The 57671-nt window shown below is 68.6% G+C and carries 41 protein-coding genes and 1 pseudogene (1 of these 42 running past the window's edge); 22 read left to right on the plus strand and 20 right to left on the minus strand.

What is annotated here, in order from left to right; all coding sequences use genetic code 11:
* Positions 1–319 precede the first annotated feature (319 nt).
* Positions 320–523, plus strand: a pseudogene (locus AC07NS_RS24710) (cold-shock protein); the annotation flags it as partial.
* 126 nt (positions 524–649) lie between these two features.
* Positions 650–844 carry a cold-shock protein gene (locus tag AC07NS_RS24715; protein ID WP_233245359.1) on the plus strand — a complete coding sequence of 65 codons (195 nt, stop codon included), beginning with the start codon at positions 650–652 and terminating at the stop codon, positions 842–844.
* A 266-nt stretch (positions 845–1110) separates the two neighbouring features.
* On the opposite strand, the gene AC07NS_RS24720 is transcribed toward AC07NS_RS24715, so the two are convergent.
* Complete coding sequence (locus AC07NS_RS24720) at positions 1111–3411, minus strand: NADP-dependent malic enzyme (RefSeq protein ID WP_494607618.1); 2301 nt, start codon at positions 3409–3411, stop codon at positions 1111–1113.
* A gap of 406 nt (positions 3412–3817) precedes the next feature.
* Between AC07NS_RS24720 and uraH the strand changes: the two genes are divergently transcribed.
* From uraH to guaD, 5 genes are all read left to right on the plus strand, one after another.
* Positions 3818–4165 (plus strand): hydroxyisourate hydrolase, encoded by a 348-nt coding sequence (gene uraH, locus AC07NS_RS24725; protein WP_494607620.1) that lies wholly within the window; start codon positions 3818–3820, stop codon positions 4163–4165.
* A 1-nt stretch (position 4166) separates the two neighbouring features.
* Positions 4167–5645, plus strand: coding sequence for a xanthine dehydrogenase small subunit (gene xdhA, locus AC07NS_RS24730; protein ID WP_494607622.1), 1479 nt, complete (start codon positions 4167–4169; stop codon positions 5643–5645).
* Positions 5638–7971 carry a xanthine dehydrogenase molybdopterin binding subunit gene (gene xdhB / locus AC07NS_RS24735; protein ID WP_494607624.1) on the plus strand — a complete coding sequence of 778 codons (2334 nt, stop codon included), beginning with the start codon at positions 5638–5640 and terminating at the stop codon, positions 7969–7971. The genes xdhA and xdhB overlap by 8 nt, the downstream gene beginning before the upstream one ends.
* A 178-nt stretch (positions 7972–8149) precedes the next feature.
* Positions 8150–9175, plus strand: a complete 1026-nt coding sequence (gene xdhC / locus AC07NS_RS24740; protein ID WP_494607625.1) for a xanthine dehydrogenase accessory protein XdhC — start codon at positions 8150–8152, stop codon at positions 9173–9175.
* A complete protein-coding gene (gene guaD / locus AC07NS_RS24745; RefSeq protein WP_494607627.1) occupies positions 9162–10445 on the plus strand; it encodes a guanine deaminase in 1284 nt (427 codons plus the stop codon). Before xdhC ends, guaD begins: the two co-directional genes overlap by 14 nt.
* Before the next feature lie 145 nt (positions 10446–10590).
* Here guaD and AC07NS_RS24750 read toward each other — a convergent pair whose 3' ends face one another.
* The 5 genes from AC07NS_RS24750 to AC07NS_RS24770 all read right to left on the minus strand — a co-directional run bounded on the left by AC07NS_RS24750 (position 10591) and on the right by AC07NS_RS24770 (position 16116).
* The gene (locus AC07NS_RS24750) at positions 10591–11559 is read right to left on the minus strand and encodes a nucleoside hydrolase (protein ID WP_494607629.1); all 969 of its coding nucleotides are present in this window, start codon (positions 11557–11559) and stop codon (positions 10591–10593) included.
* A gap of 159 nt (positions 11560–11718) precedes the next feature.
* Positions 11719–13899 carry a TonB-dependent receptor gene (locus AC07NS_RS24755; protein ID WP_494607631.1) on the minus strand — a complete coding sequence of 727 codons (2181 nt, stop codon included), beginning with the start codon at positions 13897–13899 and terminating at the stop codon, positions 11719–11721.
* Positions 13900–14120: 221 nt separating this feature from the next.
* A complete protein-coding gene (gene hpxZ, locus AC07NS_RS24760; RefSeq protein WP_494607633.1) occupies positions 14121–14522 on the minus strand; it encodes an oxalurate catabolism protein HpxZ in 402 nt (133 codons plus the stop codon).
* Positions 14519–15910 carry an AtzE family amidohydrolase gene (locus tag AC07NS_RS24765; protein WP_494607635.1) on the minus strand — a complete coding sequence of 464 codons (1392 nt, stop codon included), beginning with the start codon at positions 15908–15910 and terminating at the stop codon, positions 14519–14521. The genes hpxZ and AC07NS_RS24765 overlap by 4 nt, the downstream gene beginning before the upstream one ends.
* Complete coding sequence (locus AC07NS_RS24770; RefSeq protein WP_494607636.1) at positions 15907–16116, minus strand: AtzG-like protein; 210 nt, start codon at positions 16114–16116, stop codon at positions 15907–15909. Before AC07NS_RS24770 ends, AC07NS_RS24765 begins: the two co-directional genes overlap by 4 nt.
* Positions 16117–16365: 249 nt before the next feature.
* Between AC07NS_RS24770 and AC07NS_RS24775 the strand changes: the two genes are divergently transcribed.
* Both AC07NS_RS24775 and AC07NS_RS24780 read left to right on the plus strand, forming a co-directional pair.
* Positions 16366–17313 (plus strand): acetamidase/formamidase family protein, encoded by a 948-nt coding sequence (locus AC07NS_RS24775; RefSeq protein ID WP_494607638.1) that lies wholly within the window; start codon positions 16366–16368, stop codon positions 17311–17313.
* Positions 17314–17493: 180 nt separating this feature from the next.
* A complete protein-coding gene (locus AC07NS_RS24780; RefSeq protein ID WP_494607640.1) occupies positions 17494–17910 on the plus strand; it encodes an SgcJ/EcaC family oxidoreductase in 417 nt (138 codons plus the stop codon).
* Here AC07NS_RS24780 and AC07NS_RS24785 read toward each other — a convergent pair.
* From AC07NS_RS24785 to AC07NS_RS24805, 5 genes are all read right to left on the minus strand, one after another.
* Positions 17907–18461 carry a hypothetical protein gene (locus AC07NS_RS24785; protein WP_494607642.1) on the minus strand — a complete coding sequence of 185 codons (555 nt, stop codon included), beginning with the start codon at positions 18459–18461 and terminating at the stop codon, positions 17907–17909. The genes AC07NS_RS24780 and AC07NS_RS24785 overlap by 4 nt on opposite strands.
* 82 nt (positions 18462–18543) lie before the next feature.
* The gene (locus AC07NS_RS24790; RefSeq protein WP_494607644.1) at positions 18544–18681 is read right to left on the minus strand and encodes a hypothetical protein; all 138 of its coding nucleotides are present in this window, start codon (positions 18679–18681) and stop codon (positions 18544–18546) included.
* A gap of 1 nt (position 18682) precedes the next feature.
* Positions 18683–19240, minus strand: a complete 558-nt coding sequence (locus AC07NS_RS24795) for a TetR/AcrR family transcriptional regulator (RefSeq protein WP_494607646.1) — start codon at positions 19238–19240, stop codon at positions 18683–18685.
* Positions 19237–19557 carry a DMT family transporter gene (locus AC07NS_RS24800; RefSeq protein ID WP_494607761.1) on the minus strand — a complete coding sequence of 107 codons (321 nt, stop codon included), beginning with the start codon at positions 19555–19557 and terminating at the stop codon, positions 19237–19239. Before AC07NS_RS24800 ends, AC07NS_RS24795 begins: the two co-directional genes overlap by 4 nt.
* A 274-nt stretch (positions 19558–19831) precedes the next feature.
* Positions 19832–20443, minus strand: coding sequence for a TetR/AcrR family transcriptional regulator (locus AC07NS_RS24805; RefSeq protein WP_494607648.1), 612 nt, complete (start codon positions 20441–20443; stop codon positions 19832–19834).
* A gap of 383 nt (positions 20444–20826) precedes the next feature.
* On the opposite strand from AC07NS_RS24805, the gene AC07NS_RS24810 reads away from it, so the two are divergent.
* Positions 20827–22767 carry a glycoside hydrolase family 97 protein gene (locus AC07NS_RS24810; RefSeq protein WP_494607650.1) on the plus strand — a complete coding sequence of 647 codons (1941 nt, stop codon included), beginning with the start codon at positions 20827–20829 and terminating at the stop codon, positions 22765–22767.
* Between the two features lie 493 nt (positions 22768–23260).
* Here AC07NS_RS24810 and AC07NS_RS24815 read toward each other — a convergent pair whose 3' ends face one another.
* Both AC07NS_RS24815 and AC07NS_RS24820 read right to left on the minus strand, forming a co-directional pair.
* Positions 23261–24997 carry a glycoside hydrolase family 43 protein gene (locus AC07NS_RS24815; RefSeq protein WP_494607652.1) on the minus strand — a complete coding sequence of 579 codons (1737 nt, stop codon included), beginning with the start codon at positions 24995–24997 and terminating at the stop codon, positions 23261–23263.
* A 355-nt stretch (positions 24998–25352) separates the two neighbouring features.
* Positions 25353–26375: a LacI family DNA-binding transcriptional regulator gene (locus AC07NS_RS24820; protein WP_494607654.1), complete on the minus strand. Its 1023-nt coding sequence runs from the start codon at positions 26373–26375 to the stop codon at positions 25353–25355.
* A 246-nt stretch (positions 26376–26621) separates the two neighbouring features.
* Between AC07NS_RS24820 and AC07NS_RS24825 the strand changes: the two genes are divergently transcribed.
* A complete protein-coding gene (locus tag AC07NS_RS24825) occupies positions 26622–27668 on the plus strand; it encodes a LacI family DNA-binding transcriptional regulator (RefSeq protein ID WP_494607656.1) in 1047 nt (348 codons plus the stop codon).
* 16 nt (positions 27669–27684) lie between these two features.
* Here the strand turns inward: AC07NS_RS24825 and AC07NS_RS24830 are convergent, their stop codons facing one another.
* On the minus strand, positions 27685–28797 hold the full coding sequence (locus AC07NS_RS24830; RefSeq protein WP_494607658.1) for a hypothetical protein: 1113 nt from the start codon (positions 28795–28797) through the stop codon (positions 27685–27687).
* Positions 28798–29001: 204 nt separating this feature from the next.
* Between AC07NS_RS24830 and AC07NS_RS24835 the strand changes: the two genes are divergently transcribed.
* Positions 29002–29382 (plus strand): YciI family protein, encoded by a 381-nt coding sequence (locus AC07NS_RS24835; RefSeq protein WP_494607660.1) that lies wholly within the window; start codon positions 29002–29004, stop codon positions 29380–29382.
* A gap of 153 nt (positions 29383–29535) precedes the next feature.
* Here the strand turns inward: AC07NS_RS24835 and AC07NS_RS24840 are convergent, their stop codons facing one another.
* From AC07NS_RS24840 to AC07NS_RS24850, 3 genes are read right to left on the minus strand one after another with little or no spacing between them, the layout of a single operon-like run.
* On the minus strand, positions 29536–30468 hold the full coding sequence (locus AC07NS_RS24840) for an ROK family protein (protein ID WP_494607662.1): 933 nt from the start codon (positions 30466–30468) through the stop codon (positions 29536–29538).
* A complete protein-coding gene (locus AC07NS_RS24845; protein WP_494607664.1) occupies positions 30465–31652 on the minus strand; it encodes a glycoside hydrolase family 88 protein in 1188 nt (395 codons plus the stop codon). Before AC07NS_RS24845 ends, AC07NS_RS24840 begins: the two co-directional genes overlap by 4 nt.
* A 2-nt stretch (positions 31653–31654) precedes the next feature.
* The gene (locus AC07NS_RS24850) at positions 31655–32932 is read right to left on the minus strand and encodes an oligosaccharide MFS transporter (RefSeq protein ID WP_494607666.1); all 1278 of its coding nucleotides are present in this window, start codon (positions 32930–32932) and stop codon (positions 31655–31657) included.
* A 270-nt stretch (positions 32933–33202) separates the two neighbouring features.
* On the opposite strand from AC07NS_RS24850, the gene AC07NS_RS24855 reads away from it, so the two are divergent.
* From AC07NS_RS24855 to AC07NS_RS24890, 8 genes are all read left to right on the plus strand, one after another.
* Complete coding sequence (locus AC07NS_RS24855) at positions 33203–34627, plus strand: glycosyl hydrolase family 28 protein (protein ID WP_494607668.1); 1425 nt, start codon at positions 33203–33205, stop codon at positions 34625–34627.
* Positions 34624–34902, plus strand: a complete 279-nt coding sequence (locus AC07NS_RS24860; RefSeq protein WP_494607670.1) for a GntR family transcriptional regulator — start codon at positions 34624–34626, stop codon at positions 34900–34902. Before AC07NS_RS24855 ends, AC07NS_RS24860 begins: the two co-directional genes overlap by 4 nt.
* A gap of 335 nt (positions 34903–35237) precedes the next feature.
* Complete coding sequence (locus AC07NS_RS24865; protein WP_494607672.1) at positions 35238–38165, plus strand: TonB-dependent receptor plug domain-containing protein; 2928 nt, start codon at positions 35238–35240, stop codon at positions 38163–38165.
* A 194-nt stretch (positions 38166–38359) separates the two neighbouring features.
* The gene (locus AC07NS_RS24870) at positions 38360–40702 is read left to right on the plus strand and encodes a hypothetical protein (protein WP_494607674.1); all 2343 of its coding nucleotides are present in this window, start codon (positions 38360–38362) and stop codon (positions 40700–40702) included.
* A gap of 161 nt (positions 40703–40863) precedes the next feature.
* The gene (locus AC07NS_RS24875) at positions 40864–41526 is read left to right on the plus strand and encodes a putative 2OG-Fe(II) oxygenase (RefSeq protein ID WP_494607676.1); all 663 of its coding nucleotides are present in this window, start codon (positions 40864–40866) and stop codon (positions 41524–41526) included.
* 71 nt (positions 41527–41597) lie between these two features.
* A complete protein-coding gene (locus AC07NS_RS24880; protein ID WP_494607678.1) occupies positions 41598–43913 on the plus strand; it encodes a heparinase II/III domain-containing protein in 2316 nt (771 codons plus the stop codon).
* Between the two features lie 231 nt (positions 43914–44144).
* The gene (locus AC07NS_RS24885) at positions 44145–47072 is read left to right on the plus strand and encodes a TonB-dependent receptor (RefSeq protein WP_494607679.1); all 2928 of its coding nucleotides are present in this window, start codon (positions 44145–44147) and stop codon (positions 47070–47072) included.
* A gap of 224 nt (positions 47073–47296) precedes the next feature.
* Complete coding sequence (locus AC07NS_RS24890) at positions 47297–48178, plus strand: hypothetical protein (protein ID WP_494607681.1); 882 nt, start codon at positions 47297–47299, stop codon at positions 48176–48178.
* A gap of 181 nt (positions 48179–48359) precedes the next feature.
* On the opposite strand, the gene AC07NS_RS24895 is transcribed toward AC07NS_RS24890, so the two are convergent.
* The 3 genes from AC07NS_RS24895 to AC07NS_RS24905 form a co-directional block, all read right to left on the minus strand.
* Positions 48360–49823: a glycosyl hydrolase family 28 protein gene (locus AC07NS_RS24895; protein ID WP_494607683.1), complete on the minus strand. Its 1464-nt coding sequence runs from the start codon at positions 49821–49823 to the stop codon at positions 48360–48362.
* Between the two features lie 255 nt (positions 49824–50078).
* Complete coding sequence (locus AC07NS_RS24900; RefSeq protein WP_494607685.1) at positions 50079–51593, minus strand: tryptophan halogenase family protein; 1515 nt, start codon at positions 51591–51593, stop codon at positions 50079–50081.
* A complete protein-coding gene (locus AC07NS_RS24905) occupies positions 51590–53113 on the minus strand; it encodes a tryptophan halogenase family protein (RefSeq protein ID WP_494607686.1) in 1524 nt (507 codons plus the stop codon). The genes AC07NS_RS24900 and AC07NS_RS24905 overlap by 4 nt, the downstream gene beginning before the upstream one ends.
* A 310-nt stretch (positions 53114–53423) precedes the next feature.
* Here AC07NS_RS24905 and AC07NS_RS24910 point away from each other — a divergent pair, with 310 nt between their 5' ends.
* Both AC07NS_RS24910 and AC07NS_RS24915 read left to right on the plus strand, forming a co-directional pair.
* Positions 53424–56636, plus strand: a complete 3213-nt coding sequence (locus AC07NS_RS24910; RefSeq protein ID WP_494607687.1) for a TonB-dependent receptor — start codon at positions 53424–53426, stop codon at positions 56634–56636.
* A 106-nt stretch (positions 56637–56742) separates the two neighbouring features.
* Positions 56743–57671 carry the 5' portion of an endo-1,4-beta-xylanase gene (locus AC07NS_RS24915; RefSeq protein WP_494607688.1) on the plus strand. Its footprint extends 196 nt past the window's final position, so 929 of the gene's 1125 nt are visible here — the first part of the coding sequence; it begins with the start codon at positions 56743–56745; its stop codon lies off the right edge, out of view.

Genomic DNA, 57671 nt, shown 5'->3' on the forward strand with positions numbered 1-57671 from the left:
GGGTGGAGCAGCCCGGTAGCTCGTCAGGCTCATAACCTGAAGGTCACAGGTTCAAATCCTGTCCCCGCACCCAAACTTTCCGCAGGCGTCAAAGGTCGATCGCTCCGGCGTCGGCCTTTTTTCATGCCTGCGCATACCACCCATAGTGGTATTTTGGCGACAGCTGAGCCTCCGCGCGCGAATTTTTCTGGCCTGCGGCCGCTTCCCACCCATAATCTCCGTGCAAAGGCCTTTGCGCGCGCCCCAGTTTTGCGTCATGAGTTGCTGTGGAAGGACGCGGGCCGGCAATTGGCCCGTCGATTGAGGTTTTGAGGATAAGATGGCGAACGGTGTCGTTAAGTGGTTCAACCCGGCCAAGGGCTTTGGCTTCATTCAGCCCGAGGACGGCGGCCAGGACGTGTTCGTCCACATCGCCGCGGTTGAACGTTCGGGCCTGTCGGGTCTGAACGAAGGCGATCAAGTGGCTTATGAGCTGGAAGAGGACCGCCGCTCGGGCAAGACCTCGGCCGGCAATCTGCGCGTGACCGGCCATGGCGCCGTTCCGGCCGGCGGCGCGCCGCGTCGTCCGCAGCGCAGCTTCGACGCTCCCCGTGGCGGCGGCTACGGCGGCGGCGGTGGCGGCGGCACCGGCGAAGCCGGTACGGGCGTCGTGAAGTGGTTCAACAGCACCAAGGGCTTCGGCTTCATCCAGCCGGACAACGGCGGTGGCGACATCTTCGTGCACATCTCGGCCGTCGAGCGCGCCGGTCTGCGCGGCCTGAACGAAGGCCAGCAAGTCGGTTACGAACTCGAACAGGACCGCCGCTCGGGCAAGACCTCGGCCGGCAACCTGCGCATCCTCTAAGGGATCGGTCTTTCGGCTGGGCGCGGAGCGCCTGGCCGGCTGCCGACCTGGCGAATTAGGCCCCGTCGGGACCTGGCTTCTGTCGCTGAGACAGGGGCAGGTTCCGGCGGGGCTTTTTCGTGCGCGCGATCCGGTGCCCCGGCGAGCTTTCCCCGGTGAGTTTCCGACGGCTTGGCTGACGCCCAAAAAGAATGGCGGCCTCCCTTGCGAGAGGCCGCCATCCAGATCGTGAGGTCGCCGGCTCCGAAAGCCGGCGGAAGGCCTGATCAGCCGGCCTTGGCGGCCCGCTCGGCGGCGGCCTGGTTCACGGCCAGGGCGGTCATGTTGACGATGCCGCGGGCGGTGACGCTGGGCGTCAGCACGTGCACCGGCCGGCTCATGCCCAGCAGGATCGGACCGACCAGCAGGGCCTCGGTGGCGGCCGTCAGCAGGGTGAGCGCGATGTTGGCCGCGTCCAGGGTCGGCATGACCAGCAGGTTGGCCGAGCCCTTCAGGGTGCTGTCGCCGACCAGGCGGTCGCGCAGGGCCTGGGAGAGGGCGGCGTCGGCGTGCATCTCGCCGTCGACCTCGAGCTCGGGCGCGCCGGCGCGGACCAGGGCCAGGGCCTCGCGCATCTTGCGGGCGGTCGGCGAGTTGGAGGCCCCGAACGAGGAGTGCGAGAGCAGCGCGGCCTTCGGCGTCAGGCCGAAGCGGCGCACCGATTCGGCGGCCAGCAGGGTCATCTCGGCCACCTGCTCGGCGGTCGGGTCGACATTGACGTGGGTGTCGCAGAAGAACAGCGTGCCGTTGTCGAGGATCAGCGACGACATGGCGTAGACCCGGCCGACGTTCTCGCGCTTGGGGATGATCGGCAGGACATAGGTCATGTGCTGCCACCAGTCGCCGCTGCCGCCCACGAGGGCGGCGTCGACCTGGCCGGTCTGCAGCAGCATCGAGGCGGCCACCGTGCGGCGGCCCTCGACGCGGCGCTTGGCGGCCATCGGCGGCACGCCGCGGCGGCCGACCAGGTCCTGGTACTGGCCGATGATCGGCTCGAACAGCTCGCGGTCGGCCTGCGGGTCGAGGATCTCGACGGCGCCGCCCAGATCCAGGCGCAGGCCCATCTCGGCGGCCTTGGCCTTGATCACCTCGCGGCGGCCGATCAGCACGGGGACGGCCAGGCCCTCGTCGACGACGGTCTGCACGGCGCGCAGGACGCGTTCGTCCTCGGCCTCGGCGTAGGCGACGCGGACCTTGGCGGCCTTGGTCGCCTTGCGGGCGCGCTCGAACACCGGGCGCATCAGCTGGCCCGAGCGGTAGACGAACAGCTCCAGCTCGGCGCGGTAGGCGTCGAAGTCGGCGATCGGGCGGGTGGCGACGCCCGACTCCATGGCCGCGCGGGCCACGGCCGGGGCGATCTGCAGGATCAGGCGCGGATCGAACGGCTTGGGGATGATGTACTGGGGGCCGAACATCGGCGCGGCGCCGCCATAGGCCGAAGCCACGACTTCCGAAGCCTCGGCGCGGGCCAGCTCGGCGATGGCCTCGACGGCCGCCACCTTCATGGCCTCGTTGATCTCGGACGCGCCGACGTCGAGCGCGCCGCGGAAGATGAACGGGAAGCAGAGGACGTTGTTGACTTGGTTGGCGTAGTCGCTGCGGCCGGTGGCCATGATGGCGTCGGGGCGCTGGGCGTAGACCAGTTCCGGCAGGATCTCCGGGTCCGGATTGGCCATGGCCAGGATCAGCGGCTTTTCGGCCAGCAGCGGCAGCCACTCGGGCTTGAAGACGCGCGGGGCCGAGAGGCCCAGGAAGATGTCGGCGCCGGGCAGCACGTCGGGCAGGGTGCGCGCGTCGGTCGGACGGGCGTAGCGGGCCATGTTGTCCGGCATGTCCGGGTCGCGGCCGGCGTGGACCACGCCCTTGATGTCGGTGAGGGTGACGTTCTCGACGGGCAGGCCCATCGAGACCAGCAGGTCGACGCAGGCCAGCGCGGCGGCGCCGGCGCCCGAGGTGACCAGCTTGACGTCCTTCAGCTGCTTGCCCTGCACGAGCAGGGCGTTGCGGACGGCGGCGGCGCAGACGATGGCGGTGCCGTGCTGGTCGTCGTGGAAGACCGGAATGTTCATCCGCTCGCGCAGCTTGCGCTCGATGATGAAGCACTCGGGGGCCTTGATGTCCTCGAGGTTGATGCCGCCGAAGGTGGGCTCCAGGGCCGCGACGACCTCGATGAAGCGGTCGGGATCCTTGGCGTCGACCTCGATGTCGAACACGTCGATGCCGGCGAACTTCTTGAAGAGGACGGCCTTGCCTTCCATCACCGGCTTGGAGGCCAGCGGGCCGATGTCGCCCAGGCCCAGCACGGCGGTGCCGTTGGAGATCACGGCGACCAGGTTGCCGCGGGCGGTGTAGTCGCGGGCGAGGTCGGGATCCTCGGCGATGGCGACGCACGGGGCGGCGACGCCGGGGGAGTAGGCCAGGGCCAGGTCTCGCTGGGTGGCCATCCGCTTGGTGGCCTCGATGGCCAGCTTTCCGGGCCGCGGCAGCCGGTGGTAATCCAGGGCGGCTTTACGGAAATCCTCGTCCATCGATCGGTCCTGTTCTGCGCAGCGCGTGGCGCGGGCCGTCTCTTTGTCGCGCTCCCGGGGTTGGGATTACGCACGCGGCCCGTCTGCCGGTGTTGCTAACGGGGTTGGCCGCGCTTTTCCAACCTTACGCAGCGTCCGCCGACCATTTTTTGCGATTCTGCGTCCGTTTGGCTGCGGCTGGGGTCGGCGGGTCGACGCAACGGGCGCGGCTGGTAAGTAATAAAAGACTTATATACGCTCAATCGGCGGGCGCCCGTCGCCGCCTGGCTGGGCGAACCGGCCGGGGACGGGCGGTTCGGCGGCGGCGAGGCTGGACAGTGGGCGCGCGCGGTCTCAGCCTCTGTGCATCAACCTCTTAAGCGAGGTCGAAAGAGCGTATGATGACCAAGATCCCGCAGGACCAAGCATGAGCGGCCTGACGACCCACATCCTCGACACCGCCGCCGGCCGTCCGGCCGCCGGGGTGGCGGTGCGCGTCTATCGCCGGGTGGAAGGTCCGCCGGTGCTGCTGCTGGCGACAAGCACCGACGCCGACGGCCGCGCGCGGCTGGTCGAGGGCGAGGACCTGGCGGTCGGCGGCTATCGGCTGGAGTTCGAGATCGCCGCCTATTTCGCCGCCAGCGGGGCCAAGGTCTCCGATCCGCCGTTCCTCGACGTGGTGACCATCGATTTCGCCGTGGCCGATCGGGCCCAGCACCACCACGTGCCGCTGCTGGTCTCGCCGTTCGGCTATTCGACCTATCGGGGCAGCTGAGATGGGCGGGACGATCCGGTTCCTGCTGAACGGCGAGGCGCGGGAGGCGGCGGGCGTCGACCCGACCACGACCCTGCTGGAGCACCTGCGCGGGCCGCTGCGCAAGACGGGGACCAAGGAAGGCTGCGCCGAGGGCGACTGCGGCTCGTGCACCGTGCTGGTCGGCGAGCTGACCACGGGCGATGATTTGGCGCCGGTGCGCTGGCGGGCGGTCAATTCCTGCATCCAGTTCCTGCCGATGCTGGACGGCAAGGCGGTGATGACCGTCGAGAGCCTGGCGAGCGAGGGTGTGGGCGCCTGCGCCGGCAAGCCGCATCCGGTGCAGCAGGCGATGATCGACAAGCACGGCTCGCAGTGCGGCTTCTGCACGCCGGGGATCGTGATGTCGCTGTACGGCCGGGCGGTCGGGGCCTGCGGGGCGGGGGCGCCGGTCGAGGACGTGCTGGCGGGGAACCTCTGCCGCTGCACCGGCTATGGCCCGATCCTGGAGGCGGCGCGCGAGGTGGTGCGCGAAGAGGCGCCGGACGTGGCCGGCCCGCTGAAAGCGATCCAGCGCGAGACCATGCTGAGCCTGGCGCACGAGGATCCGGTGCGGGGTGTCACCCGCCGCTGGCTGGCGCCGCGCGGCCTGTCGGAGCTGGCGGCCGCCGCCGAGGCCAATCCGGATGCGGCCTTCGTGGCCGGGGCCACGGACGTCGGCCTGTGGGTGACCAAGCTGAGGAAGCCGCCCCAGACCCTGATCGACATCGGCCAGGTGGCCGAACTGAAGACCATCACCCGGGTGGGCGACGCGCTGCGGATCGGCGCCGGCGTTCGCTATGTCGATGCGATCGAGACCCTGGCCGGGCGCTATCCCAGCCTGGGCGAGATGATGCGGCGGCTGGGTTCGACCCAGGTGCGCAACAGCGGCACGATCGGCGGCAATATCGCCAACGGCTCGCCGATCGGCGACATGCCGCCGGCCCTGATCGCGCTGGGCGCCACGCTGGTGCTGCGCCGGGGGGAGCAGACGCGCGAGATCCCGCTGGAGGACTTCTTCATCGCCTATGGCAGGCAGGACCGCACGCCCGGCGAGTTCGTCGAGGCGGTGATCGTGCCGCGCGGCCCGGCGGGACAGATCTTCAAGGTCTACAAGCTCTCCAAGCGCTTCGACCAGGACATCTCTGCCGTCTGCGCGGCCTTCGCGATCACGGTCGTCGATGGCGTGGTGATCGAGGCGCGGGTGGCGTTCGGCGGCATGGCCGGCACGCCCAAGCGGGCCAGCGCCTGCGAGACGGCCCTGATCGGCCGGCCGTGGAGCCCCGAGACGATCGACGACGCCGCCGCCAGGCTGGACGAGGACTATACGCCGCTGTCGGACATGCGGGCCTCTGCCGCCTATCGCGCCAGGACGGCGCGCAACCTCCTGGTCCGGGCCTATCTGGAAAGCGCCGAGCCCGGCGTGGCGACCAGCGTGCTGGCGGAGGCGGCCCATGGCTGATTCCGGAGCCGCGCTAAAGGTCACGCCGTTCCAGGGCGTGCACGCCTCGGTTCCGCACGACAGCGCCCTGCGCCACGTGACGGGCACGGCGATCTATGTCGACGACCTGCCCGAGCCGGCGGGCCTGCTGCATGTGCACCTGGGCATGAGCACCAAGGCCCATGCGCGGATCGTGTCGATGGACCTTTCCGCCGTGCGGGCCTCGCCCGGGGTGGTCTGCGTGCTGAGCGCCGCCGACATTCCCGGCGAGAACGACGTCAGCCCGGTGATCCACGACGACAGGCTGTTCGCGGCCGGCGAGGTCTATTGCGTGGGCCAGAGCCTGTTCGCGGTGGCCGCCACCTCGATCGCCGCCGCCCGGGCGGCGGCGGCCAAGGCCGTGGTCGAGTACGAGGATTTGCCGGCGGCGATCACGATCGGCGAGGCCGAGGCTCTGGACCTGAAGATCGAGGCCAGCCAGCGGATGGCGCGCGGCGACGCGGAGGCCGCCCTGGCCGCCGCGCCCAACCGCCTCCAGGGCCGCCACGCCATCGGCGGCCAGGATCACTTCTATCTCGAAGGCCAGGCCTCGCTGGCGACTCCGCGCGAGGAGGGCGACGTCCACGTCTGGTGCTCAACCCAGCATCCGACCGAGGTGCAGCACCTGATCGCCCGCGTGCTGGGACGGCCAGACCATGCCGTGACGGTGGAGGTGCGGCGCATGGGCGGCGGCTTCGGCGGCAAGGAGACGCAAGCCTCGCTGTTCGCGGCGGCCGCGGCGCTGGTGGCGGTGAAGACCGGCCGCCCGGCCAAGTGCCGGCCCGACCGCGACGAGGACATGGTCATGACCGGCAAGCGGCATGACTTCGAGGTCGAATACGATGTCGGCTTCGACGACGAGGGCCGGCTGCTGGGCGTGAAGCTGGAGCTGGCCTCGCGCTGCGGGGCGACGACGGATCTTTCGCCGGCCATCAACGACCGGGCGATGTTCCACGCCGACAACGCCTACTACCTGCCGGCGGTCGAGATCGTCTCGCACCGCTATCGCACCCACACCGTCTCCAACACCGCCTTTCGGGGCTTTGGCGGGCCACAAGGCATGGCGGCGATCGAGCGGGTGATGGACGCGGTGGCCCAGGCCACGGGCCTGGACCCGCTGGAGGTGCGCCGGCGCAATCTTTACGGCGGAAGCCGGAATCTGACGCCCTACTATCAGGTGGTTGAAGACAACGTCGCGCCGGAGCTGATCGAGGAGCTGGCCCGGTCGTGTGACTACGAGGCCCGGCAGCAGGCGGTGGACGCCTTCAACGCCGCCAATCCGATACTCAAGAAGGGCCTGGCCCTGACGCCGGTGAAGTTCGGCGTCTCGTTCACCACCACCCACCTGAACCAGGCCGGGGCGCTGATCCATATCTACGCCGACGGTTCGATCATGCTGAACCATGGCGGGACGGAGATGGGGCAGGGGCTCTATCTCAAGATGGCGCAGGTGGCGGCCGAGGCGTTCCAGGTTCCGCTGGAGCGGGTGAAGATCACCTCGACCACGACCGACAAGGTGCCCAACACCTCGGCCACGGCCGCCTCGTCGGGGGCGGACCTCAACGGCATGGCGATCCTGGACGCGGCCGGTAAGCTGAAGGGGCGGCTGACGGCCTTTGCCGCCGAGAAGTGGGGCGTCGATCCCTCGCAGGTGGTCTTCTCGCCCGACGGCGTGAGGATCGGCGGCGAGGTGCTGAGCTTCCCGGATCTCTGCCGTCAGGCTTACCTCGCGCGGATCTCGCTGTCGGCCACGGGCTTCTACGCCACGCCGAAGATCACCTATGACCGCAAGACCCATCGCGGACGGCCGTTCTACTACTTCGCCTATGGCGCGGCCTGCAGCGAGGTGGTGATCGACACCCTGACCGGCGAGAGCAAGGTGCTGCGCGCCGACATCCTGCACGACGTGGGCCGCTCGCTGAACCCGGCCATCGATCTTGGCCAGGTGGAGGGGGGCTTCATCCAGGGCATGGGCTGGCTGACCACCGAGGAACTGGTCTACGACGCCAAGGGCGTGCTGAAGACCCATGCCCCCTCGACCTACAAGATCCCGACGGCAAGCGACCGGCCGCGCGTGCTGAACGTCAAGCTCTGGGAGCCCGGCCGCAACGCCGAGCCGACCGTCCACCGCTCCAAGGCCGTGGGCGAGCCGCCGCTGATGCTGGCGATCTCGGTGTTCTCGGCGATCACCCGGGCGGTGGCGGCGGTGGGGGGTCACAAGGTGATGCCGGATCTGGACGCGCCGGCGACGCCGGAGGCGGTGCTGACGGCGGTCGAGGATGTGAGGCGGCGGGCGGCCGATGCGTAGGGGGCGCGCCGCTTTTTTCAAACCTCTCCCAGAGGGAGAAGGAGGGGCCCACGCCGTCAGGCGTGGGAGGGTGAGGGGTTACACCCTCAGCCGTCTTACCCCCTCACCCTCCCACCGCTTCGCGGCGGGCCCCTCCCTCTCCCCATGGGAGAGGTGTGCGTTCGTGGGAGCGGTTTAGATGCTCGCGACCCACAAGAACTGGGCCCGCGCGGCCCTGTCGCGCCTGGATGCCAACGACAACGCCGCCCTCGTCACCGTGCTCGCCACCGAGGGCTCGGCGCCGCGTGAGGCCGGGACCAAGATGGTGGTGTGGGAGGGCGGCCAGTCGGGCACGATCGGCGGCGGCAATCTGGAGCACCAGGCGACCAGCCAGGCGCGGCGGATGCTGACCGGTTCGCAGGCCGCCTTCGCCATCCAGGACTATCCGTTGGGGCCGCTGCTGGCCCAGTGCTGTGGCGGCCGGGTGCGGCTGATGATCGAGCGTGTCGAGGCGGCCAGCCGCGACTGGCTGACCGAAGCGGCCCGGCGGATGGACGCCGACCAGCCGTTCGAGTTGCGCACACGCTTCGACCCGGGCCTGCTGACCAAGACGATCGCGCCGATCGCCGCCCTGGAGGCCGATCCGCCGGCCGTGGTGCTGGGCGGGGCCCCGGCGGCCGCACGCGGCAAGCGGCCCGACCTGGGCGACGAGCTGGTCGAGCGCAGCGAGAGCCCGCGCCGGCCGGTGCTGCTGTTCGGGGCCGGCCATGTGGGCCAGGCGATCGCGCGGGCCTTCGCGCCCCTGCCGTTCAAGCTCTTCTGGTACGACAGCCGGCCCGAGGCGGCCGAGGTTCCAGGCGTGGTGGTGCGCGAGCCGGCCGAGTTGGCGGCCCTGGCCATGGGCGCTCCGCGTGACGCCTACGGCCTGATCCTGACCCACGACCACGCCCTGGACTACGCCCTGGCCTCGGCCGGGCTGGCCGGCGGCGGCTTTGACTATCTGGGCCTGATCGGCTCCAAGACCAAGCGGGCGCGGTTCATGCACCGGCTGCGCGACGACGGGTTTTCGGCGGTGACGCTGAACCGCCTGACCTGCCCGATCGGCCTGCCGGGGCTGAAGAGCAAGGCGCCCGAGGTGATCGCCGTCTCGGTGGCCGCCGACCTGCTGATGCGGCTGGAAGCCGCCCAGGCCAGTAACGACGAGGGGTCTCTTGAGAGCGTTTAGGGCGTCGATCCTCCACCTGCTGGAAGATCCGACGAAATCGGGGGAAGCGATCGGCTTCCACGAGGACGGGCTGCTGGTCGTCGATGGCGGTCGTGTAGTTGCTTGCGGCGACTACGCCGAGCTGGCCCGGGTCCATGCCGATGTCCCGGTCGAGGATCTGAGCGGCCATTGGATCACGCCGGGCTTCATCGACACCCACATCCACTTCCCGCAGGTCGACATCGTCGCCGCCCATGGCGCGCAATTGCTCGACTGGCTGGAGCAGCACACCTTTCCGGCGGAAGCCGCCTTCGCCGATCCGGGCCATGCCAAGGAGGCGGCCGGCTTCTTCGTCGACGAACTGCTGCGCAACGGCACGACCACGGCCCTGGTGTTCGGCTCGGTGCACAAGGGCTCGGTCGAGGCGCTGTTCGCCGAAGCCCTGTCGCGCGACATGCGGCTGATCGCCGGCAAGACCCTTATGGACCGCAACGCGCCGCTGGGCCTGACCGACACCGTCGAGACCGCCCGCGCCGACATGGAAAGCCTGATCGCCGACTGGCACGGCAAGGGGCGGCTCGGCTACGCGGTCACCCCGCGTTTCGCCATCAGTTGCACCGACGCCCAGCTGGAGATGGCGGGGGAAGTGCTGGCCCAGCATCCGGGCGTCTGGATGCAGACCCATCTCTCCGAAAACCCGCGCGAGATCGACGAGACGGCGGAGCTGTTCCCTGGCGCGGCCGACTATCTGGACGTCTACGAGCGGTTCGGCCTGGTTCAGAAGCGCTCGGTCTTCGCTCATTGCGTCCACCTAGCTGGCGAGGCGTTCCAGCGGCTGGCGGCCAAGGACGCGGCGGTGGCCTTCTGCCCGACCTCGAACCTGTTCCTCGGCTCGGGCCTGTTCCCGCTGGACGAGGCCTGTGTGCACGGGGTGAAGGTGGGCATGGGCACCGACGTCGGGGCCGGCACGACCTTATCGATCCTTCACACCCTGGGCGAGGCCTACAAGGTGGGGCAGCTGCGGGGCTCGGCGCTGGATCCGTTCCAGGCGCTGTATCTGGCCACCCTGGGCGGGGCGCGGGCGCTGGATCTCGACGACCGCATCGGCAATCTCGCGCCTGGCAAGGAAGCCGACTTCCTGGTGCTGGACCTGGCCGCGACGCCGCTGCTGAAGCGCCGGCTGGCGGCGGCCAAGGGGCTGGAGGACCGGCTGTTCGCGCTGACCGTGCTGGGCGACGACCGGGTGGTGGCGCGGACGTACCTGGCGGGCGTGGAGCGGCATCGGCGGTAGCCGAGGCCATACCCCAAGACCCTCCCCCTGAAGGGGGAGGTGGCCGCGAAGCGGTCGGAGGGGGAAGGGCCTGCGGAGGCGGAAGTGACTTCCCCCTCCGTCGCCTTCGGCGACACCTCCCCCTTCAGGGGGAGGGTCTTGGAGCCTACGACCCCACCACCCCGTTCATCGTCCGCGCGTACAGCGCCAGCAAACGATCTGCATCCACCTTGATCGCGGCGCTGTGGATCGGCTGGTCGTCCCAGGCCGACGGGCCGTAGAGCTCGCCTTCCACCTTCTGCAGGGTCTGGCCGAGCGCGATGCCCTCGGTGACCACGCGGACCGAGCCGCGGCGGACCTCGAACAGGCTCTCGTCGATGACATAGGCCACGGCGGCGGCGTCGTGGACGCAGCAGCCGACGATGCCGTCGCGGCCGCCGTAGAAGGCCGCGTAGGGCTTGGAGATGGCGTTGAGGAACTGGCCGGCCGGACCGGCCGAGGCTTCCAGCGCCTCCATGAAGTCGGGGCTCATGATCACCTGGGTGGTGACATCCAGGCCGATGACGGTCACGTGCCAGGGGGCGGTGAAGACGCGGTCGGCGGCCTCCGGGTCGTTCCAGATGTTGGCTTCGGCGACCGGGGTGACGTTGCCCGGCTTGCCGGCGACGGCGAAGGCGCCGCCCATGATCACCACGCCCTTGAGCAGGGTGGCGACTTCCGGATCGGCCTCGAGCGCCAGGGCCAGGTTGGTCAGCGGGCCGACGGCGACCAGGGTGATCTCGCCGGGATTGGCGCGGGCCAGGTCGACGATCGCCTGGTGGGCCGGCTTGGCCTCGGGCTGAGCGGGAACCAGGCCTGTCAGCTCGACGTCGCCCAGGCCGTTCTCGCCGTGCACGAAGGTGGGCGAGGGATTGCGCGGGCGGACCAGCGGCTTGTCCGTGCCCTTGAAGATCGGCGCGGTCAGGCCGAAGCGGTCCTTCAGGTAGAGGGCGTTGCGGGTGGTGGTGTCGATGTCGGCGTTGCCGAACACGGTCGTCACCGCCACCAGGTCGAGCGCCGGGCTGGCCTCGATGAACAGCAGGGCCATGGCGTCGTCGATGCCGGGATCGGTGTCGAAGATGATCTTGGTGGTCATCGGTAGGCGGAACTCTTCTCGTTGTTCTGCAAGCGCTTTCCGGGCGCCGCCAGGATCGGCCACCTTAGCGGCCCGCCGCGTCGGGGGCATGTCAAAACGACAACGGCCCGGGCGTTTTTCAACGCCCGGGCCGCCATCAGGTCAGTCTGTCGGGATCGCTTAGCGGCGGGCGCTCAGCGAGATGCCGACGACGCGCGGCTCGTTGACGAAGCCGGTCAGGTTGTTGAAGTCGATGCCGCCGCGCAGGTTCACCTCGTTGGTGATGTTGCGGGCGAACACGGCCACTTCATACGAGCCGTCGGTGCGGCCGTAGCCCAGCTTCAGGCCGCCTTCGAAGGTGTCCTTGCTGTTGAACTCCTTGCTCTCGTAGAGGAAGAGGTTCGTGTAGCCCTGACGGAACCAGTCGGTTTCCGCGAACAGTTCGCCGCCGTCGCCGACCGGCACGTTGTAGCGGGCGCCGAAGTTCAGGATGTATTCCGGCGCGTTCGGGAACGGGTTGCCGTCGACCAGCGCCTGGCCGCTGCTGTTCAGCGGGTCGGTGATGGTGCACTGGGCGCAGACGGCCACGGCCAGGGTCTTATCCTTGATCTCGGTGTGGCTGTAGCTGTAGCCGGCCGTGATCAGCAGGTTCGGGGTGACCTTCCACTCGCCGTCCAGTTCGACGCCGTAGGCTTCGCCCTTCTTGGCGTTGATCAGGCGGTTGGAGTTGCTGCCGCCGCCGACCGCGCTGAACTGCGGATCGTCGATGGTGTAGGTGAACACCGCGCCGTTCAGGCGGACGCGACGCTCGAACAACTCGCTCTTAACACCGGCTTCCCACGACAGGATGGTTTCCGACTGGGCCACCGAGGCGGGGCTGCCGAAGGCGATGTCGCGACCCTGGATCGACGGACCGCGGAAGCCGCGGGCGACCTTGCCGTAGACGCTGACATTGTCGGTGACGGTGTAGAACGCCGACAGATCCCAGCTGGCCTGGCTGTCGGAGACCGACACCGGGGCGATCGCGCCGTACGGGTTCGACAGGACGGTCATGTCCTTGCTGTCGTCGGTCCAGCGGACGCCGGCGGTCACCTTCAGGGCGTCGGTGAACTGGTAGGAGCCCTGACCGAACACGGCCCACGAGGTGTTCTTGTGCTCCAGCGTGGTCGGCGAGACGTAGAAGGGGTTGGTCGTGACGGTGAACGCCGACTTGAAGTAGTAGGCGCCGACCTGCCAGGTGACCTTGCCGTCGGTGTCGCTGGCCAGGCGGATTTCCTGGGTGACCTGGTCGAGGTCGCCGATCGAGTCCTGGGTGTCGGAATCGAACGGGATGAAGCCCGGGCCGACGCCGGCCACGCCGCCGTCGATGTCGCCGCGGCTGCGGCCGTTGGCGGTTTCGTAGGCGCTGATCGAGGTCAGCTTCACGCCGCCGAAGTCATGGTCGACCTTCAGCGAGACGCCGGTCGAGTCGTACTGCTGCGGGTTGTTGGCGCCGCCGTTGTACGAAACCTTGTCGCGATCGAAGTTCGAATTGATCTTGTTGCTGCCGGCCGTGAGGATGTTGGCGCGGAAGATCGCGGCGGTGCCGTCCAGCGAACGGGTGTGGGCCGTGGCGAGGATCTCGGTGTCTTCGCTCGGGGTCATCAGGACCTGCAGGCGAGCGGCCTTTTCGTCATAGCCGCCCAGCGCGTCCTTCACGCCGGTGTAGGTGTTGTCGATGTAGTCGTCGCGGTGCTGGTACAGGGCCGAGGCGCGGACGGCCAGCTTGCCCGGGACGATGGCGCCGCCGACGCCGCCTTCGAAGGTCAGGGTGCCGTACGAGCCGTAGGTGGCCGTGCCGTTGGCCTTGAACTCTTCGCTCGGCTTGACGGTGGTGAACTTGACGATGCCGGCGGTGGTGTTGCGGCCGAACAGGGTGCCTTGCGGGCCGCGCAGGACTTCGACCTGGTCGATGTCATAGACGGGCGAGCTCTTGAGCACGACGTTCTCGAGGACGACGTCGTCCATGATCACCGAGACCGGCTGCGAGGCGGCCAGGTCGAAGTCGGCGTTGCCGAGGCCCCGGATGTAGAAGCGCGGGGCGGCGCGGCCGTTGGAGCTTTCGACGTAGAGGCCCGGCACGCGGCTCGACAGGGCCAGCACGTCCTCGCCGGCGGCGAAGATCGAGGCCAGCTTCTCGCCCGAGACGGCGGCGACGGAGACCGGCACGTCCTGGATGTTTTCCGAGCGCTTCTGGGCGGTGACGATCACGTCGTCGAGGGCGGTCGGCGCGTCCTGGGCTAGGGCCGGGGCCGCGACGGCGGCGGCCAGCAGGAGTACGCCGAAGGCGGCGCTGTTGCGCAGCTTGGCTTGGGTGGTCATTTCGAAATCCCCTTCGAACACCGGTGGAGGACCCGGTTGCGTGGGGTGCAATGCACAATGGCCGCGTCGAAATCAAAAGGCTTGATGACGACTCCGTCTCACTGGCGTGAAGTTTGTAGGGACCGTGTCACTATTTGACCACGCTGCGACAACGGCGCCCAAAACTAGGTCATAAGTCAGGACATACTTACTTATTGTCCTTGGGCGGAGTATCCGCGGGCCTATGGCGCAAGGCGTTGGTCGGCGCCGGCCTGGAGCAGGGAAACGTGCGCCGACACGATTTTCCAGCCGTCTTCGGTGCGCAGCCAGGTCTGGCTCTGGCGGCCGGGCTGTTTTGCCCCGGTTCGCAGGAATTCGACGTTCGCGATCGCGAAATCGCGCCCAAAAGTGGTGATTTCCGTGCGCAGCCGATCGCGCAATGGCGAGCCGCCGGAGCGTCCGATTCGAAAGGCGGCTATCTGCGCGAAGCCGTAGAGGTTCTCGGCCACGCCGTAGCGGACGGTCTCCGGCGCGTCGCGGAAGAAGCCGTCCAGCGCCTCGACGTCGTTGGTCATGAGAGCGGTTTCGTAGGCGTCGACGGCGGCGGTCACCTCGGCCAGGACGTCGGGGGCGTTGATGATCATGCGGACTCTCGGAAGGGAGGGCGGTGGGCGGCGATGACGCCGGCGCGCTCCAGGCGCAGGGCGGCGGCGAAGGCCAGGTCCTCGCGCCAGGCGGGGGCGATCAGCTGCACGCCGATCGGCGGCTTGCCGGGGCGGTTCACCGGGGCGGCGATCACGGGCAGGCCGATATAGCTGATCGGCTGGGTGTAGGCGCCCAGCGTCTTGCGCACCGAAACCTGCACGCCGTCGAGGTCCATGGTCGCTTGGCCGATCGGCGGGGCGGGGCAGGGCGTGACGGGGGCCAGCAGCAGGTCGAAGTCCTCGAACACGCGGCGGGCCGCGTCGCGGAAGACGGGGCGATAGCGGCGGGCGGCCTCGGCGACGCCGTCGGGCAGCAAGGCCCCCGCCAGCAGGCGGTCGCGCACGGCCGGGTCATAGTCGAGGGCGCGCTTGGCCAGGTCGTCGAAATGCAGGCGTCCGCCTTCGGAGGCCGACATCGAAAAGGCGGCGGCGCGGGCGGCCTGGGCGCCGGGCAACTCGACGCCGCGCCGGGCCTGGAGGGCGTCGGCGACGATCTCCAGCGCCTCGACCACCTCGGGGAAGGCGCCCTGCTGGAACCAGCCGCCCAGCACGCCGACGCGCAACGGCTGCTCGGCCAGGGCGTCGAGGCGGGCGGACAGGGGATCGGCGACCGGCGGCGACAGGTCGTCGAGCGGGTCCTCGCCCTGCAGGGCGTCGTAGGCCAGGGCGAGGTCGGCGGCGGTGCGGGCGAACGGGCCGATGTGGTCCAGGCTGTGCACGAACGGGAAGCTGCCGGCCCGCGACAGCCGGCCCAGGGTGGGCTTCAGGCCGTAGATCCCGCACAGGCCGGCCGGGATCCGGATCGAGCCGTTGGTGTCCGAGCCCAGGGTGAGCGGCAGGATACCGCCCGAGACGGCGGCGGCCGAGCCGCCCGATGAGCCGCCGGCGATGCGGGCCGGGTCGTGCGGATTGCGGGTGGGGCCGTCGTGGGCGTTCTCGGTGACGAAGCCGTAGGCGAACTCGTCCATGTTCAGCGCGCCGACCAGCACCGCGCCGGCGGCCTTCATCCTGGCGACGGCCGTGGCGTCGGCGGTCGCGGGGGCGGCGTCGCGGCGGATCTTGCTGCCGGCCAGGGTGACGTGGCCGGTGACGTCGAACAGGTTCTTGACCGCGAACGGGACGCCGGCCAGCGGGCCGGGATCGGCGCCGGCCGCCAGCTGAGCGTCGACGGCGTCGGCCTGGGCCAGCGCTTTGTCCTCGAACACGGCGGTGAAGGCGTTGAACGGCTCGGCCCTGGCGGCGGCGATGGCCTCCTGCGCCGCCTTGCGGGCGGTGGTCCGGCCCTCGCGAATGGCGCGGGTCAGCCCTTGAGCGGTGTCGAAGCTCATGGCGTGAACGGCTCGGCCGGCGCGTCGGGATCGGTCAGGCCCGCGAAGAGGGCCGTCTGGTCGCGCAGCAGGGCGAGGTTCTCGGCGACGCCGGCGCGGCAGCTCTCAGGAATGCGCAGGCCGAGCTCGGCGCTGCGGGAGTCCAGATAGGCGGCGACCTTGGCGTCGGAGAGGTTTTGGAAGGCCGACAGATCGCCGCCCGACATGGGAAGTCACTCACGCTAGAAAGTAATTAGATACTTCATAGCGACCCGACGATAACGCCGCTAGGCCAGAGGTTTCAAGGGGCTAGGAAGGATTGATCGCCCGCCGGATGCGCGAGGGCCGTGCAGGCGGCGCCCAGCGGGCAGGCAGGATGGCGAAAGCGGGCGTGTCGGTGATCGCGCCGCTTCGCCGCCGCGCCGATGCGGCCGGAGACTGGGGGTCGTTTCTTCGTTTCCGGTTCCGCCGTCGCCATGCACCACCACCTGTCCTCCACGCCCGAAACCGTCCGCTTCGGCATCTTCGACGCGGCCTTCGATCCGGTCCTGACCATCCAGCCGGGCGACAGCGTCACCTTCGACTGCGTGTCGGGCGGACCCGAGGTGATGCCGGGCGCGGAGTCGTGGCTGACCATCCCGCCGGCTCTGCAGGCGATCCACGACGCCAGGCTCGACCGGATCGGGCCGCACATTCTCACCGGGCCGGTGGCCATCGCCGGGGCCGAGCCGGGCGACACGCTGGAGGTGCGCATCGAGGCGGTCGAGCCCAACAACGACTGGGGCTACTGCGCCGTGCGGCCGCTGGCCGGCACCATCCCGGAAGACTTCCCCGACCGCTATGTCAGCCACATCGCCGTCGACAAGGCGCGCGGGGTCTGCAAGCCGCAGTGGGGGCCGGAGCTGCCGCTGCGGCCGTTCTTCGGCACCATGGGCGTGGCCCCGCCGGCGAAATACGGACGCCTGTCCAGCCGTGAGCCGCGCGAGCATGGCGGCAACATGGACAACAAGGAACTGGGCGCGGGCGCGACCCTGTTCCTGCCGGTCTGGGTTCCGGGCGCGAACTTCTCGGCCGGCGACGGCCATGGCCGCCAGGGCGACGGCGAGGTCTGCGTCAATGCGCTGGAAATGGGCCTGACCGGCACCTTCACCTTCATCCTGCACAAGGCGGCCGACGTCGGGACCGCGATCTGGCCGCGGGCCGAGACCCCGACCCACTACGTGATCATGGGCTTCAACGAGGACCTCGACCTGGCCATGAAGCAGGCCCTGCGCGGCATGATCGACTTCATCGTGTCGCGGTCGAACCTGACCCGCGTGCAGGCCTATCAGTTCTGCTCGCTGGCCGTGGACTTCCGCGTGACCCAGACGGTCAACGGCGAGAAGGGCGTGCACGGCCTGCTGGAGAAGGGCGTGCTGTTCTGAGGAAGCTTCTCCTCCCCCGTGCAACGGGGGAGGGGGACCGGCGAAGCCGGTGGAGGGGGCGAGACTGGGCGCAGAGGAAGCGGTCGCCCCCTCCGTCACGGCGCGTATCCGCGCCGCGCCACCTCCCCCGTTGCACGAGGGAGGAGTATGGTCCCGCCTGAAGACGCGGGAGGGGGCGCCATGCAGCGACCGGAAGACCTGCCGGCGGCGTTCGCGGCCGCCTGGAACGCGCATGACATGGACGCCTTCGGCGCGCTGTTCGAGGCCGACGCGACCTTCGTCAACCGCTTCGCCACCTTCAGGCGCGGCGTCGAGGAGATCGTCGAACTGCATCGGACCATCCACGAGACCGTCTATCGCGGCTCGGTCATGGCCAATGAGCTGCACGCCGTGGACCTGATCGCGCCGGGCGTGGCGGTGGTGCATTTCTGGTCGCGCCTGAAGACCAGCCAGGCCCATCCGGCCGGGATCCATGAGGTCGACACCCTGTTGATGACGGTGCTGGTCGAGCGCGAGGGCGCCTGGCGGATCAAGGCGGCCGAAAACGTGACCTTCACCGATCCGCGGACGGGCAAGCCGTTGCTGCGCGGCGCCTAGGCGGCCAGGGACTGGTCTTCGGGCTCTGGCGCGTCAGGGCGCGATGGCGCCAGTCCGACCCACAGGCTGTAGAGCGGCCAGGCCGCGAGAACAGCCAGTAGCGGCGCGGTCTCAAGCAGGAAGGACTTGAGCGGGGAGTCGCCGCGCTCCTCAAACGAGATGATCGGCCCATTGACGACGGGCGGCGGCGCCGAGGCGAGGCTGGCGGACATGGCGACCATGGGCAGGGCCAGGCTGGCGCCGCACAGCAGCCAGAAGCTCAGCGCGCCGCGCCGGGCGTCGGCCAGGCGCTTTCGATGGACGCAGAAGCTGACATAGATCAGGACGGCGATGATCGGGCAGAGGATCAGGCCGGTCCAGAATCCCGGGCTGGGAAGGGGCTCGGTCTCTCCGAACGCCAGGCTGGAGATCCAGTTCAGGGCGAAGGGCGTCGCGTACCAGGCGGCGTAGACCGCCACGGCCGCCACCGCGAAGGTTCCGCGCCCGATCCGCCCGGCCGGCCACAGGAAAGCCGCCAGCCAATCCAGCGGTCGGCGCGCCAGCGCGATCATGAACATCCCCCTTCGGCGCAACTGCCGATCGCTGGATGCTAGGCGAGCCGGCGGCGGTCTTGCAGCCACAGGGGTGTGACGATCAGGCCGCCGCCGGCGGTTCCTGCACTTGGGCGGGCCGATCTTCGGGCGGCGGCGAGGGCGAGGGGATCGCTGCGGCCTCGGCCGGCGGCGAAGGCTCTGTGGCCAGCAGGGCCCAGTGGGTGCGGAAGAAGGTCATGTCAGTTCTCCCGGGTCATGGCGATGAGGCGGGCCTGCAGCGCCTGCGGCGGTTCGCTGCCCGGATCGCCGTCGTGCAGCACGCGGGCGAACCAGTAGCCGTCGGCGGCCAGACGGACGACGTGCAGGCGCGGGTCGAGGTCGGTGGCGGCGTGGCGCACGAGGCGCTCGTCGATCCAGTCGCGCCAGCGGCGGCGCAGGGCCGGGTCGGTGACCATCGAGATCGACAGGGCCTGGCCGCTGAGCGCCATGTCGCAGCACTCGAAGGTCGAGACGACATAGGCGCGGGTGAAGCAGCCGTGGGAAACGTCGTCGGCCATCAGCCGGTCCAGCGCCTCGTCCATCTGTTCGAGCATGAAGTCGAACACGGCGTCGATCAGCGCCTGCTTGCTGGCGAAGTGGTGGAAGAGCCCGCCCTTGGTGACGCCGGCGCGGTCGGCCACGGCCTGGACGGTGATCCCGCCCAGGCCCTGCTCCTCGGCCAGGGCGACGGCGGCGTCGAGCAGGGCGCGGCGCACCTGCTCGGGCTGCTTGGGGCGGTTGTAGGCGGTGGTGTTCATCCGTGGGCCACGCTGCGCGAGAAGAGCTGGGTGACCAGCACGCCGGAAACGATCAGGCCGATGCCCAGCATGGCGGGCGCGTCGAGCTTCTGGCGGAACAGCACCACCCCGATCGCCGCCGTCAGCACGATCCCGACCCCGCCCCAGATGGCGTAGGCCACGCCCAGCGGCACGTGCTTGAGGGCCAGGGACAGGAAGTAGAAAGCGGCGGCGTAGAGCCCGGCCATGGCAAGGGTGGGAACCAGCTTGGTGAACTGCTCCGACTTCTGCAGGAAGGTGGTGCCGGCCACCTCGGCGGCGATGGCCGCGGCGAGCATGGCGTAGGCGGAAGCGGGGACGGACACGGGCGAGCCTCGGTGGTGACGACTCAAGATACCGCTTGGTCGGTTTGTTTTCAAGATGGGTGCAAGCGATCCTTCTCCCCTTGCGGGAGAAGGTGTCGGCGAAGCATCGTGAGAGGAGCCTCCCCCTGTGGGGGAGGTGATCGCGTAGCGATCGGAGGGGGGCGTGGATGCAGAATGGGCCGGTGCGGCGAAAGCTGAAAGCGTCCCCCCACCGGCCTTCGGCCGCCTCCCCCAGAGGGGGAGGTTTCTAGAGGCCCAGCAGCCGCTTCACCACGAACTCCAGCATCTCGGGCGTCAGCGGGCGGCGGGTGGCCTGGTTGTTCATGGCCAGGCCGCTGATGACGTCGATGACCAGGTCGGGATCGATCTCGGGGCCGATCTGGCCGCGGGCGATGGCGCGTTCGACCACCTGGCGGTTGTAGGCGCGGCGGCGCTGGAAGTCGTCGCTGGCGCCGTGGAACAGTTCCGGCCGCACGCGGCTCTCGGCGATCAGGAAGCTCATGCACGGCCCGACGACCGGGTCGTTGTAGAGGTCGATCATCGCCTGGCCCAGGGCGACGAGGTCGGTGACGACGTCGCCGGTGTCGGGCAGGGTGGCGAACAGGAAGGCCTCGTTGAAGGCCTCGCCCACCGCCTGCATGGGCGTGGCCCAGCGGCGATAGAAGGTGGCGCGCGGGGCGCCGGCCTTGTCGCAGATCTTCTCCAGGGTCAGGCCCGACATGCCGTGGGCGGCCAGCACTTCCAGCGCCGCGCGCTTTAGACGCCTTTCCACCTCGGGGTCGCGCGGGCGGCCGGGACCGCGGCGGGGGGCGGGCGTGTCGGAGGGCGGGGCGGGCGTCTGTCCGGCGTCGAAGTCCATGACCGCAACCTAGAGGTAAAACCGAACAGCGGTCAAAAAAAGCGGCGCATCCTGGGGAGGATGCGCCGCGAAAACGCGCGATCCTGGGAAGGCTGTCCGCGCGAGGTCGGGGTCGCCGTCAGAACTTGCCTCGCGGCCCGGCGTGGGCGTCAGTGAGGTAAGGTCTCTGCGTCGATGTGGTCATACCTTAATTCGACGATGAGGTAAGGCCAATAGTTGGCGTGGTCGACCAGGCGGCGAGCTGCGGCTTGCGCGATATTGTTGATATCGATATCAGTTTGTTGATCCCAGTTTGGTCGCGGTGCGGCCGGCGGGGCTACGAACGATAATCGACCGCCCGCGCGCCGATGCGCCGCCAGGGTGGAAGGGGAGGAGGCGACGCGATGAAGCCCACACGCCGCGACCTGGTCGCGCTGGCCGCGATGTCCGCCGCCGCCACGACCGCTCACGCCGGCGAGACCGCCCGGCGTCACCAGATCGCCTCGCCCGACGGCCGGCTGAAGGCGGTGGTCGACGTCTCGGGCGCGATCCCCCGCTGGAGCGCGACCTATGACGGCAAGCCGCTGCTGCTGCCGTCGAACCTGGGGCTGTGGCTCGCCGAAGGGCGGTTGCTGGGCGAGGGCGCGAAGCTGGCCGGCGTCACGCCCCAGGCCTTCGAAGGCGACTGGTCGCCGCCGTTCGGGCAGTCGGCCCGCTATGACCAGTCGGGCCGCCAGATCACCTTGCACATGGTCGATCCCAAGGCGGGGATCCGGTTCGACATCGTCCTGCGGGTGCTGAACGGGGCCGTGGCGGTACGCTACGTGCTGACGGGCCTGGCCAAGGGTGAAACCCTCGCGCTGATGGGCGAGCGGACGGGCTTCCGCTTCCCCGAGACGGCGCGGCTCTACGCCAGCCGCGACGAGGGCGACATCCACGTCTCCACCCAGGCCGGCCTCGCGCCGCTGGAGCATCCGGACCTGACGGGCTCGTCCGACAAGGGGCCCTTCGCCGATCTGCCGATCACGGTGGACGTCGGCAACGGCGTCTACGGCTTCATCGCCGAGTCCGACCGGCTGCACTATCCGCGCTGCATGGCGCGGGCGCACGACAAGGGCGGGCTGGTCACCTACCTGATGCGCTATCCGGGCCGGGCGACCGGCTGGGGCGGCCAGGACGACACGCCGGAAGCGGCGACCTTCGAGATTGGCGTCGGCCAGAAAACGCCCTGGCGCGTGCTGCTGGCGGCCGACAGCGCCAAGGGCCTGATCGAGCGCCACCACGTGGTCCCGACCCTGGCGAGCCCGAACCAGCTGGGCGACGTCTCGTGGGTGAGGCCCGGCCACGCCTTCCGGATCATGAAGCCCTATTCCACCGAGGCCTCGCTGAAGGCGGTCGACTTCGCCCAGAAGCGCAACATCCAGTACGTGCTGTTCGACGCCCACTGGTACGGCGACGGGACCGACGCCTCTGACCCGACCGCCCCGATCGCCGCCTTGGACCTGCAAAGGGTGATCGACTACGCCAAGGCGAGGGGCATCGGCGTGCTGGTCTATATCGACCGGGTGGCGGTGACCAAGGCGCTGACCGACATGTGCCGGCTCTACCAGCGCTGGGGCCTGGCGGGGGTGAAGCTGGGCTTCATGTGGGAGGGCCGGCAGTCGGACGTCGACTTCATCACCAAGGTGGTGCGGGCCTTTGGCGAGCACGGCATGGTCGTGAACCTGCACGACAACCTGCGCCCGGCGGGGCTGGAGCGCACCCTGCCCAATTACCTGACCCTGGAGGGGGTGAAGGGCAACGAGCAGTTCCCGGCCCCGCGCCACCACGTGAACCTGGCCTTCACCCGGCCGATCGCCGGGCCGATCGACTACACGATCTGCTACGCCCAGGAGCGCAACCAGACCACCAACGCCCACCAGCTGGCCCTGGCGGTCACCTGCTACAGCCCGCTGACCCTGCTCTACTGGTACGACAAACCCGAGAAGTACGAGGGCCAGCCCTGGCCGGAGCTGGAATGGTTCGACGCCTGCCCGACCACCTGGGACGAGACTCGGGCGATCGCCGGCGAGCTGGGCGAATACGTCGTCATCGCCCGCCGCAAGGGGCGCACCTGGTTCCTCGGCGCCCTGACCAACGAGATGGAGCGGCGGCTGGACCTGGATCTGGGCTTCCTGGGCGCGGGCAAGTGGACGGCCGTGCGCTACAAGGACGGCGATCTGGCCCGGCCGGCCAACCGCACCAAGGTGGTCATCGAGCGCCAGACGGTGGATGCAGGGACGCGTCTGCGGCTGCAGCTGAACGCGGCGGGCGGCCAGGCGATACGGTTCGAGCCGTTGGGGTAGGCAGGGGCGGCATTCACCTCCTTGCCTGCACTCAACGCCGAGCATCCCCGCGAAGGCGGGGATCCAAGCTGTCTTTCAGGATGAGGCGCGACCGTTGATCACCCGCGGACTCGGCTTGGATCCCCGCCTACGCGGGGAACTGACGGACTGGGGGGCAGTCGGGACTGAGGGCAAAAAAACGGGGCGCCGGGCAGACGGCGCCCCTTGGTCTTGGAAGTCGGGAGGAACTTGCGTCCAAGAAGTGAGCGCCGCAGGGTGGCGCCGCAAGATTTGATATCGATACCAATTGATGGGGTGGCTGTCAATCGGTGTTCGTTGAGGGGACAGCTACTCTTCCGTTATCCCGGCCGGAACGCGCAGCGCGCAGAGCCGGGACCCAGGGGCGGCCGCATCGCGTGGGCCGTCGCCGGGGCGCTTGATTGATCCGCCGAGCCCGGTCCCCTGGGTCCCGGATAACGGCTTTGCCGTTTCCGGGATGACGAGGAGGAGAAAGCTACCGCGTCACCCAGAACCCGTCGAAGTCGGTCCAGCCGATCCGCGTCGCGGTGTTGGCCGGCGTCCCCGCCGGGGCCTGGGCGAAGATCCCGACCTGGCTGCCGACCCAGCGTCCCGGGCGGCTGACGAAGGGCGCGCCGACGGGGGTGAAGGCCTGGCCGTCCAGGCTGTAGCTGAGGGTCACCCGGGCGTGCAGCGAGCGCAGCATCGAGGGCCAGTAGGGCGAGAACTCCGGCGGCGGGTCGGCGACGACGACGGGCTCGGCGGTCATCCGCAGCCAGACGGCGGTCGGCGCCTTGGCCTGGATCACCTCGACCCGTTCGGGCTGGAACTTGTCGGCCCCCAGGCGATCGACGCGGACCAGGGCGGGGCCGGCGGCGGTGTTCTGCAGGCCGATCCAGGCGTAGTCGGAGCCGAACATCACGAGGCCCGCCCGCTCGCCGACCGCGTTGGGCGCGAAGTCGAGCTTAGTGGTCACGGTGAAGCGCTCGGCCGGCAGCTTCTGGGTTAGCAGGGCGCCGGTCTCCCAGAGGTTCTCCGGCGAGGAGATCGACTTCAGCCGTAGGCGGCCGGGCGCGGCTTTCAGGTCGGCCCAGTCGGCCTGGGCGTTGGCGTTCCATTGCCAGGCCGGCGACAGGCGGCCGTCGAAGTCGTCGCTGTCCTGCGGGGCGAGGATCGGGGAGGGGGTCTTGGCCGCTGGCTTGCGGTGGTGGAGCACCGGCTGGCCGATGCCGTCGCCGTCCGGATCCTCGCCGATGACGGGCCAGCCGTCCTTCCAGGCCATGGGCTGCAGCCACACCCGGCGGCCATAGGAGTCGGCGTCCTGGAAGTGCAGGAACCAGTCCTCGCCGGTTGGGGTGGTCACCCAGGCGCCCTGGTGGGGGCCGTTGATTTCGGTGGGGCCCTGGTCGAGCACGTCGCGGCCCTCGTAGGGGCCGGCCAGCGTGCGCGAGCGGAACACGCCCTGCCAGCCGCCCTTCACGCTGCCGCTGGGCACGAACAGATAGTACCAGCCGTTTTTCTTGTAGAGCTTGGGGCCTTCGGTGGTCATCCAAGGGAACGGCCCGCGCGACGTCTGCACCTTGGGCTGCTTGTCGCCCTCGACCAGGGTGATCGCCTCGCCGACCGCGCGGTCGCCGGCCTTGTTGAGGCGGCGGGCGGTGATGACGTTGGCGAAGCCGGCGCGGCTGCGGGCGAAGGCGGTGACCAGCCAGCCCTGGCCGTCGTCGTCCCAGAAGGGGGCCGGGTCGATGACGCCGCGGCGGTCGTCAACCAGCACCGGCTTGGACCACGGCCCGGCCGGGTCCTTGGCCTTGACCAGGAAGACGCCGAAGTCGGGGTCCGGATAGTAGATCAGGAACTCGCCGTTGCGGTGGCGGATGGCCGGGGCCCAGACCCCGCCGCCGCGACGCGGCGTGGCGTGGTGGGCGACGGGCGTGATCTGGGGCAGGGCGTGGCCGATGATCGTCCAGTTGACGAGGTCGGTCGACTTCAGGATCGGCAGGCCGGGCGCGTTGGTGAACGAGGACGAGACCAGGTAGTAGGCGTCGCCCACGCGGACGGCGTCGGGGTCGGAATAGTCGCCGGCCAGGACCGGGTTCTTGTAGGTCCCGTCGCCCTGGTCGGGCAGCCAGGCGCGCTCGGTCTTGAGGGGCGCCGCCGCCGAAGCCGGAAGCGCCGCCAGCGCCGCCGCGAGCAGCATCCACCCGCCGAATGCTCGACCCAAGCCCGTCATCACGCCTCCCAACACTCTTGTTTTGATATCGTTATCATTAGCAGGGAAAGGTTCGGGCGAAAACCTCGTCCTTCGACAGGCTCAGGATGAGGTTTTTCTACCGCCCTGGCCGTATCGACAGTTAGCTGTTTGCGACCTTCAAATCCGTGTCTCCCCGCGAAGGCGGGGACCCAAGCTGATTTTCAGGATGAGGCGCGACCGCAGGTTGCCCGCAGGCTCGGCTTGGATCCCCGCCTTCGCGGGGATGCTCGGTGAAAAATGAGCTCAGGCCTGAATGTCGATCCGCCCTAGACCTGCAAAATGGTCCTCATCCTGAGCTTGTCGAAGGACGAGGACCACACACCGCAGCGCTGTTCTAGCTCGGCGGGGCGGCGGTCGAGGCCCGTTCGATCAGCTGCAGCTGCGCCTGCACGTGGCCGCCGGGGTCGCCGCCGGGGCGGGAGAGGTCCATGGCCAGCTGCACGGCCGAGGCGGCCATGTCGGCGATCGGCTGGCGGATGGTGGTCAGCTCGGGCCAGACGGTGGTGGCCACCGAGGTGTCGTCGAAGCCGGCGATGCTGAGATCGGCCGGGATCGACAGGCCAAGGCCGTGGGCCACGGCGCTGATGGCGGCGGCCATGTCGTCGTTGGCGGCGAAGATCGCCGAGGGGCGGCGGCGCAGGTTCAGGAGCTGGCGGGCCGCCTCCAGCCCGCCGCGATAGCTGAAGCCGCCGTCGGCGAAATAGGCGTCGTTCACCGCCAGGCCAGCCTCCGCCATCGTCTCGCGGAAGCCCTGCTCGCGGCGCTGGGCCGTGGAGTGGGTCGGGTCGCCGCGCACGAAGGCGATGTCGACATGGCCAAGATCGATCAGGTGGCGGGTCATCATCCGCGCGCCCGCGAAGTCGTCGATGAACACGGCCGGCGCGCCCTCGCGCGGAAAGGCGGTGGCGAAACTGACGGCGCCGACGCCGGCCTTCTCCAGAGATTCCAGGATCTCGGCGTCGTCGCACAGCGGCGGCGGCAGGATTACCGAGCCGACGCCGGCGTCGACCAGCTTCTGCACGGCCTGGGCCGGGGTCGGGTGGGCCTGGCTGGGCTCGATCAGCAGCTGGCAGCCGCTCTGGCTGGCTTGTCTAAAAGCGCCCATCAGGTAGTTCGACAGGTTCGACGAGCTGGCGTTCGAATACAGCATGCCGATCAGCGAGACGCCGGTGCGGGTGGCGCGGGCCAGCGAGTTGGGCCGGTAGCCCAGGGTCTTGATGGCTTCCTCGACCTTGTCGCGCACGGCCTGGCGCACGTGCGGATAGCCGTTGACGACGCGAGAGGCGGTCATCGAGGAGACGCCCGCGGCCTGCGCCACGTCGTGGATGGTCGGCGCCTGTCGCCTCTGCGTGCTCAAGGAGTCCTCGCCCAAACTGCGACTCTCTACGGGTCGCGGCGCAGTCTAGCGAACACCGCACCGATAAGTCCAAGCGAGAGAAGGAGAAGCGCCCGGCAGGCGAACGCGCGTTTTTGCGCTGGCGTGCGCTACTGGCGCCGTTAGGATGGATTGTTATCGTGAACAATCGCGATGCGTTCCGAGGATGGTGCGTTGGTGAAGAGTCCCCGCAAGGCCAGGCCGGCGTCCGCCGCGGAAGCGACGACCGTGACCGCGCGCCCGGCCCCGCCCCGGACCTCCACCATCCACGACGTCGCCCGCCACGCCGGGGTCGGCTCGATGACCGTCTCGCGGGTGATCCGCGGCACGGCCAATGTCAGCCCGGCGATGCGCGAGCGGGTCGAGGCCTCGGTGCGGGCCCTGAACTACCAGGTCAATGTCGCCGCCCGGGCCACGCGCTCGCGCGCCTCGGCCGCCCGGGTCGGCATCCTCTACAGCAACCCCAGCGCCTCCTATCTCAGCGACATCATGATGGGCGGGCTGGAGCAGAGCTCGAAGCTGGCCAGCCACCTGATCCTGGAGCGCTGCGAAGGCCTGGCCGGCCAGAAGCAGGCGGTGAAGCGGCTGCTGGCGGCGGGGGTGGACGGGGTGATCCTGCCGCCGCCGTTGTGCGACTCGCGCCAGACGATCAGCATGCTGCGGGCCGAGGGAGTGACGGTGCTGGCCCTGGCCACCGCGCGGCCGATGGTCGATGTCTCCAGCGTGCGCATCGACGATTTCGAGGGCGCGCTGGCCATGACCCGCCACCTGATCGCCCTGGGCCATCGCGACATCGCCTTCATCAAGGGCGACCCGCAGCACACCCCAACGCAGCTGCGCTACGAAGGCTTTCTCGCGGGGATGGCCGAGGCGGGCCTGACCGTGCGGCCCGAATGGGTGGCCCAGGGGCTCTTCACCTATCGCTCGGGTCTGGCGGCGGCGGAGAAGCTGTTCGAGGCGCGGCTGAGGCCCAGCGCCATCTTCGCCAGCAATGACGACATGGCCGCCGCCGCCCTGGCCGTGGCGCATGGCCGTCAGATCGCCGTACCGCGCGACCTGACCGTCTGCGGCTTCGACGACACCGCCGTCGCCACCACCGTCTGGCCCGAGTTGACCACGATCCACCAGCCCATCGCCGAGATGGGCCGGGCGGCGGTCAGTCTGATCGTCGAGGAGATCCGCGCCCGCAAGCTGGGCGGCGATCCGGCGCCGGTGCATCACCTGCTGCCCTTCACCCTGATGGACCGCGCCTCGTCCGACGCCGCGCCGCCCTGAGGGACGGCGCGCCGGGTCAGAAGCGGGAGGGGTAGGCGCGGGTGGTCGGGCTGTTGTTGTAGCGCGAGCCGGGGCAGTCGACGGCGTAGGCGTCGGGCGTCTCGACCAGATAGGGGCCGCTGTAGGCGCCCTCGTTCAGGGCGTTGCACGACACCGCCCGCTTGTAGACCACCGAGCCGTCGCGGCTGAGCTCGCCCATGAACTGGTCGAAGGCCAGGTTCACCAGGCCGCGGGTGGCGGCGAAGCGGCGGGCCGTGCCGTCGAACTGGCCGGTGATCATCTCGCCGGCGGCCGTCGGGCGCGAGGCCGGGGCCGGGCCGGCCGCCCCGGCCAGGCCCTGGATCGTCCCACCGGCCAGCATGGCCTCCAGGTTGCTGAAGTGGCCGCGCGCCGTGCCGACGGCGACAGCCGTGGAGAAGCCCGTCGCAAAGCCCGGGTCGAAGCGCTCGGGGCCGCCGGACATGGCCGCGTCGAGCCCTCCGGTGAAGCCGGCGGCCGGCGAGGCGGCGATCGACACCGCCAGGTTCTCGTTGATGTAATAGCCCAGCACCACGCCCAGCAGCGCGCCGCCGACCGGCTGGATCGCCGAATCCCGGGCGACGCCGATCGGACCGGCGATCCCGGCGCGGATCATGTCGGGCGTGATCCCCACCCACTGGGCGCGGTAGCTGGTCTCGACGGTCTTTTCGAGCACCAGCTCGTTGGTGCGCCAGCGGACCAGGCGGAAGGTGATGTGGGCCGAGGCCAGCTTGTCGGTCCCCAGCCAGACGTTGGGGCCGCGCAGTTCGTCGAACTGCACATAGAGCATGTATTCGGCGTCCAGGCGCGGGGCCAGCATGTCGGCGCGGTCCAGGTGCAGCGACAGCTGGTCGAACACCTGCTTGCGGGTCGGGCGGGTGGTCAGGATGTCGCCGCCGTCGAACCAGCGGAACTCCGGCGCGCCCTGGATCTCCTGGATGGCGATGTTGCGATAGAAGGGACGCGCGCGCGAGGCCTTGGCCACCGTCGTCGGCGGCATTTCCGGCTGGCGCAGCGCGCGCATGTCGTCGGAGCTGGCGCAGCCCGCCAGCAGCACGGCCGCGCCGCAGAGAGCCAGAGCCGATTTCACCAGACCGGACGACGTCGCCATGATGCTTTCCCTGAGAGAACGACAGCACCTTTCCGGCAACAAACTTAATAGTTGATTTCGCGGTCGTCGCATCAACCTTGCGTGCAACGGAAAGTCGTCAATCCGACGGACGAAAATGCGGATTCGGCGATGTCGGCTTCGGAACGGGCCGTTCGTCGTTCCGATGCGAGGCCGAAAGGGTCGGTCCAGGCGAGGAGGCGAGCGATGCGTGTGATGGTGCTGGTCAAGGCCACCGAGGACAGCGAGCAGGGCTTCGTCCGCTCGCCCGAGACCATGGCGATGATGGAGGCCATGGGCCGCTTCAACGACGAGTTGGCGGCGGCCGGGATCCTGGTGACGGCCGACGGCCTCAAGCCCTCGTCGGCGGGCAAGCGGGTGGCGTTCGACGGCGCGGGTCGCACGGTGATCGACGGCCCCTTCGCCCAGCCCCGCGAACTGGTCGCCGGCTTCTGGCTGTGGGAGGTCAAGGACCTGGACGAGGCGGTCGCCTGGGTGAAGCGCTGCCCCAACCCGATGCCCGGCCCCAGCGAGATCGAGATCCGGCCGATCTACGAGCTGGCGGATCTGATGGGGGAGGAGGGCTAGGGCTGAGCGTGCTCAGCCGACCATGACCCTGTCATCCCGGCCGCAGCGAAGCGGAGCGCCGGGACCTCCCACGGTTCAGGGGCCGCCGAGGTGGGAGGTCCCGGCTCTACGGAGCGCTGGCGCGCTCCTTCGGCCGGGATGACAAGATTTCTTCTAAGCCACCCGCTCGCTGAGCAACTGGCGGGCCTCCTCCAGGCTCCACAGCCGCGCGGCGCCGCGCACGCCGGAGGCGTCGCCCCAGACGGCGGGCTTGATGCGGGTGCTCCAGCGGTCGGCGAACACGCGCCCGGCGACGAGACCCGGCAGGCGCTGGCAGACTTCGGGCACGTTCGACAGGCCGCCGCCGACGACGATGGCGTCGGGATCGAGGATGTTGCACAGCACGGCGACCGAGCGGCCCAGGCGGTCCATCAACCGGTCGAAGGCGGCGGTGGCGGCGGCGTCGCCGGCGCGCCAGGCGGCGATGATCTCCTCGCCGCTGCGCGCGAGCCCCGTCGCCTCCTGGAAGTCGCGGCGCAGGCCGGTGCCCGACACCCACATTTCCAGACAGCCGTTCTGGCCGCACCAGCAGCGCGGGCCTTCGCGTTCGTCGGCCGTCGGCCAGGGCAGGGGCATGTGGCCCCATTCGCCGGCGATGCCGTTCTCGCCCTCGATCAGCTTGCCGTCGACCACGAGGCCGCCGCCGCAGCCGGTGCCCAGGATGATGGCGAACACCACCCGCGCCCCCGCGCCGGCGCCGTCGACGGCTTCCGACAGGGCCAGGCAGTTGGCGTCGTTGGCCAGGCGCACCGGCCGGTTCAGGGCCTGGGACAGGTCCTCGCGAAAGCGGCGGCCGTTCAGGTACAGCGAGTTGGCGTTGCGCATCACACCGGTAGCGGGCGAGATCGAGCCGGGCGCGCCGATGCCCAGGGTGCCGCGCGCGCCGAGCTTCTGCTCCAGCTCGCCGACCAGGTCGCGCACGGTGCCGATCGCCTTGTCGTAGTCGCCCGGATTGGGAACGCGGGCCTTGGCCAGCACCTTGCCGCTGGCGTCCAGGGCGGCGGCCTCCACCTTGGTGCCGCCGAAATCCACGCCGATCTGAATCACCAGTAGGGCTCCCAAACCCGGGTGAGGCGGACCAGCGCCTCGAGGAAGAAGTAGTCGCCCCACAGGCAGGCCTCGTCGACGCCGACGCGGTTGGGCATGTGATAGACGCCGTGGGCGAGGATGCCGGTCCCGGGCTCGCCCAGCGGCAGCAGGTAGCGCTCGCCCAGGGTCTCGACCATGGCCAGGGCCGCGGCCTCGTAGGTCTCGCGGTCGGGGTCGGCCAGCGGCAGGGCGCGGGCCAGTTCCAGCAAGCCGCAGGCGGCGATGGCGGCGGCCGAGCTGTCGCGCTCGGCGTCGGTGAACACCAAGTCCCAGCAGCAGATCAGGTCGCCTGGCAGGCGGTTGAGGAAGTAGTTGGCCAGCCGGGCGGCCAGGGCGATCAGGTCCGGATCGGCCTTGTAGCGGTGCACCAGCGGGAAGCCCGAGATCCCCCAGGCCTGGCCCCGCGCCCAGCACGAGCCGTCGCTGAAGCCCTGGTGGGTGCTGCCGCGCAGCGGCGCGCCCGATTTCGGGTCCATGTAGAAGGTGTGGAAGGTCGAGGCGTCGGGCCGCACGATGTGGCGGGCGGCCTCCTCGATGTGACGATCGGCGGCGATGCGGAAGGTCGGGTCGCCCGTCTCCTCGCTGGCCCAGTAGAGCAGGGGGAGGTTGAGGTTGCAGTCGATGATCATCCGCCCGGCCTGTTCGGGGTCGGAAAGGTCGCCCCAGGCCTGGATGATGCCGGCGGCCGGCAGATAGCGGGTCATCAGCCGCCGCGCCGCCGCCAGGGCCGCCTGGCGGGCGCCGATGTTGCCGGTGAGCTTCCAGCCCGCCACGCAGGACAGGGAATAGAGGAAGCCCAGGTCGTGGTGGTCGACATTGATCTCGCGGTCGATGCGGTCGCGGAAGCTCTCGACCTGGCGCTCGGCGGCCTGGCGGTAGCGGGGCTCGCCGCTGGCCTCGAAGGCCAGCCACAGCATCCCGGTCCAGAAGCCGTTGGTCCACTCGGTGTTGTCCATCGGCGCATAGACCCCGCCCTCGCTGGAGGGCCTGGGGAAGGCGTCGGTGAAGAGGTCGAGGCTGACGTCGATGCGGGCCAGGACGGCGGCGATGATCGCGTCGAGCTTGGCCCGGTCGGGGCGCGGGCGCGCCAGGATCTCGTCGGCGCGGGCGATGGGCTCGCGGGCGGTGGTGGTGTCGGGCATGTTCAGTTGACCTTGGCCACGTCGGCGCCGCCGAGGTCGGCCTGGGCGAGGGCCGGATCGGGCTCGGCGTCCTTGGCGGGCGGGCTTTGCAGCGGGGTGGGCGAGAGGGCGAACACCGAGGCGACCCAGAAGGCGGCCGCGAACAGGGCGATCAGCAGGTAGGTGCTGGGGAAGCCGATCAGGTCGTAGCTCTTGCCGACGATCGGCGACAGGATCGCCAAACCCAGCGAGTGGCCGAAGCTGACGCCGACCAGATAGAGCGTCGAGGCCAGGCGGCTTTCGAAGTGGAAGGCGATGTAGCGGAAGATCGACACCACCAGGATCGGCAGCTCCAGCGAGTGCAGCATCTTCATCGCCGAGATCGGCACGGGGCCGTGCACCAGGCCCGAGCCGGCGATGCGCACGATCATGATCGCCGCGGCCAGCAGCAGGCCGTTCTTGGCCCCGATCCTGTTCACCACGAACGGCGCGACGAACAGCATGCCGGCCTCGAGGAAGATCTGGGCCGAGTTCAGGTAGCCGAACATGGCCGCGCCCTGCTTGGGATCGGCGAAGTGCGAGGCGTAGAAGGCCGGGAACTGCTGGTCGTAGACGAGATAGAGGTTCGTCACGCCCAGGATCAGCACCATGAAGCCCCAGAACTTCGGCAGCTTGAAGATGGCCATGGCGTCGGCGGGCTTGAGGGCGTCGGACCGCTCGCGCTCGTCGGCGCTGGGCTCGATCTTCGCCAGCGCCAGCAAGGGCAGCAGGACCAGGCCCGCGCACGAGGCCAGGGCGAAGTTGTAGAGCGGGTCCATGTTGAACAGCCGGCCCGAGAAGAAGGCGGCGGCCGCGAAGCCGAGCGAGCCCCACAGGCGGGCGCGGCTGTATTCGAAGCCGTACTTGCGGCCCACCCGGTCGACGAACGACTCCAGGGCGTAGCTGCCGGCGATGAAGGTGATCCCGAGATAGGCCCCGCCGGCGATCGCGCCCAGCAGCAGATTGGTTTTCAGCAGCGGGCCGTAGACGAAGGCGAAGAAGGCGCCCGACAGCACCACCAGGCCGCTGATCAGCCACAGGATGTGCTTGCGCAGGCCCACCTTGTCGGAAACGAAGCCGTAGAGCGGCTGGGAGAGCATCGCGAAGATGAAGTTGGCCGCGAAGACCACGCCGGTCTGCGCGCCGGAGAGGCCCAGGGTCCGCTTCAGCCACAGGGCCAGCAGCGAGATGCTCATGGCCTGGGCGAAGAAGTAGAAGAAGAGGAAGGCGCTCAGCAGCGCGTAGTTCTTCCGGAAACCCATGCGACTCCCTCCCATCGCCGCGCCGCCCGCGCTTCGTGGCGCAGGTGGTCCGGCCGTTCGGTCATAGACCAAACTGATAACGATACCAAGCGCTTTCGCGCCCTTCGCCGTCTGCGAAGCCGGGGCTTGCATGGCGTGTCTGATATCGATATCAATTAGCAGCCTTCGGGCGTCCCGCAAGCGATTTCGACGATCCGTCTCTTTCGAGGCGCCGGTCGTCCGGGGCAATCAAGACGCCGCGCCAGAGCGTCGACCAGGGGAGAGACAAGGATGCGTTCGCCTGCTCGTGGAATTCCGGCCCTGCTCGCCGCCGCCGCGCTGAGCGCTCTTGCCGTGGGCGCGGCCCTGGCGGACGAAACCCCCGGCCTGACGATCCATCCGCTGCCGCCAGGCGGGCTGTTCTACACCATGCACAACGATGCGTTCACGGTGCGGGTGCGCAAGCCGGGCGGCCCCTGGCGCGACCTCTACGAATACACCGCCAAGGTCGATTCCGATGGGCCCAGCGACGTGTCGGTGGTGCAGTTCGACTTCACGGGCCCGGTCGAGATCGGGGTGCGCAAGAACAACGGCGACTTCAAGCGCGTCGAGGTGCGCCCGACGCGCAACGCCATCACGCCCAAGCTCGAGAAGGGGATCGTCACCTTCACGATCGACAAGCCGCAGAACCTGTCGGTCGAGTTCGACGGCGACCGGCTGCACAACCTGCTGATCTTCGCCGGCGCGCCGATCGAGCGGCCCGCGCCGGGGCCGGACGTGGTGTTCTACGAGCCCGGCCTGCATACGCCGCCCGGCGGCGGCCAGTTCTTTCCGGTGAAATCGGGCCAGACGATCTATGTGGCTGGCGGGGCCGTGCTGCAGGGGACCTTCAAGCCCGAGGGCGTCGAGAACGTACGCATCATCGGCCGGGGGATCATCGACCGGCCGGCCGAGCAGCTGGTGGTCCAGGATTCGAAGAACGTCACCGTCGAGGGCCTGACCTTCCTGACCCCCAAGCACGGCACGATCGCCTGCGCCTCGTCGAGCAACGTGACCTTCCGCGACATCCGGACCCTGTCCAACGGGTCGTGGTCGGACGGGATCAACGTCTTCGCCTGCAGCGACGTGACCGTCGAGCGGGCCTTCATCCGCACCTCCGACGACAGCGTCGCGGTCTACGCCACCCGCAAGAACGGCAAGGGCGACACCCGCCGGGTGCGGGTGCGTGACTCGATCTTCTGGCCCGACGTCGCCCACGCGGTGTTCATCGGCCTGCACGGCGACAGCGAGAAGCCCAACGTGCTGGAGGACCTGCGCTTCGAGAACATCGACATCCTGGGCCTCGACGAGGACGACCCCGAATACCAGGGCGCGCTGGCGATCAGCGCCGGCGACACCAACACGGTGCGAAACGTGGTGTTCGACGGGATCCGGGTGGACCAGATCGAGGAGGGCAAGCTCTTCAACGTGCGCACGGTGTTCAACGCCAAGTACGGTACGAGCCCGGGGCTGCTGGTCGACGGGGTGACGTTCCGCGACATCGACTTCACCGGCGACGGCTGGCCCAGCCCCTCGACGCTCTCGGGCTACGGGCCCGACCGGCCGGTGAGGAACATCCGCTTCGAGAACGTGACGATCGGCGGCAAGCGGCTGAAGGCGGCCGATCCGGCCGTGATCGAGATCGGCCCCAATGTCGAAGGGGTGAGCTTCAAGTGACCGCTTCGCCTGGCCTCTTCTGGGCGCCGCTGAAGCGGACCGGCCGCGTGGCGCTGTACCGGCAGCTGGCCGATCGGCTGCGGGCGGCGATCCTCGACGGCGAGCGTCGCCTGCCGACCGAGCGCGAGCTGGCCAGCGGCTTCACGGTGGCCAGGATCACCGTCCGGGCCGCCCTCGACCTGCTGGCGGCCGACGATCTGATCTCGCGCCGGCCCAGGCATGGAACAGTGGTGAAGGCGCGCGACTGTACAGGTGAAAGCTCGCTTCACGCATGAAATCGATGGCGCGACCGGTCGTGAATTCGTCGTGCCGCGTACATCCTGAAGTTTTCATCCGGCGCTGTGCTGATCGCACGTAGCGGGCGACGTCGTATTGCTGATCGAAAGCTGCCGGGATTGCTGAGCCAGCGCCGCTCATCGCGCGATCATGTGGTGTGAATGTTTCCGACATGTCGGCGCCGAAACCCCGTTGACAGTGCTTAAAATGCGCTGATATCGATAACAACAAGCCGATCGGGGCGCCTGGAGCGCTCTCGAACACGACAAGGCGGTCGGCGCGCCGGCCCCGCCGCGAGGCGAGGTCGGGCTGAAAGTCCGAAGGGGAGGATAGGATGGCTGGTCTCGGCCCTAAGCGCGGATGCAACCGCGCCCTGCAGGTTTCTCACATGGTTCTGGCCCTGGCCGCCGGCGCGAGCGCGATGTCGTTCGCGGCCGCCGCGCACGCCCAGGCCGCGACCGAGGCGACGAAGACGGCGCCGGCCGCCGTCGCCAAGGCCGCGCCGGTCGAGACGGTCGAGCCCACGGCCGTCGACGAGGTGCTGGTCACCGGCGTCATGGTCGGCACGGCCGCCAAGAAGGCCAATGTCTCGTTCTCGGTGCTGAACGAAGACGACATGAGCAAGTTCACGCCGATCAGCGCCGACGACATGCTGCGCGACATGCCCGGCGTGGTGGTCGAGTCCAACGACGGGGTGGCCCGCAACGAGGTCTTCACCCGCGGCATGACCATCGGCACCGGGGCCAACACCTCGGGCTATTTCTGGACGACGATCCTGGAGGACGGCCTGCCGGTCGTGCCGTTCAAGTTCAGCGGCTTCCAGGACGGCTATTTCTACCGCGCCGACATCTCGACCAGCCGGGTCGAGTCGGTGCGCGGCGGCTCGTCGGCGACTGGCGTCACCACCGGGATCGGTTCGACCTTCAACTACATCACCGGCAAGGTGAAGCCGGGCGGCATGATCCAGACCCGCGTGGGCTTCGAGGGCGAAGACCTGCACCTGTCGTGGAAACAGGTCGACGCCGCCTATGGCTGGGTCAACGACGCCGGCGACATGGGCCTGGGCGTCAGCGGCTTCTACCGCCGTTCGAACGGCCAGGTGGACCCGGGCTTCGACCTGAACCGCGGCGGCCAGTTCAAGGTGAACCTGTACAAGGACTACGACACCGCCAATGGCAGCGGCTCGTTCAACGTCATCTACAAGCACCTGGACGACACCAACGCCGAGCTGACCACCTTCCAGCAGCCGACCTACGGCTATGAGGACCCCCAGGAGATCCCGGGTTTCGGCCGCGACGTGAACCTGTTCATGAACGGCGGCAAGCAGACGGTCCCGAACTACTTCACCAGCGGCACGCACACCCTCGATCCGTCGGCGGGCTATCGCTACAAGCAGGACGCCCTGGGCCTGCGCTGGAACCACGACATGGGCGAGCGGCTGACCTTCACGGGCTCGGCGCGCATCCAGAAGTCGACCTATCGCGGGCAGTCCTACAAGCCCCAGGGCCTGGCCTCGCTGGGCTCGGCGGCGGCGACGCGCGAGCGCTTCGGCCTCAACATCAACAACCTGGACCGCACGCCGGGCTACTACGTGTTCACCAACGCCGCCGGCCAGGAAGTGGCCCGCGTCGCCAACAACGTGGCCGGCTCGCAGCTGGGGACCAACTACCGCACGGGCGCAGCCTGTCCGCGGGTGACGGCCACCACCTTCCAGACCGCCAGCCTGTGCATCGTCGGCAACACCCTGCCCAACCGCGACATCGACATGCGCGGCGGCCTGGTCACGGCCACCATCCCCAGCGCCGACGGCAGCTACAATTCCGGCACCGTGCCCACCGGCACGAGCTCGCAGGACCTGGTGCTGCTGACCCGGGCCGAGGACAACTACCGTGAATCCGTCGACTACATGGGCAACTTCACGGCCACCTATCGCGGCGAGACCTGGAGCGTGAATGGCGGCCTCTACGTCTCGCGCTCGGAGCAGGTGAACGACAACTGGGCCAACGGCCTGGGGGTGTCGGCCTGGGCCGACGGCCAGGTGCAGAACCTGAACGTCAAGTACGTGACCAACGGCGGCACGAGCTATCAGCTGACCGACGCCGGCGGCTGGGGCTCATACGGCAGCGGCCTGTTCACCACCGTCTCGCAGCGCGCGCGGATCATGGAGCTGTCGCCCTATGCGGGCTTTGCCTGGGCGCCGAACGAGCACTGGGATTTCAACGCCAGCATCAAGTACCAGTACTTCCACGCCCGCACCTCGTCGGAAACCTGGGACACCCGCAACTCGGGCGCCAGCTCGCTGACCAACGGCGGCCTCGATGGCGATCCGCTGACGGTCTACGACAACGTCTACATGACCAGGACGGCGTCGAAGGTGATCGGGGCCGACAAGGACCTGGGGCTCTTCGACTACAGCGTGGCGCTGGGCTACAATTTCGACAGCCGGAACAAGATCTACTACCGCTATACCGACGCCAAGCAGCCCTCGATGGGCATCATCAACCGCTATTCGACGGCGGCGACGCTGGTGCGCCCGCTCGGCCCCACGGCCTACATCAAGGGCCACGAGGCCGCCTACACCTTCGGCGATCGCCGGTTCAACGGCCAGATCACCTATTTCTACCAGAACTTCGCCGTGAACGATTATCCGACCGGCATCGATACCGACAACGTCTCGACCTACCTGCTGCCCGAGAACTTCAACAAGTACTTCACGCGCGGGGTCGAGGGCTGGACCAAGTGGAAGATCACCCGGAACCTGTCGTGGGACGCCTCGGTGACCTATCTGAACGGCAAGACCACCGAGGCCTATAACTGGCTTAACGTCGGGGCCAACGGCCTGGGCGCGGCCGACGACGTGCTGCGCGTCGACTCCGGCATCCTGGCGCGCTCGCCCAAGTGGACGGTCAGCAACACGGTCTCGTACCGCTACAAGGACTTCCGCTTCAACGCCCGCCACCGCTGGATGGACGTGCGCAAGGTCAACACCAACTCGCTCGACCATCGCTATCTGCCCGAGCAGAAGAACCTCGACATCTCGGTGCAGTACGAGGGTCTGAAGGACCACAAGACCCTGATCACCCTCGATGTCCGCAACGTGCTGAACGACCAGTACATCTCTGCCTACGACGCGATGATCAGCTCCAACCTTCCGACCAACGTGCAGGTCTACGACGTCGTCGAGCAGCTGCCGGAGTCGGGCTTCCTGATCAAGCGCAACGCCCCTCGCTCGGTCTGGCTGACCATCCGGACGCAGTTCTAGGACCTTGGTCCGGACCAGCATTTTTCACCGAGCATCCCCGCGTAGGCGGGGATCCAAGCCGAGGTTGCGGCTGATCCACGGCCGCGCCTCATCCTGACAGTCAGCTTGGGTCCCCGCCTGCGCGGGGAAAGACGGATCCGGGGCGATATCGAGAAGCGTTCCGGATCTCCCAGCTTCAGACCCACGAGCAGCGCATGACCCGACATCACCTGATCCTCGGCGTTAGCGCATTGCTGGGCCTGATCGCTTCGCAGGCCCAGGCCGCGACCCCGCTGATCGACAAGATCACCTTCGGCGACGCGGCGTCCGAAACCGCCCACGCGGTCGACGCCAAGGCGAGCGAACTGGTGAGCGGCGGCCTGGGGATCGCCGCTCGCCGCCTGCCGCCGGCCGGACCGGGCGAACGCTTCAGCGGCGAGCTGAAGTTCAGCCTGGCGGTCGATCCGGCGATCCAGAACTACGCCTCGATCCGGCTGTGGGGCGGCGACGTCAACGACGGCAAGCTGGTGCTGTTCTGCGACGGCAGGCAGGTGGGCTATCGCCATCTGGGCGACGTCGAGATCCTCGACATCGGAACCCAGGCCCCGCCCTTCGCCGGGCGCTTCACCTACCGCACCTTCCCGCTGCCGATCGCCCTGACCAAGAGCCGTTCGCGGCTGGACTGCGCGATCCGCGCCAGCGGACCGTTCGCGGTCTACACCCAGCAGTTCGAGAGCTTCCAGAAGCCGATGGTCCAGGCCTCGCGGCCGATCTACGCGCTCTATGTGCACGCCGACCCGTTCCTCGACAGCGGCGATGCGAGCGGTGAGGTGCCGCCGATCGCCGGCAAGCCCTCGGTGGGGCCGGAGGTGCTGGACGACCTGAAGGCCCGGGTGAACCGCGAGATCGACCGCCTGCTGGCCAAACCCGGGCCGCTGAACGTGCTGGAGACGCCGTTCCTGGCCCGCGCCCACGCCCTGGCCTGGACCAAGGCGCACGACAATCCGGCCGTGGCCCGCAAGCTGGTCGAGAGCGGCGACGCCTTCTACGCGCGGTTCCTGGCCGATCCGAAAAGCGTCTATGTCGACGCCAGCCGCACCAACGCCGACTGGGACGCGCTGGGCGCGTTCGGCAAGGCGCTGCGGCTGATGCAGGCCGACCTCGCCCCCTATCTCGACGCGCCCGTCGCCGGGGTGGACGGGGCGCCGATCACCCGCCGCGAGGCCTATGCGCGGATGCTGGACGCCGGGCTCGACTACATCGAGACCCATCGGCGGCTTTATACGAACCAGTCGATGATCGTCGACCTGGGGATCTACTGGAGCAACGAGGGCCTGCGGTCGCTGGCCAGCCCCCTGGCCCGGCCCGAGCCGGCGGTGCGGCGGTTCTTCCACGAGTCGATGGGCCTGATCCCCTGGACCGGCAGCCTGGATGGCGCCGGCAAGCCGACCTATTCCAGCTCGGCCGCCGATACGGGAAGCTTCCGCTCGGCGAACGACTATCGACTGTTCACCCAGGCCGGGCTCTCCAAGGAGCTGGGCTATGTGGGCAGCTACGGCGAGATCCTCGACTGGGCGACCGCCATCTACGAGGCCACGGCGGCCGGGGGCGGGCAGGGCGACCCGGCGCTGCGCGAGCAGCTGCTGAAGATGGCCCGGGCGCGGATGGCCTTCCGCTATCCGGGGATCGACGCCGAGGGCGCGCGCACCATGCTGCTGGAGGCGCCGATCGGCTGGCGCGATCCGGTCTATCCGGGCGCGACCACCTATGTGCAGAAGTCGGGCTGGGACAACACGCCGTTCCAGGTGGCCGTCGCCACCCGCGATCCGCAGTTGATGGCGATCGCCCGCCAGGCCCTGGACGATGGCCAATACTACGCCGTGCTGCGCGACCGCCTGAAGGACAGGAACCAGCGCACCACCATCGGCCTGCTGGACGCCTATGACGAATGGCTGGCGGTCAAGGCCTGGCCGAAGTCGGCCGTGAAGCTGCCGATGACGCCGGGCCAGCCCGACTTCGTGTTCGCCGATCCCGAGGACGGGGTGGTGGCGATCAAGAACGGCGACGAGGTGCTGTACGCCTCGCTCTACTGGCGGGCCAATTGCGGGGTGAACCGGCTGGCGCGCTTCCACTACCAGACCCCGACCGTCGACCGCATCGCCACTATCGCCGCGCGGGTGGACTTCGAGCCCAGCGGCAAGACCTGCGTGCGCCGCGCGACGCCGCACATCTCGGCCGGCTCGATCCCGATCGTCGCCTATCCGGGCGAAGCGCCGGCGGCGCTGGAGGGCGAGGTGCTGCCGGTGGCCAAGGGGCCGCCCGAAGCCCGCTACAAGGACCAGGACAACCCCTATGCCGGCCGCGGCCAGTACTACGAGGCCGCCTATGGTCCCTACCGCATCGCCATGAACGCCGGGACCAAGGCGGTGGTCGTCGACCTGCCCAAGACGGCGGGCGCGCGGGTCGATCTGGTCACCAAGCGCAAGATCGCGCCGGACGCCGCGAGCCTGACCCTGGCGCCGGGCGCGACGACGGTGATCTGGTCGCCGGGGCGGTAGGGGTCTCACGTGACGCTGCTCGGAAATTCCTCGTCATCCCGGCCGCAGCGAAGCGGAGAGCCGGGACCCAGGGGCCGGCGCACCGCCCTTGGCCCCTGGGTCCCGGGTCTGCGGACCGCTGCGCGGTCCTTCGCCCGGGATGACGAAAGGAGGGAGCGGCCATGACCCACGACCACGACCTGCGGCTGGTCGCGCCGTTCAGTCCGACGATCATCAAGGCGACGATGCCGCCGGCCCTGGTCGAGCGTCTGAACGCCCGCATCGACGAGATCGTCGCCAGTCGGGAAGAGATCGCCGCCCGCGACTGGTCGGCCCATCTGGCCGGGGCGGTCAGCACCGAGATCCGCTTCACCGACGTGATCCGCGAGACGGGCGAGTTGGCCGACTTCCTCTACGACGTGGCCCGCACCTTCACCTACCGGTGCGAGAACGCCCTGATGCACTTCTCCGACTACGAGCGGACCGAGGAGTTCGAGGCGAAAAAGCTGCGCATCGAGATCAAGGAAGGCTGGATCAACGACATGGTCGCCGGCGACTACAACCCGGCCCATTTCCACCAGGGCTGCCTCTATTCCAGCGTCGGCTTCCTGCGTGTTCCGCCCGGCTACGAAGCCGAGTTCGCGGCCGACAAGGCCCGGCAGAACACGGCCGGCTGCCTGCAGTTCATCGACAGCCGCAGCGCCGTGGGGGTCAAGAACCTGTTCACGGTCAAGCCGGTGGTCGGCGACTTCTACCTGTGGCCGTCATGGATGCTGCACTGCGTCTACCCGTTCCGCAGCCCGGGCGTGCGCCGGTCGATGGCCGTGAACCTGGCCCTGGCCTGAGGCCGCTTGCACCTTGTTCTGATATCGATATCATAATCGCAAGCCGGAAGAGCTTGCGGGGAGTGTTGCGCGTGAAGAGCCTGATCAAGCAGACGGTGTCCGGCCTGGCCCTGGCGGCCTGCCTCCTGGCGGCGGGAGGGGCCAGCGCCCAGACCCTGAAGTCGGGCCATCCCTATCTTACCTTCAGCGACGCCCACGTCGCCCAGTTCAAGGCCCGCGTCGCCGATGACCCCGCCGCCAAGGCCGCCTGGGCCAAGGCGAAGGCCGACGCCGACGCGGCCCTGGCGCGCAAGCCGGCCAACGACCGCGAACTGAACGCGGCGCTGATGGGCCTGTCCCTGACCTACCGCATGACCGGCGAACGCAAATACGCCGACCGCGCCAAGGCCCTGCTCGACATCTATGCCGGCCGCGCCAACTGGGTGACCGACAAGCCGCTGCTGGCCCGTGACCCGGTGTGGAACTCCGACCTCGGCATGGGCACCAGCGCCTACACCTATGGCCTGACGTTCGACGCCATCCACGACGCCCTGACCCCGGCCGAGCGCGACCGCCTGGCCAAGGCCCTTGTCAAGGGCGCGATCGCCCCGACCCTGAACGACTGGGTGGACGGCAAGGCGCGGATCCACAGCCTCGACACCATGGGCCACAACTGGTTCAGCCACATCGTGTTCGGCGCGGGCGTGGCGGCGATCGCGATCAAGACCGACGAGCCGCAGGCCGACGGCTGGATCCGCCGCATCGACGAGGCCGCCGAGGAGTGGGCCAACTACGACGGCAGCGCCATCGAGACCAAGCCGCAGCACTTCGCCTCGAACGGGGCTTTCGTCGAGAGCGTCAACTACGCCGACTTCGCCGCCGAGGGTTACCTGCGCTTCAAGCGCGCCTGGCTGGACGCCTTCAAGGAAAAGCCGGCGGCGACGCCGCGCCTGGCGGGCCTGGGCGACTACTTCATCCAGAACCTCTACCCGACGACCGGCGGCTTCCTGTCGACCAATTTCGGCGACGGCAATCCGACCTCCAGCGGGGCCAGCGCCATCGCCAACCTGTGGGCGACGGGCGATCAGCAGAGCCGCTATCTGTGGTACCTGAACACCGTCCGCCCCGACCCCAAGCAGGACGTCTTCGCCGAGCCCGAGAACCTGGTGCAGTGGCCCTCGCTCAAGACCTGGGCCTCGGTCGGCAAGGGGCCGGGCCTGCCGACCAGCTGGATCGACGATGATCTGGGGGCGGCGACCCTGCGCTCGTCCTGGGCCCCGGACGCCACCTTCCTGGCGCTGCGCTCGGGCTTCACCTGGAACCACAACCACGCCGACGCCGGCAGCTTCATCCTCTGGCACAAGGGCAAGCAGTTGCTGATCGACTCCGGCAACAGCAGCTACGCCCGGCCCGAATACGACGGCTATTACCGTCAGGGCGTCGCCCACAACGTCGTGACGCTGGACGGCCAGGCCGAGCCGGAGAGCAACACCTACAACGGCTCGCACTTCGTGGGGCGGGTGGACCACCTGGTCGACGCCGGCGACCTGCGCTTCGTCTGGGCCGACGCCACGGGACCGAACGCGGCGACCTTCGAGCGCAAGTACCGCAGCTTCCTGTGGGTGGGCGACACCATCCTGGTCATCGACGACCTGAAGGGCTGGAAGCCTGGCCGGTTCGAATGGCTGCTGCACTACGAGGGCGAGGCCAAGCGCCAGGGGCAGGTGATCACCGTCAAGAACGGCGAGGCCGAGATCGCCGTGCAGCCGCTGTTCCCGCAGACCCTGCCCGACGGCGGGCTGTTCAGCGACTATCCCGAACTGCTGCGGATGGCCGAGGGCAAGGGGCTGAAGGATCACGCGCCGGACGAGGCGCAAGCCTATCTGCGCCTGCAGGCGCCGGGCGTCACCGACCGCACCAAGTTCGTCGTCGCCCTGACGCCCAATGGTCCGGATCCCGCGCCGAAGATCGAGCGGGTCGAGGGCAAGGACTGGCTGATGACGCGGATCACCCAGAAGGGCGAGGTGACCGAGGTCTATCTCAACCTGCTGGCCGACGGCCGCATCCGCCACCGCAACGCCAACGCCGAGCTCGGCGGCTGGCAGACCGACGCCTATATCCTGGCCCTGACCTATCCCGAGGGCGGCTCGCCGCAGAAGCCGAAGCGGTGGTTCGTGGCCGACGGCAGCTATCTGCGCCGCGACGGCAAGGTGGAGCTGGACAGTCTTTCGAAGGCCTTCGTGGTCAAGACCCGGACGGGGCAGGGCGTCGAGGCCAGCATCCAGGGCCAGCCGACCTACGCCGTTCGCCTGGCCTGCGATGGGGCCAAGACGGTCAGGATCGACGGCGCCGCAAAGGCCTGCGAGAGCGATGCGGCCCTGGCCCGACGCTCGCTTCCGCCGCGCTGAGAAACCTCTGAGACCTATTGTCGCATTTGTCAGACAAAAGAGTTGCAAGCTGCAAATGATATCGATAACAATCGAGATGTAGCCGGTAAGGCGCGCCGTTCGAGCGCGTCGCCTGCTCGGGAGTGAAACAGGGCGCGCCAAGCGCTCGACGCCAACAGGAGAGCCCGCGTGAGGCGGGACGAGACAGACCGCGCTAGCGTATCGGGCGCAGGTCTCGCAGGAGGGGAAACCATGCGAACCGAATTCCGCGCGCGGCTTTTGCTGACCGCATCGACCGCCGCCGTCGTCCTGGGCGCGGCCGGCCTGGCTCATGCCCAGACGACCACGACCGCGCCGGCCGCCGAGGACACCGTCGAGGCGGTGGTCGTCACCGGCATCCGCCAGAGCCTGCAGTCGGCCGTGCAGGTGAAGAAGAACACGATGGAGGTCGTCGACTCCATCCGCGCCGAGGACATCGGCAAGCTGCCCGATCCCAACGTCGCCGAGACCCTGACCCGGATCCCGGGCGTGCAGGGCTACCGCTACGGCGGCGAGGGCGCCTCGCCGGTCGGGGTCGGCTCGGGCCTGACCATCCGCGGCCTGTCGGGCCAGACCGCCTCGCAGGTGGACGGCCGCTCCTACTTCACCGCCGGCGGCAGCGAGTTCAACATCGAGGGCGCCATCCCCGGCATGATCGCCGGCCTGGACGTCTACAAGAACCCCTCGGCCGAGCACATCGAGGGCGGCATCGGCGGCCTGATCGACATCAAGACCCGCCGCCCGCTCGACCTGCCCAAGATGTCGGGCAGCGTCGCGATCTCGGGCCGCTACAACGACATGGTCCAGCAGATGCAGCCGGAATATTTCGGCCTGATCTCGCACAAGTGGGACGTGGGCGAAGGCGAGATGGGCCTGCTGCTCGGCGCCAACTACCAGAAGAGCTGGAACCGCTCGGACAACGCGCCTGGCCCCGGCGGCACGAACCTGCGCCGCGTGGCGCGGGCCGACAGCGGCGACTGCAACGCGACCAATCTGGGCTCGGCCTACAACGCCAGCTATACCGGCCGCTCCGACGTCTCGTGCCTGATCTCGGTGACCGACGCCCAGGCCCTGGCCATGTCGGCGACCGACCGCGCCAACCTGGTCAACATGGCCGGCGTGCAGATCAACATCAACGAAGAGGACATCCAGCGCACCCGCAAGGGCTTCGCCGGCGCCTTCCAGTGGAAGGTGCGTCCGGGCCTCGAGTTCTATGTCGACGGCAACTACAACTCCTACCTCTACCACCAGAGCTATCGGTTCCTGAACGGCTCGGACAGCCGCTACGTCCAGGGGCTGACGACGACGGGCTTCAGCACCACCGAGGGCCTGGCCAACCGCAACAGCAACGGCGGGACCGACGAGGTGCTGGCCGGCCAGCGCTTTTCCAGCGGCACGTTCCTGGGCTCGACCTTCAGCTCGATCGGCGGCGACGAGCATCGCCTGTACGAGACCTGGATCCTGGCCGGCGGCGCCAAGTGGTCGCCGACCGACGACCTCGACCTGAAGGCCGACCTCTCCTACGTGAAGGCCGACCAGAGCCAGGACAACCGCTCGGTGACGATGACGCCGAAGGCGGGCCTGACCTGGGACGTGAAGCGTTCGATCGGCACGCCGCAGACCGTCTCGATCAGCGGTCCGGACCTGGCCAATCCGGCCAACTGGGTGCTGGTCAACTACGCCAACGGCACCAACAACGTCTATGACGACGCCGGCCTGGCCGCCCAGTTCGACGGCAAGCTGCGCATCCACGACAGCTTCATCAAGGATGTGAAGTTCGGCGCGCGCTACTACCGGAAGAAGTCGAAGTTCTACAACTACTCCTTCAGCGGCAAGAACCTGACGACCGACGGCTTGGCCCTGACGGCCACCCAGTCGAACGGCATCCTCGCTTCGACCGTGCAGGACCTGGTCGAGGGCTCGCACACCAACTGGTTCGACGGCGAGGCCGGCTATGGCGGCGGCTTCCTGACCTTCTCGCCCGACGCCCTGCTGGGCGACAATGTCCGCAACCGCTTCGCCCTGGCCGGCATCCCGTCCGAGGACTCGCTGCCCGAGGTGCTGCTGTCGCGCCGCAAGGCGGTGGAAGAGACCCTGGCCGCCTACGGCGTGGTCGACTTCGCCTTCCTGGACGACCGCATCCGCGGCAACGCCGGCGTGCGGGTGGTGCGCACCAACCTCGACGCCGAGGCCAGGGTCACCGACACCAGCGGGACGACCTCGGTCATCGTCCCCAACACCAAGAGCAACGAGTACACCGACGTCCTGCCGACCCTGAACGTCACGGGCTACATCCAGGACGACCTCTTGCTGCGCTTCGGCTTCGGCAAGGGCCTGACCCGTCCCAGCGTCGGCGACATCAACCCGACGGTGTCGGTCAACCTGACCAGCGGCACGGGTAGCCAGGGCAACGCCAATCTCGAGCCGCTGCGGGCCTACAGCTACGACCTGTCGCTGGAGAAGTATTTCGGCTCGACCAGCTACGTCTCGGCCGCCGCCTTCTACAAGAAGGTCGACGGCTTCCCGATCGGGGTGGAGAGCTGCCAGACGGTGGCGACCTCGCAGCCCTATACCGGCGTGACGCCCAACAACTGCCCGACCGGCCAGTTCCGCATCACCCAGACCCAGAACGCCGACCCCGGCTTCGCCAAGGGCGTGGAGTTCGCGGCCCAGACCTTCTTCGACTACGACTTCGTGCCGGAGTTCCTGCACGATTTCGGGGTCCAAGGGTCGTACACCTGGGTCAAGACCGAGCTGCCGATCCTGATCAACGGCAAGGTCGTCAAGGTGCGCCAGCCGTTCCAGTCGGACCAGAACTGGAGCCTGGCGGGCCTTTACGAGAACAAGAAGGTCTCGGCCCGTCTCGTCTACACCTACCGCTCGGACTACGTGCTGTTCGGGGTGTCGGCCAACCCGATCGACGGCCGCTACCTGAAGGGGTACGGCCTGCTCGACGCCTCGGTGAACCTCAACCTGCGCGACGATCTCACCCTGTCGTTGACGGCCTCGAACCTGACCAACAAGGCCCCGATCCGTTACGTCGGCGAGCCGGACAACGGCTACGACACCGACCTCCTGCGTCAGTACTTCATGAACGGCCGGGTCTACGGGATCAGCCTCCGCTACAAGTTCGGCGGCTAGCACCGATCCTTTCCTCTCCCGAGGTCTGGGCGCCGTCCGCGAGGCGGCGCCCTTTCTTTTGGCCGGAATAAGGGGGCGTGGGCTCGGTTGAAACGCTTCCGATACGCCCGACAGGGGGCGACATGCTCCGGCTGTTCACCGTAATCGGGCGCACATCCGCGGGACTCAAAAACACACTGAACTGACCTGTGAGGCCGCAGTCGGCGGCCGGGAAAGCGGTCAGCATGTCGATCTACGAAACCGTCTACAGACTGATGGTCTCCCTGCCCTCGGCCGACGGCGAGATCCACGAACCGGTCAAGGCCGCGATCCGCAGCGCGGGCGTCCGCAACCGCCAGATCCTGCTGTCCTATCCGCCCAAGGTCGGCGGCACCTTCATGCGCACGGCGCTGATCCACCTCTTGAGCAAGCACTACAAGGCGGGGCTGTCGCGCGGCTCCTACGCCAACTGCGACCACTCCCGCGACCCGTACTTCCCGCTGCTGCTGAACCAGCACCTGGTCAAGGGCGAGCGCCCGCAGGCGACGGTGATGCACCTGCACATGTACCCCAACCGCCATGCGACCGACATCCTGGAGGTCTTCGGGGTGTCGGTGGTGCTGGCCTCGCGCAACATCTTCGACGCCCTGGTCAGCCTGCGCGACATGCATGAGAAGGCCGAGGCCGACGGTCGGCGGATGGACGACGCCCTGCTGCATTCGGGCCGCAGCTACTACGAGATGAGCGCCGACGAGCGCCGCCACAGCCTCGTCCACATCGCGCCGCTCTGGTACGCGCGGTTCTACGGCCAGTGGTTCGACTACCAGCAGCGCTGCCTGGCCGAGGGGCGGGCAGCGCCCCTGTGGCTGAAGTATGAGCAGCTGCGCACCGACCCGCGCGGGGCCCTGGCCCTGCTCGCCGCCCATGTCGATCCAGGCAACGCCTACAGCGAGGCCGAGCTCGACGCGGCCCTGGCGCTCAGCCTGACCGACAAGGAGAGCGTGCGCCTCAACAAGGGCGTGGCCGGGCGGGGCGACGCCTTCTTCTCGGACGAGGAGAAGCAGGCGATCCGCGCCATCCTGGCCCCAGCGGGCGAGGACGCGCTGGTCGAACTGGGGGTGCTGTAGGCGTCGGCAGGTTATCCGAACTACCGGGCCAATAGCCTCGTCATCCTGGAAAGCCCGCAGGGCTTATCCGGGACCCAGGGGCCACGCGCGGTGAGGCGGCCCCTGGGTCCCGGCTCTGCGGCCCGCTTCGCGGACCTCCGGCCGGGATGACGGCTAAGGGGGAGCCCGTGGCGTACGATCGCTACCGGAACCTCAGGCCAACCACCTCGCCGGTGACGGCGATGTCGCCGTCCTGGGGGGCCTTTACCGACTTGCCGCCGATGGTCAGGTTCTCGATCGTGACGTTCTTGATGGCGGTGGTCGCCGACAGGCCGCGGATGATCGACGGGCTGGGCAGGCCCTCGCCGGTGAAGGCGACGTTGCGGATGGTGACGCCGTCGATCCCGCGCCCCGCCGCCTTGTTGTAGCGGGGGTTGTTCCCGGCCACGAGGTTGATCAGCTTGCCCTCCTCGATACGGTCGACGCGGATGTCGCTGAAGGTGATGTTCCTGATCAGGGTGCTGTCGCCGGAATAGGCGGCGATCACGCCCTCCCAGTCCGGATCGTCCTCGTCGAGATTGGCCACGTCGATGTTGGCGAAGGTCACGTCGCGGATCGTGCGCGGGTCCGAGTTGTCGCCGAAGTGGCCGACATAGAGGGCGTGGGCGACGTCGACCCACAGCCGCATGTTCGAGACCTTGATGTCGAAGGTGTCGCCCGGCGGATTGGGATCGGGAACGCCGGTCTGGGCGGCCTTGGCGCGGCACAGCGGGCAGTCGGCCACGGCGTAGACCACGACGGCGTCATCCGACACCCGCAGGTAGCCGTCGGCCACCGTCACGTGGCGCGAGGTCGAGATATTGATCCCGTCCGACCACTTGCCCGAGGTGAAGCCGGTCAGCTGGCTGACGCTGACGTTCGCGGAATTGCGGATGTTCATCACCCGGGCGGCGTCCTTGCGGTCGCTGTTGACGATGATCAGGTCGGAGACCTCGACGTTGCTGGCCTTCTCCAGGTCGATCGCCCGGCCTGGATCCCACAGAAGCCCGCGCCCGGAGATTTTCACGTCGCTGACGCCGGAAAGCTCGAAGGCGCCTTTCAGCACCGCCCCGCCGTCCAGATAGACCTTCTGGCCCGACTTGACCGGGAAGTAGTCCAGGCCCGCCGGCGGCGCATGGAAGCCGGGGCCGAAATAGACGACGTCGCCGCCGGTCGGGCGCGGCGGGGGCAGGGCGCCGGCCACGATGTGCAGGTTGCGCAGGCGGTCGTCGTCGAATTGCAGCGAAAAGCGCTCGGGCCTGGTCAGGGTCATGCGCAGGACCCGGCCCTGGCGCTGGGGCTTCACGGCGCTCGACAGCGGTGCGACCGAGACCTCGGAAAAGCGGCCGTTGTTCTTCATCACCTCCAGCTCGACCGTCCCGTCGAAGTCGAAATAGACCATCGAGGCGTTCTGCTTGGTGTCGGTGTCGACCTGCACCCGGTATTCGTAGAGGTCGCGCCAGGCGCCGCCGGGCTCGCGCACGCGGACGGTGAAGTCGTCGTTGTGAGCCGTGTACAGCAGCTGCGGCGGAACCGGATAGGTGCGCAGTTCGTCGGCCAGAGCCGTTCCGCCCAGCATCAGCAGCGCGGCCAGCGCCGTCGCGGCGCGTCTCTTCCCGTGGCTCATCGGTTTCCCGCCCGTGTTATTGATCTTGTGATATCGATATCAATGACGAGAGGGGTAGGCAAGCAAGCGGTTAGGGGACAGGGAGCTCATCCGTCGATCCCCCAGCTCCGTCTGTCCCCGCGAAGGCGGGGATCCAAGCTGGCTTTCAGGATGCGGCGCGGACGTGGGCCGTCCAAGGACTCGGCTTGGATCCCCGCCTTCGCGGGGATGCTCGGTGAAAAATGGCGCCTTCGCCCGGGATGTCGGCCAGAGTCTTCAGGCCGCCGCCGCCTGCCGCACGCGGTCGGCCACGAAGGTCATGTGGTCGGGCATGGTGTCGGCCGAACGGGCGATGACCGCGCGGATCTCGTTCATGCGGGCGCGCAGCAGGTCCTCGCTCATGACGTCGGCCATCGGGTCCCAGCCCTTGGGTTTGAGCCCCTGGCCGACCATGACGGCGAACCAGGAGGTGTCGTTGAACAGCTCCTCGTTCTCGCGGAAGATCCGGCCGTGGCTCTCGAAGACGGCGATCTTGTCGGCCAGGTAGTCGGGGATCGGCATCTCCCGCAGATAGTCCCAGTAAGGCGTGTCCGAGCGCTCGGTGGCCTTGTAGTGCAGGATGAGGAAGTCGCGGATCTTCTCGTACTCGAAGGTCATCACCCGGTTGTAGCGGTCGATGTCGGGCTGCTGGAACCGGCGGTCGGGGAACATGGCCAGCAGGCGCGAGATGCCGACCTGGATCAGGTGGATGCTCTGGCTTTCCAGCGGCTCCATGAAGCCGGCCGACAGGCCGATGGCCACGACGTTCTTGTTCCAGCTCTTCTTGCGGCGGCCGGCCTTGAAGCGCAGCAGGTTGGGATCGGCCAGGGGCTCGCCGTCGAGATTGGCCAGCAGATAGGCCGTGGCCTCGTCCTCGCTGATGTGCTGGCTGGAGAAGGCGTAGCCGTTGCCGATGCGGTGCTGCAGCGGGATCCGCCACTGCCAGCCGGCGGGGCGGGCGGTGGCGCGGGTGACCGGGTCGGTCGAGCCGCCCGAGACGCAGGGCACGGCCACGGCGCGGTCGTTGAGCAGCCAGTGCGACCAGTCCTCGAAGCCGCTCTTCAGCGCGCCCTCGATCAGCAGGCCCCGGAAGCCCGAGCAGTCGATGAAGAGGTCGCCCTCGACGAGCGTTCCGTCCTCCAGCGTCACCGACTCCACGAAGCCGTCCGTCCCGCGCAGGCTCACGTCAGTGATCTTGCCCTCGATGCGGCGCACGTGGCGGGCCTCGGCGTAGTCGCGCAGGAAGCGGGCGTAGAGGCCGGCGTCGAAGTGGAAGGCGTAGGCGATGTCGCCCAGCGGCGAGTTCTTCTGGCCTGTCGGGCGCTGGAACTTCGCCTGGGCGGCGGCCAGCGATTGCAGGGAGTATTCGGAAAGATCGGCGGCCTCGCCCATGGCCTGGTAGCGCAGCCAGTAGGCGTGGAACGACACCCCCTCCATGTCGACGCCGTAGGGGCCGAAGGGGTGGTGGTAGGTGTGGCCGATCTCTTTCCAGTCGCGGAACTCGATGGCCAGCTTGTAGGTGGCCTTGGTGCGGCGCAGGAAGTCGTCCTCGTCGAGCCCCAGCATGCGGTTGAACATGTTGATCTGGGGGATGGTCGACTCGCCGACCCCGACCGTGCCGATGGCCTCGCTTTCGATCACGGTGACCTTGGTGACCCCGTCCTTGAGGAAGCGCCCCAGGGCGGCGGCGGTCATCCAGCCGGCCGTGCCGCCGCCGACGATGACGACGTGGCGGATGCGGTCGTTCGTCATGCGGGAACTCCTGAGGGGGCGGGCTCGCCGCAGTAGCGGGCGACGAAATCGGCGTGGCTGGGCATGGCCTCGGCGGTGCGGGTGATCAGGGCCGAAAGGTGGGTGAGGCGCTGCAGCACCTGGCCGTCGGGCAGGCTGTCGACCAGCGGGTCCCACTCCTCCGGCACGATGCCCTGGCCCAGCAGCACGGCCAGCCAGTTGGGCTCGTGGAACAGGTCGTAGTCCGAGGGGAACCAGCGGCCGCGATGGGCGAACAGCTCCATGCGCCGGGCCAGGCTGTCGGGCACGGTCATCGACGACAGGTAGCGCCAGTAGTCGTTGTCGTCGCGGCGGGTGGCGTGGAAGTGCAGCACCACGAAGTCGCGGATGCGGTCGACCTGCTCGGCGGTCAGGCGGTTGTATTCGTCGATCTCCAGCGGATCGACGCCGTTACCGGGGAACAGGGCCAAGAGCTTGGTGATGCCGGCCTGGATCATGTGGATGCTGGTGCTTTCCAGCGGCTCGATGAAGCCGGCCGACAAGCCGATCGAGCAGACGTTCTTGTCCCAGGCCCGTTCGCGACGGCCCGGCGTGAAGCGCAGGAAGTTGGGCTCGTCGGTCGGCCGGCCGTCGAGATTGGCCAGCAGGGTGTCGAGCGCCCGCTCGTCGTCGATATGGTGGCTGGAATAGACGTAGCCGTTGCCGATGCGGTGCTGCAGGGGGATGCGCCACTGCCAGCCGCCCTCGCGGGCCGTGGCCCGGGTGAAGGGCGTCAGGCCGTCGCCGCCCAGCTCGCACGGGATGGCCACGGCGCGGTTGTTGGGCAGCCAGCGGCTCCAGTCCTGGTAGGGAACCTTCAGGGCCTGGCCGATCAGCAGGCCGCGGAAGCCCGAGCAGTCGACGAAGAACTCGCCCTCGACGCGGCGGCCGTCCTCCAGGACCACGGCCTCGACGAAGCCGGTCTCGGCGTGCTGGTCGACCTGCGCGATCCGGCCCTCGACTCGCGTGACGCCCCGCGCCTCGGCGAAGCCGCGCAGGAAGCGCGCGTAGAGACCGGCGTCGAAGTGATAGGCGTACTTCAGGCTCGACATCACCTTGGCCGGATCGGGATCGGGCAGGGCGAAACGCCAGCGGCGGGCGGCGGCCTCGGTCAGGTTGAAGTCGCCGATCGGCCCGGCCTGGCTGGCGAACTTGCGCCAGACCTGGTGGAACTTCACGCCCTCCAGGTCGAGGCCGAAGGTCCCGAACGGGTGGTGGTAGGTCTCGCCGATCGCGCCCCAGTCGACGAACTCGATGCCCAGCTTGAAGCTGGCCTTTGTGGCCCGCATGAAGGCGCGCTCGTCCAGGCCCAGCATGGCGTTGAAGGTCAGGATCGGCGGAATGGTGGCCTCGCCGACGCCCACCGTGCCGATGGCCTCGGATTCGACGAGGGTGATCTTCAGGCCCTGGGCGCTGAGGGTCTTGGCCAGGGCGGCGGCGGTCATCCAGCCGGCCGTGCCGCCGCCGACGATGACCACGGACTTCAGCCGTTGGTCTGACATGGTAAGCCCCTTCCACCCCGAAGATCTTATGTCTGGACGGCCTTTTTCGACCGTTTCAAGCGGGTCGTAAATTGACGACGCTGTCGGCCTTTGTCACCTCGCCTTCGCCAAAAAAGCGCGACGGGGCGTCCGGCGTGAAGAAATAGTCCATTGAAAACAGCGTATTGACCGTCTCGTTGCATCAGATTGCAGAGTTCTTTCAACGCTCTTGACGTGGTCGACCTTTGCCATATCATCAGACCAATAATGGTCTCGACATATGACCAATGGTAGCGCTACCGAGCTACCGGGACTGGGGAGGAAGACAAGAATGAGCTCCGCAAAAGGAGCGTCCGCGACCCGTGGGCGCCACACTCTCGGCGACAATCTGAAGTTCGGCCTGCGCTGCGGGGCCTCGGCCCTGGCGATCAGCCTGGTGTTCGGCGCATCGGCCCTGGCGCAGACCGCGGCCAAGAAAGACGCCACCGAGGACACGGTCGACGAGGTGATCGTCACCAGCATCAAGCAGAGCCTCAAGAGCAGCCAGCAGCTGAAGCAGTCGTCCGAGATCATCGGCGACTCGATCACCGCCGAGGACATCGGCGCCCTGCCGGACCGCTCGGTGACCGAGGCCCTGCAGCGCGTGCCCGGCGTGTCGATCAACCGTTTCGCCGCCGGCGTGGACCCTGACCACTTCTCGGTCGAAGGCTCGGGCGTCGTGGTGCGCGGCCTGAACTTCGTGCGTTCCGAGCTGAACGGCCGCGACACCTTCACCGCCAACAACGGCCGGATCCTCAGCTTCGCGGACGTGCCGTCCGAGCTGATGGGCGGCGTCGACGTGTTCAAGAGCCCCTCGGCCGACCTGATCGAGGGCGGCATCTCGGGCACGGTGAACCTGCGCACGCGCCTGCCGTTCGACAGCAACAAGCGCATCCTGTCGCTGTCGGCCGAGGCCAGCTACGGCGACATGGTCAAGAAGTGGAAGCCGACCTATTCGTTCCTCTACAGCGACCGCTTCGACACCAACATCGGCGAGATCGGCGTTCTCGCCAGCTTCGTGAACTCAGAACTGGCCAGCCGCAGCGACGCCATCCAGGTGTCGAACTTCGGCTGCCGCACCAACCTGGGCGTCACCACCGGCGACTGCGGCAACGGCACCAAGGGGGTGTGGTTCCCGCGCGGCGCGGCGTTCCGCTCGACCACCAACGAGCGTGAGCGCCAGGGCCAGGCCGGCGCCATCCAGTGGCGGAGCAACGACGGCACGATGCAGGCCGCGTTCCAGTACCTGCGGTCGAAGTCGACGACCAAGTGGACCGAGCACGCCGTCGAGATCGCCACCGACAACGTGACCAGCAACGGCGACTCGCGCCCGGCCGCCGGCACCACCTTCACCTTCGACGAGGACGGCGTCTTCACGAACGGCGTCATCACCGGCACCACCGGCTGGCGCGCCGACCAGACCGGTTCGGATCCGCGCACGCCGATTAACGGCCTGCAGTCGAACAACATCCGCCGCGACGAGCAGACGACCAACCTCACCACCGACTACGGCTTCAACTTCAAATGGACGCCGAACGAGCACTGGGGGATCCAGTTCGACGCCCAGCACGTGGATTCCAAGGTCGATGCGATCAGCATGGGCCTGTGGGGTTCGACGTTCCAGAACGCCGCGATCACCCTGAACGGCTCGGACGCGCCGACCGTGACCTTCCTGCCGCCGGCCAACGGCACCTCGGTGGTCACCTGCACGACCTACAGCGCCAGCTGCCCGTCCTACGCCCAAGGCTCGCACACCAGCCTGAGCGACCCGTACAACAGCTTCTGGCGCTCGGCGATGGACCACATCGAGCAGTCGGAAGGCACCGAGGACGCGGTCAAGATCGACGTCGAATACAAGTTCGACAACGACACCTGGCTCGACTCGATCAAGGGCGGCGTCCGCTGGTCCGAGCGTGACCAGACCACCCGCTTCTCGGCCTACAACTGGGGCGTCATCAGCGAGATCTGGGGCAGCGGCGGCCCGGTGTGGATGACCGACGCCATCAACGGCAACCCGACCACGGCCGGCGGTTCCGACAGCACCGCCCTGGTCGAGAAGTACGTCTTCGACAACTTCATGCGCGGCAAGGTCGCCGTCCCCACCGGCTCCGACGGGCGGCTGTTCTATTCGCAGAACCTGATCGACAACTACGCGGCGGTCTCGCAGTTCGCCCTGTCGGTGGGCGACGAATGGCGCACGCGCCTGGTCAACGGCTGTCCGCAGAACTGGGTGCCGCTGGCGCAGCGCTGCAACGTCGTCTCCGGCACGCCCTTCCGCCCGCAGGAGATCAACCCGGTCAACGAACAGACCGAGTCGGCCTATCTGATGGCGCGCTTCAAGGGCGTGACCGGCGACTACAAGATCAGTGGCAATGTCGGCCTGCGCTACACCACGACCGAGCGCGTCGCCGACGGCTACCTGGCCTTCCCGCTGGTCTCCAGCCTGCCGACCGAAACGGACTGCGCGACAGTTCCGGTCGGGCAGACGCCCTCGCCGTTCTGCCAGCTGACGCCGGCGGTCCGCGCGGCGTCGCGCCAATGGGCCAACGGCGCCCTGGTGCCCAGCCGGGTCAGGACCTCGTTCGACTACCTGTTGCCGAGCTTCAACCTGAAGGTCATGGCGCCGCACGGCCTGCAGTATCGCCTGGGCCTGTCGAAGACGATCACGCCGCCCGACATCGGCCTGACCCGCAACTTCTACAACCTGACCCTCAACACCAACGCCGACGGCATCACCAACGGCGTGCCCAGCGGCAACGTCCCCGTCGGCAATCCCTACCTGAAGCCCACCCAGTCCAAGAACATCGACGCCTCGGTGGAATGGTACTTCGCGCCGGTCGGCTCGCTGACCTTCGCGGCCTTCTGGAAGGAACTGACGGACGTCGCCTACAACAAGACCAGCCGCGTGCCGTTCACCAACAACGGCGCGACCTTCGACGTGGTCGTCACCCAGCCCGGCAACTCCGACGTCAAGGCCACGGTCAAGGGCTTCGAGATCGGCTACCAGCAGTTCTACGACTTCCTGCCCAAGCCGCTGGACGGGTTCGGCATCAACGCCAACTACAGCTACATCGAAAGCAGCGGGGTGCCGCAAAGCACGCTGTCGGCGACCGACCCCGACGTGGCCGCCGGCCGCATCACCACGGTCGACACCAGCAAGCTGCCGCTGCAGGGCCTGTCGAAGCACAACGTCAACTTCGCGGCGATCTACGAGAAGGGGCCGGTGTCTGCGCGCCTGGCCTACAACTGGCGCTCGGACTTCCTGCTCACCGTCCGCGACGTGATCGTGCCCTACGCGCCGATCATGAACGAGGCGACGGGGCAGCTGGACGGTTCGTTCTTCTACACGATCAATCCGAAGATGAAGATCGGCGTCCAGGGCGTGAACCTGCTGAACGAGACCACCCGTACGACCCAGGTGCTCAACAGCAACCTGCTGAAGACGGGCCGCTCGTGGTTCGTCAACGACCGGCGCTACACCATCGTGTTCCGCGCCAGCTTCTAGATCTTCGACCGGGCGCGCGGCTCGCCGCGCGTCCACCTTCCTGCCGACTTCCCCCGCGCATCGTCTACCCTGGCGGTGCGCGGTTTCTTTTGAGTGCGAGGCTTCCATGATCAATCGCCGCCGCGTGTTGTTGGCTGCCGGCGCAGCAGCTTTCGCGTCGCCGGCCCTGGCCGCCGGCTCCTCGCTGAAGGATCTCGCCGCGAAGAAGGGTCTGGTCTTCGGCGGCGCCGTCGGGGCGGGGGCGCCCGGCTCGCTGACCGGCTCGTTCGAGGACGCCCGCTACCGGGCGCTGCTGGCGGCCGAGTGTGGGGCGCTGGTGCCCGAGAACGAGCTGAAGTGGTACGTGCTGCGGCCGGCCGAGCAGGCCTTCGCCTTCGAGCGCGCCGACCGCATCGCCGCCTTCGCGGCCGAGAATGGCCAGGCCCTGCGCGGCCACACCCTGCTGTGGCATCATCCGCAATGGTTTCCCGGCTGGCTGAAGGGCTACGACTTCGGCGCCAAGCCGGCCGCCAAGGCCCAGGCGTTGATCACCGAACACATCGACCGGGTCTGCGCCCGCTATCCCCAGGTCTATTCCTGGGACGTGGTCAACGAGACCGTCGACCCGACCGACGGCGCACTGCGCCGCACGGTCTTCTCCGACGCCATGGGCGGGGTCGAGCCGGTGCTGGACCTGGCCTTCCACGCCGCCCGCCAGGCCGCGCCCAAGGCGAGGCTCGTCTACAACGACTACATGAGCTGGGAGGCCGGCAACGAGAAGCACCGCTACGGGGTGCTGAAACTGCTGGAGGGCTTCAGGAAGCGGGACGTCCCGGTCGACGCCCTGGGGATCCAGAGCCACATCGGGGCCGAGAACGCCGACAGCTTCACAGGCTTTGGCCGGCCGCAGGAGAAGGACTGGCGGGCCTTCGTCGATGCGGTGACGGGCCTGGGCTACGACCTGGCGCTGACCGAGTTCGATGTGCACGACAAGGGCCTGCCTGCGGATTTTGCGGCCCGCGACGCGGCCGTGGCGGCCTATGGCAAGGCGTATCT

It is taken from the genome of Caulobacter sp. GW821-FHT10A10, assembly GCF_059415745.1.

What these genes read in the sequence shown, in the direction of transcription:
- AC07NS_RS24775 (WP_494607638.1), top strand. Translation starts at nt 16,366, where the DNA reads ATGCACCACCACCTGTCCTCCACGCCCGAAACCGTCCGCTTCGGCATC.
- xdhC (WP_494607625.1), top strand. Translation starts at nt 8,150, where the DNA reads ATGCTCGCGACCCACAAGAACTGGGCCCGCGCGGCCCTGTCGCGCCTG.
- AC07NS_RS24750 (WP_494607629.1), bottom strand. Translation starts at nt 11,559, where the DNA reads ATGACCACCAAGATCATCTTCGACACCGATCCCGGCATCGACGACGCC.
- AC07NS_RS24755 (WP_494607631.1), bottom strand. Translation starts at nt 13,899, where the DNA reads ATGACCACCCAAGCCAAGCTGCGCAACAGCGCCGCCTTCGGCGTACTC.
- hpxZ (WP_494607633.1), bottom strand. Translation starts at nt 14,522, where the DNA reads ATGATCATCAACGCCCCCGACGTCCTGGCCGAGGTGACCGCCGCCGTC.
- xdhA (WP_494607622.1), top strand. Translation starts at nt 4,167, where the DNA reads ATGGGCGGGACGATCCGGTTCCTGCTGAACGGCGAGGCGCGGGAGGCG.
- AC07NS_RS24910 (WP_494607687.1), top strand. Translation starts at nt 53,424, where the DNA reads ATGAGCTCCGCAAAAGGAGCGTCCGCGACCCGTGGGCGCCACACTCTC.
- AC07NS_RS24875 (WP_494607676.1), top strand. Translation starts at nt 40,864, where the DNA reads ATGACCCACGACCACGACCTGCGGCTGGTCGCGCCGTTCAGTCCGACG.
- AC07NS_RS24720 (WP_494607618.1), bottom strand. Translation starts at nt 3,411, where the DNA reads ATGGACGAGGATTTCCGTAAAGCCGCCCTGGATTACCACCGGCTGCCG.
- AC07NS_RS24865 (WP_494607672.1), top strand. Translation starts at nt 35,238, where the DNA reads ATGGCTGGTCTCGGCCCTAAGCGCGGATGCAACCGCGCCCTGCAGGTT.
- AC07NS_RS24810 (WP_494607650.1), top strand. Translation starts at nt 20,827, where the DNA reads ATGAAGCCCACACGCCGCGACCTGGTCGCGCTGGCCGCGATGTCCGCC.
- AC07NS_RS24870 (WP_494607674.1), top strand. Translation starts at nt 38,360, where the DNA reads ATGACCCGACATCACCTGATCCTCGGCGTTAGCGCATTGCTGGGCCTG.
- AC07NS_RS24785 (WP_494607642.1), bottom strand. Translation starts at nt 18,461, where the DNA reads ATGATCGCGCTGGCGCGCCGACCGCTGGATTGGCTGGCGGCTTTCCTG.
- AC07NS_RS24855 (WP_494607668.1), top strand. Translation starts at nt 33,203, where the DNA reads ATGCGTTCGCCTGCTCGTGGAATTCCGGCCCTGCTCGCCGCCGCCGCG.
- AC07NS_RS24780 (WP_494607640.1), top strand. Translation starts at nt 17,494, where the DNA reads ATGCAGCGACCGGAAGACCTGCCGGCGGCGTTCGCGGCCGCCTGGAAC.
- AC07NS_RS24895 (WP_494607683.1), bottom strand. Translation starts at nt 49,823, where the DNA reads ATGAGCCACGGGAAGAGACGCGCCGCGACGGCGCTGGCCGCGCTGCTG.
- xdhB (WP_494607624.1), top strand. Translation starts at nt 5,638, where the DNA reads ATGGCTGATTCCGGAGCCGCGCTAAAGGTCACGCCGTTCCAGGGCGTG.
- AC07NS_RS24905 (WP_494607686.1), bottom strand. Translation starts at nt 53,113, where the DNA reads ATGTCAGACCAACGGCTGAAGTCCGTGGTCATCGTCGGCGGCGGCACG.
- AC07NS_RS24790 (WP_494607644.1), bottom strand. Translation starts at nt 18,681, where the DNA reads ATGACCTTCTTCCGCACCCACTGGGCCCTGCTGGCCACAGAGCCTTCG.
- AC07NS_RS24835 (WP_494607660.1), top strand. Translation starts at nt 29,002, where the DNA reads ATGCGTGTGATGGTGCTGGTCAAGGCCACCGAGGACAGCGAGCAGGGC.
- AC07NS_RS24795 (WP_494607646.1), bottom strand. Translation starts at nt 19,240, where the DNA reads ATGAACACCACCGCCTACAACCGCCCCAAGCAGCCCGAGCAGGTGCGC.
- AC07NS_RS24765 (WP_494607635.1), bottom strand. Translation starts at nt 15,910, where the DNA reads ATGAGCTTCGACACCGCTCAAGGGCTGACCCGCGCCATTCGCGAGGGC.
- AC07NS_RS24830 (WP_494607658.1), bottom strand. Translation starts at nt 28,797, where the DNA reads ATGGCGACGTCGTCCGGTCTGGTGAAATCGGCTCTGGCTCTCTGCGGC.
- uraH (WP_494607620.1), top strand. Translation starts at nt 3,818, where the DNA reads ATGAGCGGCCTGACGACCCACATCCTCGACACCGCCGCCGGCCGTCCG.
- AC07NS_RS24770 (WP_494607636.1), bottom strand. Translation starts at nt 16,116, where the DNA reads ATGTCGGGCGGCGATCTGTCGGCCTTCCAAAACCTCTCCGACGCCAAG.
- AC07NS_RS24885 (WP_494607679.1), top strand. Translation starts at nt 44,145, where the DNA reads ATGCGAACCGAATTCCGCGCGCGGCTTTTGCTGACCGCATCGACCGCC.
- AC07NS_RS24805 (WP_494607648.1), bottom strand. Translation starts at nt 20,443, where the DNA reads ATGGACTTCGACGCCGGACAGACGCCCGCCCCGCCCTCCGACACGCCC.
- AC07NS_RS24845 (WP_494607664.1), bottom strand. Translation starts at nt 31,652, where the DNA reads ATGCCCGACACCACCACCGCCCGCGAGCCCATCGCCCGCGCCGACGAG.
- AC07NS_RS24800 (WP_494607761.1), bottom strand. Translation starts at nt 19,557, where the DNA reads ATGCTCGCCGCGGCCATCGCCGCCGAGGTGGCCGGCACCACCTTCCTG.
- AC07NS_RS24890 (WP_494607681.1), top strand. Translation starts at nt 47,297, where the DNA reads ATGTCGATCTACGAAACCGTCTACAGACTGATGGTCTCCCTGCCCTCG.
- AC07NS_RS24815 (WP_494607652.1), bottom strand. Translation starts at nt 24,997, where the DNA reads ATGACGGGCTTGGGTCGAGCATTCGGCGGGTGGATGCTGCTCGCGGCG.
- AC07NS_RS24900 (WP_494607685.1), bottom strand. Translation starts at nt 51,593, where the DNA reads ATGACGAACGACCGCATCCGCCACGTCGTCATCGTCGGCGGCGGCACG.
- AC07NS_RS24850 (WP_494607666.1), bottom strand. Translation starts at nt 32,932, where the DNA reads ATGGGTTTCCGGAAGAACTACGCGCTGCTGAGCGCCTTCCTCTTCTTC.